Source organism: Shewanella sp. BJSY2023SW007 (genome assembly GCF_047314525.1).
GTDB lineage: Bacteria > Pseudomonadota > Gammaproteobacteria > Enterobacterales > Shewanellaceae > Shewanella > Shewanella chilikensis.
Window position 1 is genome coordinate 1 of the sequence record NZ_JBKORL010000024.1, and the last position, 56,692, is coordinate 56,692.

Genomic DNA, 56,692 nt, shown 5'->3' on the forward strand with positions numbered 1-56,692 from the left:
AAAGTTGCATAAAAAAATCCGATGACATGGGGTCATCGGATTTTGATCCTTTCAGTGAGATCGTCAAGCGATCTGTCTTAACTGATCGGCATTACTGCACAGGCCCGGCATAATCCAGTAAATCGGTATACACATAAGCGACGATATAGGCTGGCATGGCCAGCGGCAACAACAGAGCCCACTGGAACAGGCGCCGGCCCCGAAACTCACAGCGCGCCACCAGCCAGGCAGCCGGCACCGCCAAAAGCAGACTGCCGACACTCACCCCCAACATCAGCCAGAAGGTATTGGCTATGTATGACGGCAGCACAGTGGCAAACATCTGCCCAAAGCGGGTTTCACCCGGTTCGAATGCCTGCATGACCAGCGCCAGCAAAGGCGCCACCATAAGGCCGCAGACGGTAAACCCCGCCCACGACCAGCCTCTGGAGAAGGTCAGGATCACAGCTATTCCCCCACAACCTTTACAGAAACGCCTTCAAGCTCAGAGATCAAACTTAACCTCATCGAGCAGTCTCAGCGCCGCCTGATGGTGCTCTGCCAATTTGTAGACAGGCAAGTCATCGGCTTTAAAGTCTCCCCAGGATGCCACCAATTCTGAGACAGGCACATCGTCCTTGACCGGATATTCCATATTGACCTCGGCATAGCTCTGTTGGGCGGCATCCGAAGACAGATACTCCATCAGTTTGAGAGCATCGGCCGAGTTAGGTGCATGCTTGGCCAGCGCCATACCCGAGACATTGATATGGGCACCGCGATTTTCCTGATTCGGGAAGTTGATCACCGCCGCTTCGGCCCATGGCCGCTGTTTGGGGTCTTGCAGCATCTTGCCATAGTAATAGCTGTTACCGATGGCGATATCACACAAACCTTCTTTTACCGCCTGCACCTGCGCCCTGTCGTTACCCTGAGGCTTACGGGCCAAGTTACTCTTCAGTCCCTGAAGCCAACTCTTGGCATCGGCTTCACCGTGGTGGGCTATCATGGAGGCCACCAGCGCTATGTTGTAGGGATGCTTGCCACTACGCATACACACCTTACCCTTGTAACGGGCATCGGCCAGGTCTTCATAGTTGATTGTCAGCGGCCCGAGGCGCTCCTTGCTGGAATAGAGATTACGCACCCTCATAGTCAAGGCGTACCAGTTTCCTTCGGGATCCCGGTATTGGGCCGGAATATTCTGCTTGAGCGTGTCACTTTCCACCTGTTTGACCAACTGCTTGTCCACCAATTCCTGCAAGCGGGAAAAGTCAGACGTCAGCACCAGATCCGCCGGTGATAAGCGTCCTTCACGAGCCAATCTATCGGCGATGCCATCTTTGGCAAACACAAAATTAACCTTCACCCCGGTAGCCTGACTGAAGTCATCCAGAATGGGCTTGACCAAAAACTCCTGGCGATAGGAATAAACCGTCACCTCATCGGCGGCGGCCACCGGCAATGTCAAACTGGATGCAGCCAACGCACTGCAAAGTAACAGACCTGTCTTGTAGCTCATATTATTCAGTACCCCATATTGGATGAGTAATTTAATGAGAACTATTTCTAATCAGCTTTATTTTCAGCCTAGTGCAAAAATTCTGACAAGGGGAGTACAAATGAAAACAGACAGAATGGCAGTGGCTGGGAGCAAAGCGATTGGAATCGGCCAAATTGTCGCAAACTAAACTAAACTGAACCTTAAAACTTATACATGGAGAGGGGAAGTATCTTGGATATTTTGGAAATCCTGCTGGCTGTCATGTCTTTGCTACTGATCTTGTTTCTGTTCCGTCACAGGTTAAGACCAGAAAAGCGTCGGCAGGACAGACCCTCTGTCCCCAAAGAGAAACAATATCACTGTGTCTCCATAGTGTTGACGCCAACTGCCTGCCAGGCGATAAGAGCGCTTGAAGGCAAGCGTTTTCTGTCGAAGGAGGCGCCCAGGCTCCCCTTGGCAGAATGTAATTGCAGCCAATGCGACTGCAAGTATCAACATCATGAAGACAGAAGAGTTCCCTTCAGCGATCGGCGACTGGACTATGGTATGAGCCGTGACCTCTATGGCATCTTCGGTGAAACCAACCGCAGAACCCACCCCAAGGGCAGGCGATACTCGGACTTGGCCAAACCGCAAATTACCGAGAAATCATCCAGGACGAGTATCTCGGAAACTCTGCCTGATTGATGCAGATTCCAGCCAGTGTGCCAAGGCCGGCGCCACTTTACGCCAGTCGAGATCCGGATGACGAAAATCAAGGTATTCGAGTAGCACCAACAGCAGTACCTGCCTGGCATCGAGTGGACCGCTCGCGATAATTCCCTGACGCTCCACTTCCATCAAGGCTCTGAGCAGGGCCTGCTCGAAACGACCACTCCAGAAAAGAGAACGAACCCCCTCCTCTTCACGCATCTGTTCCTGCCTTAGGCCAACGGCGCTATCCAACGCGCCTTTAAGCAGTGAGAACTGGCACTCATAAGCCCAGTTTTTTTGGGGCCCAAAGAAACGATCCTGGCCGAATCTAGCGTCCAGATAACGGGCAATGACTTCGCTGTCGAACAGTGCGGCGCCATCGTCCAAAAGCAGACAGGGAATTTTCCCCAAGGGGTTAACCGACAGTAACTCGTCACTGTTATCGAAAGGATTGACCAGCTTTTCATCCAACGCCAAACCCAGCTCGCGGGCAATGACCCTGACCACGCGGGCATAAGGCGAAGCTGTAGAGTAATAGAGCTGCATCCAGACTCTCCTGTTACCAGTATTTTTCGACTGTTATCTGTCCGGGGGCCCGGCGCAGGTTTTTGGCCAAACCTTTATCGATAAGCGCCGCCGTAGCCCCCTGGATCATCCCGGGGTTACCACAAAGCATCAATTGCGAGTCCTTTGCACTTATGCTTAGCCCGGCCTTGGCCTCTATCTCACCGCTTTGTAGGCCATCCGGGATGCGGCAACGCAGCGCACCGTCAAAGTCTTCACGAGTGACACTGGGCACAAACACAAATTGCTCGGGATAGGCCTGTTGATAGCCGCGGATCTTATCGAGATAGGCGAGATCCTGCACTTCTCTGACCCCGTAAACCAGAACCACCTTATCAAACCGCTGCCAAGGTTCAGGAGTATCCAACATGGAAAGAAACGGCCCCACGGCGGTACCGGTTGCCAAAAACCACAGGTGGCGCCCCTGCAATTCCCCTTTTGGGATCTCATCCAGGGTCATGAAGCCGGTGGCTTTGTCTGTCACGCTAATACTGTCACCCGGCTGCAAAGATTGCAGATCCGGCGACAACTGGCCTTGATCTACCGCCACCGCCAGTATTTCAAGATAGTCGGCCCCTGGGGCATTCACCAGCGAATAGGCCCGGGCGATACGTTTATCATCCCTCTGCTGACTGAGCTTAATAAACTGGCCCGCAATAAACGGCGCTATCTCGGCGGCTATCCTCAGGCTGAATAACTTGCTGTTCCAATCGATACGCTCAATGACCCGACCTTCAGTCCACATAGCTTCTCCTTAGGTAACACAAGACGATTATTGCAGCATAACCCCATATTCAGCCAACAAAAACCCCTCATAGTGAGGGGTGTTATCGGCAGGAAAGGTTTCACGTGAGCTCGATTATTCCTGCTCAGTGGTAAAGCTGTCTCTGAATGACTGCAACCCTTGTTGTACCAGAGAGTAGGTTTCATCCACCCCGGTCTTGATATCGCCCTCCAGCACCTTGAGTCCGGAAAGAATATCCGTCGCCTCTTTAAAGCCCTGATCTATGGCGCCGCCGATAACGTCCATAAAACCGGACAGCTGACTGTCAAAGTCCATGCTGGAGTTTTGCTGCTGGTAGACACTGAAGAACTGAGTGGCAAAGCTGACAATTCTGTCGGCCGTGGCCTCGGGAGAAGTATCTATCTGCTGCTCCTGCACCTGCTGCAGGGCATTTTCCCCCATGTAAGGTGCCAGTTCTTCATTGATGGCCTCAATCGCGGCGCGATACAAGAGACTCATGGGTTCGTTACCGCTATTGAGGCTTACTTCCTCCTGCGCCGCCAGAATAGCGTTATTCATCAACTGCTGGCTGATATGGCGGGCACTCTTGCTGCCGGCGACTTCAGATACCGCCTTACCATGATTACCGTCCAGTTGTTGAGTCTTGTCCTTGGCCACCTCAGAGACCTGAGCGCCATGATTGCGGATTTCCATCTTGGTTTCCTCGTATGAAAAGCGTATCTCAGGTTAATTATCGACCAATTCAGCAATTAGTTTAGTGATTGTTTACCCAGGTCGATACTCGAGCTATGATCCCACATGTTATTTAAGTATTTGATAGAAAATAAAAATGGTAAGAATTTTTCTACTGCTTTGTCTTTCAGTGCTTTTTAGTTGGCCGTCCCAGGCCGCCGCCCCCCATCAAACCATATTCCTGGTTAGGCATGCGGAAAAAGCTCAGGGAAGCGATCCCGGGCTGACAGTCGCAGGCAAGGCGCGCGCCGAAGCTCTGGCAGAGGCATTAAGGGACACCCAACTGCAAAGGCTGATGTCGAGTGAGTTTCGCCGAACTCAGGAAACCCTGGCACCGATTGCAACAGCCAAACAACTCAGGATTGAGGTGTTTCCAGCCAAAGTCGGCTTGGAGGCTCACATCAATGCCATAGCAGATGCAGTCAAAGCCAGCCAAGGCAATGTGCTGATCGCCGGCCACAGCAATACAGTTCCGGCCATCATCAAGGCGCTGGGTGGCCCCCTGGTTAGCCTGAATGAGCAGCAATACGATCAACTCTTTATTCTTACCTTGGCAGAACAGGGGCCCACGGGCCTGGTAACCACCCACTTTGGCAGTCAATAAGGATAGAAGATGCGCGAGCAAAACTGGTTTATGTGGGGCCTGGAACTCTTTTCCGGCCTGTTTTTAATAGTCGTCGGCTTAGGACTCTTGGTAATCACTTATATGTATATCGCCGATGTGATGCAAACCAAGCAGGCGGTGCGGCATAACTACCCTGTTGTCGGACGATTCCGGTATTTCTTCGAGAAAATGGGCGAATTCTTCCGCCAGTACTTTTTCGCTCTCGATCGGGAAGAACTCCCCTTCAATCGTGCCGAGCGTAGTTGGGTCTACCGGGCGGCGAAAAATGTCGACCGCACCATAGCCTTCGGCTCCACCAGGCCACTGGAAGCCAACGGCAGCATACTGTTTATGAACACCGCCTTCCCAACACTGGATCAAGACGTTGTGCCGCCAACACCTGTGGTTATCGGCCCTGACTGCGAACATCCCTTTGCCACCAGCGCCATTTGCCATATTTCCGCCATGAGCTTCGGTGCTCTTTCTCGCCCAGCTGTTACCGCCCTTTCCCATGGGGCAGCCCAGGCAGGATGCTGGCTCAACACAGGGGAAGGCGGCCTCAGCGCCCACCACCTCAAGGGAAACTGCGATCTGGTATTCCAGATAGGCACTGCCAAATATGGCGTTCGCAGCGCTGAAGGGCACCTGGATGATGACAAGCTCAGGGAAGTGGCCGCTCACTCTCAGGTGAAAATGTTCGAAATCAAACTCAGTCAGGGAGCCAAGCCAGGCAAGGGGGGAATTCTTCCCGGGGTAAAGGTAACCGAAGAGATAGCCGCGATTAGAGGGATCCCAGCAGGAGAGGATTCCATCAGTCCCAACGGTCATATCGAGTTTCATCATGTCGGCGACATTCTCGACATGATAGCCAGAGTCAGGCAGGTGACAGGCAAACCCACAGGGATCAAGGCTGTCTTGGGTGATACTCACTGGTTGGAAGATTTTCTGGAAGAGATTAACCAACGCGGTCATGACTCGGCTCCCGATTTCTTCACCCTCGACAGCGCCGATGGTGGTACGGGCGCAGCGCCGCAAACCTTGATGGACTACGTTGGCCTGCCGCTGAAAGAGAGCTTGCCACTGCTGGTCGAACAACTGCGGCGGCATGGACTGAAGCAGCGGATTAAAGTGATTGCCTCTGGCAAGCTTATCACACCCTCCAGAGTCGCCTGGGCGCTGGCGCTGGGAGCGGATTTCACCGCCTCTGCCAGAGGGAATATGTTCGCGCTGGGATGTATTCAAGCGCTGCAGTGCAACAAGGATACCTGCCCCACCGGGATAACCACCCATAACAAGAAACTACAACAGGGATTGGATCCCAGAGACAAATCCACCCGAGTCGCCAACTACAACAAGGCATTGCACCATGATCTGGGGATGCTGGCCCACTCCTGTGGGGTCACTGACCCAAGACAACTCAAACCACGCCACGTCAGAATCGTTACCCAAAGTGGCCTGTCGGTATCTCTGGACAAATACTACGCTCACTTCGATCAGTGACGATTTTGTCGCTGTCACCGAAGCGTAACATTGGCCGGATTGTGCGTTGCATCACAAAAGTGGTAAGATCTTGCGCCTAATCAAGACTTGCCACTTCCAGAGGATTTTGAAGTGAAAATGACATTTGTCAGTCAGGTCCCCAAGCCGGAAACGAGCAAAACTGCATCGCTCAGCTGCAAGAATTGCAGCCGTTTGATTGAGATTGAGGGAGAGATGCTCTGTTATCGCGGCGGTAAAATAACTGAACTGACGCCGGTAAACGAAGCGAAAAATAGTTTCAACCTACTGTGCGACGGCTGGCAAGCCGACCGCAACCAAACCAAGAAATAGCATCAACTCAGGCTCAGCTACGCACTTCCCCTTGCGACTGAGCCTGCTTTCTTGACTCACTGATAATTCCTTCCAACGCCGCATTAAAGGTTTCCGCAGATACCATAGACAGAGTCAGGCCGCGAGTGGATACTCTCAGACCGGCACGTAACTCGGTATGTAATTGATTGAGGGCAACATCATCCATACCTCGAGTCTTAAGCTCATCCGCCAAACTGTTCCAATCTGTACGGACTTTGTCCTGCATTCCTTCAATATTGACCTGCAATACAATGTTTTCCATCTGTGCTGCCCCCATGGCTGACGCGACTTCGGACTTTCGAGTATGCGGCAGTCAGGCTGAATCAATGCTGAACTTGCACCGACTCATCAGTCTGTTTTGTGTGCTGGATCCGCCATAAACGCGCGTAATATCCATCGGCGGCCAGCAGGCTGTCATGGCTGCCGGATTCAACCAACTGACCTTGATGCAACACTAAGATTTTATCGGCATCCACCACTGTCGATAACCTATGGGCAATAACCAGACTGGTATGGCCCTTGGCAACTTCATCGAGCGCCTTCAGAATCGCCCTCTCAGAGCGGCTATCCAATGATGAGGTAGCCTCATCAAAGACCAGTATCGGCGAGCGCTTCAATATCGCCCTGGCAATAGCCACCCGCTGCTTTTCACCGCCGGAGAGTTTCATGCCTCTCTCACCCACTTTGGTCTGGGCCTGCTGCGGTAATGCTTCAACAAACTGCTTCAGGTGGGCCAACTCTATCGCCTGCCAGATTTCGGCATCCGAAGCATCGGGGCGGCCATAGCGAATATTCTCAAACAGAGTATCGTTAAACAGCACTGTGTCTTGAGGCACTATGGCAATGGCTCGGCGCAGTGCATCTTGGGTCATATCGCGAATATCAATACCATCGACCCGAATCGCCCCTTGGCTGACATCGTAAAAACGAAACAGCAAGCGCACCAACGTCGATTTACCGGCGCCGCTTTCCCCCACTACAGCCACCTTCTGCCCAGGTTCTATCTCAAAACTCACCCCTTTGAGTATCTCCCGCTCTCCATAACCAAAGCCAACCGAATCAAAACTGACGCGGCCCTCGGTCAGCGATACGGCTTTAGCCGTAGGGCTGTCTTTTACCAGCGGGGTCTTATCCAGCAGCGAGAACATCCTCTCAATATTAGCCAAGGCTCCACGAATTTCACGATACACAAAGCCCAGGAAGTTGAGCGGCATAAAGAGTTGCATCATAAAGGCGTTGATCAATACAAAGTCACCCACAGTCATCTGCCCGCGGGTCACTTCAAAAGCTGCGAGTCCCAGCATCAAAGTCATAGCAATGGCAATAATGGTGGCCTGACCGGCATTGAGGGCGAACAGCGACAGACGATTCTTGCGCTTGGCCACCTCCCAGTCGGCCAACGCCTTGTCATATTCATTCGCCTCATAGGCTTCATTGTTGAAGTATTTGACGGTTTCATAGTTAAGCAGGCTATCAATAGCACGGGTGTTGGATACCGAGTCGGCCTTCGCCGCCTCACGGACATAGGAGGTACGCCACTCAGTCGTCACAACAGAAAACAAACCGTAGGCCAGCACAGAGCAGAAGGTGATCAATGCAAACCAAATACCGTAATTCCATAGCAAAATGGCCACTACCATCAGGATTTCCAATAAGGTGGGTACTATGTTGAACACCATAAAACGCATCAGAAAACTGATGCCACTGGTACCGCGCTCTATGTCCCGTGATAATCCGCCGGTGCGCCTGTCGAGGTGAAAGCCAAGATCCAGCCGGTGCAGATGTTCAAAGACCTGCAGACCAAGGCGTCGTATCGCTCTCTCGGTCACTCGGCCAAAGAGGGTATCCCTGATCTCCCCGGTGAGTGCATTGACTAATCTCAAACTGCCATAAGCCAAAACCAGAGCTATAGGCACGGCCAACAGCTGCGCTGTTTGGGCGTTCCCCAAGTCATCAACCAAATGCTTCAACAGGAAAGGCAAGCCGACACTGGCGAGCTTTCCCACCACAAGACACGACAGCGCCAGAATAATGCGGCTCTTGTATTCCAACAGATAGGGCCAGAGAAGTTTGAGCACTTGCCAGTTGAGCTTATCGACGGGACCGTCAAGGTAAAGAGTCGGACGCATACATCTTGCCAGGAGAAAAGAGTGTTCCGAGTGTAGCAGTGAGTGGGACCCAAGTCTGCGATCTGTTTGGCTGATAGCTCGGAAATCATCATCTGAAGCGGCACTTTAGAATGCCAAAAATAACATTTAACCTAGACTAAATGACTAGCAACAAAATTTTTATCACCAAAATCACCCCAAAGAGCTGAAAGATGGTTATACATGAAAAAAGAATTTGCTACTCTTTCCTGTTAGTACGGGCGGCAACGAGTGTTCAAAAATGTCAAACAAACCGGTCCGCACCGATTTTTTACCGTATCTGTTGAAGGAAATCTTATGTTGGATTCAAAAGTTCAATACCCGCCCCTGCCACTGATCCAAACCTGGGTATGGATGATGATCGAATCAGGCAACCCCGAGATCCAGGAAAAAGGCCGTAACAATCTAATAGCTTCCTTTGGCAGTCTGGCCAAGGCCAACGAATACCTGGCACAGCAAGTCCAAAAATAAAGGCGCCGATGGCGCCTTTACCTAAAGTATTGATCCTCAACCCTGACGGCGCTTCAGCACGCTGTCGTTGAGCATTGACAGCAGTTTCTCTGTATCATCCCAACCTATACAGGCGTCGGTAATACTTTGACCATAACTGAGGGGGTGCCCGGGATTAAGGTCCTGACGCCCTTCCACCAGATGACTCTCCACCATCACCCCGAAAATCGCCTGCTGTTTGGCGGCAATCTGGCCGCAGACATCTTCAGCCACCAACATCTGACGCCGGAAGTCTTTACTGGAATTGGCGTGGCTGAAGTCAATCATCACCTTGGGTTTCAGGCCAACCGTCTCGAGCTGAGAGCATATCCGGCTCACATGAGCCGAGCTGTAGTTGGGTTCGCGTCCACCACGCAGAATGATATGGCAGTCATCATTACCCTTGGTTGACACAATTGCCGAATGGCCAAACTTGGTCACCGACAGGAAATGGTGTGGTGCGCTGGCGGCCCCAATGGCATCTATCGCCACCTTGATGGTACCATCTGTGCCGTTTTTGAATCCCACAGGACAAGACAGGCCCGATGCCAACTCGCGGTGAACCTGAGACTCTGTGGTACGGGCGCCGATGGCGCCCCAGCACATGAGGTCGGCCATATATTGAGGGGTGATCATATCGAGGAACTCACCTGCAGTCGGTACCTGGCTGTCATTCAATTCGAGCAGCAGTTTGCGGGCCGTTCTTAGGCCGTCGTTGAGCTTGAAGCTGTTATCCATGTAGGGATCGTTAATCAGCCCCTTCCAGCCCACTGTCGTTCTGGGTTTCTCGAAATAAACCCGCATCACCACTTCCAATTGATCCTGATAGGCCGCTCTGAGTTTGGCCAGACGCGCACCATACTCCAGCGCGGCCTCGGGGTCGTGAATAGAGCATGGCCCTATCACCACCAGCAGGCGATCGTCCTGTCCATGCAGGATTTTGTGAATATTCTTCCTGGCTTTAAAGACGGTGGATGAGGCGCGTTCGGTTGCCGGAAATCGTTCCAGAATGGCTATCGGTGGCAGTAACTCTTTAACTTCATTAATCCGTACATCATCATTCTGGTAATACATAAACGTCACACAGCTCCGGCTATTGATAAGAATCTCTTGTTTTGAATAACAGTTTCAATCTATCCGCTATATTCAACCAATGCAATTAACTTATATAGATTTCTCTGCAATTCATGTTATTTCTTATTTTTTGTATGGTAATCTCTGCCTTCCAATGAGAAATTCCCTAAGCACAGCCTAATTGACAAACAAACCACCAACAACACCTTTCAATCAAGGAGTAGCCACTTTTGCCACAAGCTCTCACCTGGTTTGAATCAAACCCGATTGAACTCCTTTTTATAGGCAAGTAACTCATATAGAGTGCGCTCAAAAGCGGCTCCCTCCTCTCATGTTCAACAGTTATATTTAACTAAAAAATTAAGAAATTCCTCTATATACAGCTATCCCTTTCAATTGGCTTAACCTAGCCAATATTTCAGCAATTAACTTGCTGCAAGCAAACATTACAACTAACTTAATTAGCGGATAAACATATTTATCCCTTCACAAAATAATGATTATCAACAAGAGAAATGCGACATGAAAATATCCACCACCCTGATGATGTTGGGTCTTTGTAGTGTCTGCTCCCTGAGTCATGGCGCCACCGGCGTCGCCTTTGTCCATGGAACAGGAAAACAAACCGATGCCCTGAACGATTACTGGACCCGCGAGTTTGTCGATTCAGTTCGTCAAGGTATCAGCACCCCGAGTAACTATCAGGTCATCAACTGTGACTTCGAGCAATATATGTGGGATGAGGCCGCTGCCGGCTGTTTGGTCGATCAGCTGCAGAGCTTTATCAACGCCCGCAATCTGGATCAACTGATCCTTATCACCCACTCCAATGGCGGCAACATAGTGCGCTGGGTCTTGTCCAATCCCACCTGGGATGGACGTTATCCAGCTGTGATCAACAGCATCAGCCGAGTGATAGCGCTGGCTCCTTCCAGTGCCGGTACCCCACTGGCCGATGCCGTCACTCAAGGCAATGTGTTTGAAACCAGTCTCGGCTGGCTGCTCGGTTACGACAGCGATGCCGTCAAACAGCAGCAAGTAGGTTGGATGGCGCAATACAACAGTCAATGGCTGTACGGCACAGCCGGGCGCCCTTCTCTGGGTAAGCCTTTTGAAGCTGTTGTCGGCTCGGACGTGGAGTCGGCAGTTTGGGACAGCGACAGCTATTGCGGCGGCTATCAGAATCAAGTGGGCCTGGAGACTACCCAAAACTGGCTGGATAACTGCTCCGACGGTTTTCTTGAGTGCAACTCCCAAAGTGCCGCCGGCAGTGTCTGGTTTACCGATAAGCAGAAAACCCGTGACAGAGAACCTTTGAGTCACCATCAAAGCCGCCGGGCCTGTTTTAATCTCGACACCCTTCTGCGCAATCATATCTGAGGACGTAAGTATGAAGATGTATATCAGCAAGACACCGCTGCTGGCAGCGATACTCCTGAGCCTCACGGGTTGCCAGGATGATGCCAAGGTAGAACAAAACCAGCAGCCCAAGAGCCTGACCTTGGCCATGGTGCCGCCCCAGGCAAGCGATATCAAGGCAGGAGAAGAGCTAGATACAGGGCAATTGCCGCCCTTGAATACTTCCAGGGAAGATGTCAGCTTTGTCAGGGCGCTGTCAGGGGAGTATCAGGCCCAGCTGCCGGACAAAACCGCCAGTGCCAGCAGTGATGAATACTGGTTGATGGTTACAGGCGCCGAGCTTAACCAAGGCCTAGAGCTGCCATTAACCCAAGGCAGCAGCGTTATCCGTCTGGCTCCTCGCTGGGATACAAGCAGCGGCGCCCCTACTGCCCCCAAGAGCATTGCTCCGGACGCAGTTCAACTCAGCTCGGCCGCAGGCAAAACTGAGAACAAGCGTCTTATCCGCCGCGCCGTAGACTCTGAGTCTCTGGCCAGTGCCGGGATGGATGATGACTCCAGTGCCCTGCTGCTGAACTCAGATATCAAGCCCGGTCTCTATCGCCTGCAGGTCGCCGCAGCGCTGACCGCCACTGACAACTATCTGGTTAATGTCAAAGAGAAAGGCTCTGCCTATCGTCTCAAGTTAAGCACCCCATCATCACTCGAGGCCAACACCCATCTCGAGTTGGAGCTGGCGCTTGAGAACGATAAGGCCATGGGTTCACCTCGTTTGGCCAGTGCCCGGCTGCAGCAAGCAAGCGGCGAGCAAAAACCACTGCAACTCAGCCAAAGTGGCAACAGCTGGCGACTGCAAAATGAGCAGCTGCCCATGCCCTCAAGCAATGCGGGTTTCAGTGAATTGGTGGTCGATATTGAGACCCTGGTGGATAACACCTTGGTACGACGAACAGTCAAGACCGCCTTCAAGCAGTTCTATCCATCGGCGCGGCTGGCACCCGAAATCAAAGTTGGTTGGCAAAATGGTCTGCCAAGTGCCCTCAACTTTACGCTGGAGCTGGCCCAAAGTGGTCGTTTTGGGGTGTCGGCAATATTCACAGGGATGGACTCCCAGGGGCGGGAAATCGCCATACTGCAGAGTGAGACTGCGGCCTGGCTGACACAAGAGCAAAACAGTCTGCAGTTGCCTCTAAACCTTGAGCTAATCCAAAATTCGGGCTTAAAGCCGCCCTATGGTGTCAGGGCAGTTGAGCTCAAGGATATGGGGCAGATGGCGCGCTTGAGTTACCGCGACAAGGCGCTGAGTTTCGAAGCCCTTTAAGGCCAACTTTCAGGTAGAGAGAAACTTATAGCCAGAAAGCAACTCATAGCCCAAAAGCAACAAAGCCCGATGCAGATGTCAGCATCGGGCTTTTTATTCTGCAGCTTGGCTGCAACCAATTGCGCCTTTATAACCCCACTCTTTCAGCCAAGCTTTTGAATCAATGCCCTTCCATCGCATGCAACTTGGCCTGATAGCGTTTTTTCTGCTCGCCGTCACCGGCCAGCGCCAACGCCTTTTGCAGATTGCTCTTCGCCCGGTCGGAGTCCCCTTTTGCCCAATAGGTTCTAGACAAACCAAAGTAAAACTCGTGACGATAATCCGCCTTCTCAATCGCTCTTCGATACCAACTCAGCGCCTCGTCATATTGGCTATCCATGTAGGCTTGTTGCGCCATATCATAGTAATAATAAGGATTACGGATCCGGGCAAGCTCCAGTACCTTGTGCACTTCAGCCCATTCATCCAGTCTGTCCTGGCTGCTTAGCATGACCGCCAGGTTATAGAGGGTAGTCATGTTTTCCGGCTCAAGCATCAACGCATAGCGGTAGACCCGCTCGGCCATCTGTTCCATGCCCCTGGCGCGATAGAGCACCGCCAGGCTGTTGAGCGCCGGAATAAACAGACTCTGCTGTTGCAAGCTCTTTTTCAACAAGCCGTATGCGAGATCCCAATTCTCATTGATCAATGCCTCGGCCGCCGCATTGTTGTAATACATGGCGACCACAGTACCTTGGCTGATCTTATTGACCTTATAGCTGCGCACAGCACGCTCGGGCAGGAAATCCACCAGGATGGAACGCTCGGTGACATGGAAGACATGATTATTCTTGGGCGGGTATAGCTTGAGGTTGATATGACCATTGACCAGATAAAAGGCGCCTTGACGATCCCAGACCGGGGGCACTTCCACATCACGAAATTCAACCTCTATCCCCAGTTGTTGCGCCATGGCCGCCGTCAGGATCACCAGTGACATGCAGTTTCCGGCCCTGTCGTGAAAGGTTTCGGCGGCGGTGCGGGTATAGTTGTCCTGATAGCGAAAGCCGCCCTTGTCGGCATGGATATAGTCAGCCAACCACTCGTGGGCCAACTCCTGATTGGACATGAGTGCACCGCGGCTATAGGCACCTCTGAGCAACTGCACCGCCTCGGGAGGCAAAGCGAATAACTCGGCGGGCTCGGGGATATTCCCAACCTCTTTGAATTGGTTATCCTGAAACAGGCTGCCAAGGGCCATCTTGCTTGGCACCGGGGTACTGCTGCAACCGCAAAATAGCAGCAGCAAAACCGCACCAATTAAGCGACTCAACATGGTAGCGGATAGAGCGCCAAAGAGAGCACGAGTGACAGAGCCGGAGAAAGCGCTTGAGAAAGTGCCTGAGAACATAAGGCCTCCTGAGTTAAGGCTTCTTTACTGAAAGCTTAAGTCAGACTGGCCACTCCTGCCGCGCCAAAGGGTGACAAAATGTGAATATCCCCTAGTTCAAGCCTTCATTTCCGGGAGCGATAACGTCGGAACCCGGCTTGGGGATCCCTATATAGAGCTGCTGTTGCCGGTAAAGATAGGGGCGATAAAAATGGCCATCGCAGGAAAAGTAGCGATAGGGGCGCATGTAAGGAACACATATGGCAGGCAGGCTGCGGAGGATCTCCAGTTGTTGCTGCGAGCGCAGTAGTTCCTGCCACTCATGCTGACGCAGTAATTCATCCCTGACGGCAAAGGCATCGAAGGGCTCACTGGCATCACGAACCACCACTTGACCTGCCTCGGCATTGCCAAGCCACAGCAAGGTAATTAACAAAGCGCCGAAAAAAGTACCGGTCAGCTTCATTACACTGAGAGTCTTCATCGCCATCCCCTTAGGCTCCAGGCTGTTTCTGCTTTCAGTCTGCCCCCAAGAGCGTCTGTCATCAAGCGCCATAGCCCCAAAATGCGCTTTTCCTGGCCGACTCCCGCCAAGGCAGATAACCCCAAAGCCATCTCACAAGAGATGGCTTAAAGATTAAGGAAGCTTGCTTGATCTCTCAAGAACACTCATGACTTATCAGCTGGTGTTCTTGGCTTATCAATTGGCGTTCTTGGCCTCTCAATTGGCGTTCTTGACAGTCACAAACTCAGGATAGGCATCGATACCACAGTCCGATGCGTCCATACCGTTGTACTCTTCCTCTTCGGTCACCCGGATCCCCATGGTCACTTTCAAGGCGCCCCACACCAGCAATGACGCCAGGAACACCCAGGCAGAGATCACCGCAGCGCCAAACAGCTGCCCTGTCACACTGGCATCGGCATTGGACAGAGGCACCATCATCAAACCGAAGAAACCGGCGACCCCGTGCACCGAGATAGCCCCGACAGGGTCGTCTACCTTGATTCGGTCAAAGCCCACAATGGAGAACACCACCAAACCGCCGGCTACCAGGCCTATCACACCCGCCATAGGCAGCGAGGGCGACAATGGATCGGCCGTGATAGCCACCAAACCAGCCAAAGTACCATTGAGTATCATGGTCAAGTCGGCCTTGCCCCACACCATCTTACAGACGATCAATGCAGATACTGCGCCGAAGGCCGCCGCCGAATTGGTGTTGACGAAGACTTTGGCCACGGCACTGGCATTTTCGGCATCAGAGACCAGTAACTGAGAACCACCGTTGAAACCAAACCAGCCCATCCAGAGGATAAAAGTCCCCAGAGTTGCCAGCGGCAAGTTGGATCCCGGGATAGGGTTAACCTGGCCATTGGCGCCATATTTACCTTTACGGGCCCCCAGCAGCAAGACACCGGCCAAGGCCGCGGCCGCACCGGCCATATGCACTATGCCGCTACCGGCAAAGTCGACAAAGCCGGCTTCGGAAAGGAAACCACCACCCCAGGTCCAGTAACCTTCCACCGGATAGATGACTGCCGTCATTACCAGGCTGAATGCCAGGAAAGCCCACAGGCGCATGCGCTCGGCCACGGCGCCGGAAACAATCGACATGGCTGTAGCCACAAATACCACCTGGAAGAAGAAATCAGACTCCAGCGCATGGTCGGCGTCGGCAGCTTGAGAGCCTATCAAGGTGCTGATGCTCGGCAGCCAGCCGCCCTCGCCATTGTCCACATACATGATGTTGTAACCCACAATCAGGTAGGTGATACAGGCGATTGAATAGAGACAGATGTTTTTGGTCAGTATCTCTGTGGTGTTTTTGGAACGCACCAACCCAGCCTCCAGCATGGCGAAACCCGCCGCCATCCACATCACCAGCGCGCCGGAGATCAGAAAGTAAAAGGTGTCCAGCGCAAAACGCAGCTCTGTGACCGTAGTACCCAATTTGCTCAGTTCTTCCATCTTCTCCCCCTTACAGCGCTTCTGTATCTGTTTCGCCCGTACGAATACGGATAACCTGTTCCAGATCTGTCACAAAGATCTTGCCGTCACCTATCTTGCCGGTATGGGCGGCGTTGGTGATGACCTCCAGCAGGTGCTCAAGATTCTCCGCCTTGGTGGCTATCTCGAGCTTAACCTTGGGCAGAAAGTCCACCTGATACTCGGCTCCCCGATAGAGCTCTGTATGCCCCTTTTGTCGGCCAAAACCTTTGACTTCGGTGACCGTCATCCCCTCAATGCCTATGCCCGCAATCGCTTCGCGGACATCATCGAGCTTGAACGGCTTAATGATTGCGCTGACTAATTTCATCCAGACCTCCAGAATCGCCTTGCTGTATTGGTGTTATGCCAAAAGCAATTCAAACATCAGGCCAGAATGTTAATTTTTTGTTTTATAAAGAGTTAGCTTTTACGGACCAGGTTAAGAGCTGCAGATATGCACCAATTAGGTGCAAGTAAGGCTTGGGCGCACAAAAAAAGCGCAATCATCTACGACCTAAGACCTATTGGCTTAAGCCCTGTACTGACGTTAACTGAATGTCCTGACGTTAACTGAAGCGAAAGAAGGACTCGTTTACACCTGTCCTAAGACCAACCAGAAGGAGAACAAAATGTTAAAAGCGGAAGAATGCGTGCTGGTCATAGTGGATGTTCAGGGTAAACTGGCGCAGATAATGGACAAGAGTGAACAGCTGCATCAGCAACTGGCCATGCTGATAGAAGGCACGGCCTTGTTTGATATCCCGGTGCTCTGGCTGGAACAGTTGCCGCAGAAGCTCGGCCCCACGACAGAGTCGCTGGCCGCTCTGTTATCCAAGACCACTTCGCCGATTGCCAAGCATCACTTCAGTGGCTGGCAATGCCCGGCGTTCCGTGAGGCACTGCTGAGCACGGGCCGCAAACAGGTACTGCTGGCCGGGATAGAGACCCATGTCTGTGTCTATCAAACCTGTGGTGATCTTATTGAGCAGGGTTTCGATGTGCACTTGATAGCCGATGCTGTCAGCTCCCGCAGTGAAAGCAACAAACTCTTGGGAATTGAGATGATGAAGCAGCAGGGAGCCAGGCTCAATAACAGTGAATCTTTACTGTTTGAACTGCAACATCAGGCAGAAGGTGAACGCTTCAAGGCTCTGCTTAAGCTGATCAAATAGGTCAACCAATACTCGCTGGATACCATTGATAACTTGCGAGATAAAAAATCCCCGCGATGCGGGGATTTTTCATTTCGTTATGTTAACGACTGTTAGTTGTAGGTCGCTTCACGCTTCTTGGCTTCAGCATCCCACTTGGGCAGAACATTTTTCTTGAACTCTTCCTTATCGGCAACCATCTTCTTCATGTCCATACCCAGAGCAGCCTGAGCCTTGGCCTTGGTGGAGATATCCGGCAGCGCAACTGGCTCTGTGATACCTTTCTTGGCCAGCAACTGTGCCAGTTTCACCCGGGCGTTGGCAGCCTTGTCAACCGCAGTACCCAGTACCCGCAGCGCTTCATCAGGAGCGTGAGCCGCGACACCGTGAGAGGCGATAGCATAATCCCAGCGCCATTGAGCATGACGGATATCAGTCAGAATTGGCTTCATCTCGACTTCAGTCGCACCGGCTTTCCAGGCGGCAGCGGCTTCAAAGTGAGCCTTGACGATTTGATCTTCAGCCTTCAGCTTCAGCTCATTAACCTTAACTTTACGCTCAGCAGTCAGATTCTCCATAAACTCTTTGCTCTGAGTGTGGCATTGAGCACAGGTTTCTTCGAAGCGGTCGAAAGGATTACCCACTTTGTGATCGGTGAACTTACGCCCCTTGTCGTTGGTCACTTTTGGCATGTGACAGTCAACACAGGTCACGTTGTTCTTACCATGAACCCCCAGCTGCCAAGTTTCATAACCTGGGTGCTGTGCCTTCAGCATAGGAGTCTTGGACAAAGCATGAGTCCAGTCGGCAAATTCGATGGCATCGTAGTAAGCTTCCATGGATTCTACTGTAGTGCCTTGATCCCATGGGGACTTAACAAAACCCTTACGGCCTTCCACTTTCTCAAAGTAGTATTCTACGTGGCACTGACCACAAACCATGGATTGCTTGTCTTTGCGGGAAGCCTTATCAAATGGTGTACCCAAGGTCTCCATGGCGCGCTCGGCAAAAGGACGTCCCAAACGCAGCTTAGGAGAACCTTTCTCGTGACAATCGCCACAACCTATGGCGTTAACCACTTCAGGGCCACCTTTGGCCCACTTACCGGTGAAGTAACCATCTTCGCCCTGCTCTTCTATCAGGCGAGGAACATCCGGGCTCTTACAGCTCCAGCAAGCCATTGGCATTGGACCATCTTCGGCGCTCTTTGGCGCTCCGGTACGCAGGGTGTTGCGCACATCGGTCACGGCATAAATGTGGCCACGAGGGGCATTGTAGTCCTTGGCGAAACCATAACCGGCCCACATGATTACCAAGTTGGGATCTTCTGCCAATACGTCAACAATTTCAGAACTCTTTGCAGTGTCATGCCAACTGGCATATTGATTTTTGAACTTGTCTTTGTAGACTTCGTTGCGAGGCTCAGTCTTGTCACTCGCAAACGCACCGGCAGCCATTAGGCTTGCGGCGACCAATGCACTGAGTGCAAAGGATTTTTGGTTTAATTTTTTCACCATCTCATCTCCGTGTTACTTTATCGTTATTTGCAATAACCACGACATCTCCAAGGTCAAAAGTAGCCGCTTATAATACACCAAAAATATACCTCTTAGGGGGTATCCGGGGCGAAGTTTGCGCCAGATCAAAATGTGAAGGCGATGTTGTTCACATTTTTGTACTCTTGTTAATGTATTCAAGTGCTGGCTAATGTAGAACTCTGAGACCCAAGTCCTTTTTTATTCTCGACAATCTTATCGGCGCGTTTCCTTTCCGATAATCGAGAGCAACACTGCAGGGACTGAGGAAACCTTAGCATAAGTGAGTGAATATTTCATGAAACGAGGCAGCTTGACCTCTACCATTTTAGGCTTAATGCTGACCCTTATCCTGCTTTCAAGCGGTTTGGCCACTTTTGCCATTATCAATCTGTCTTACAGCCTGGGAGATGCCCGGGCGATCAACGCCTCCGGTTCATTGCGGATGCAGAGCTACCGGCTGATGTTTTATGCCAACTCCGGCAGTGAAGAAGCGCTGCAAAAAATTCGCGAATTTGAAAACACCCTCTACTCTGATGCCTTGGTGCGCTCAATGGACTGGTCATCGCCGGCCAGGCTCGGACAGCAGTACCAACTGGTGATCAGCAAGTGGAAGGTCATGAAGTACTACATAGAGCAGGAAGACTCACGCAATTATGCCACCTCGCTGAAAGACTTTGTCGATACCATAGATTTGCTGGTATTGGAGATGGAGCACCACGCCGCCTTCAAACTAAGATTGCTGGCCGTCAGCCAGATAGTGGGCTTGGGGTTGATGCTGCTGATTGCCTTTATCGCCGTGCGCTTTACCAAACGCAAGGTGGTGGTGCCGCTGCAACAGATGATGGAATCAGCCAACACTATTTCCAAGGGTAACTTTGCCGTCGAAATGCCGAAGACGGAATATATTGAGCTCAGCGCTCTTTCCGATGCCCTCGACAGTACGGCTCAGGAGCTGGCAACTCTCTACGGCAACCTGGAAACTCAGGTGAAGGAGAAGACCCTGGCGTTGACCCGTGCCAACCGTGAGCTCAAATTTCTTTATGACAATCTGGTGTTGCTTCATTCGGGCAAACTCAATTTCGAGGTGATGCGGCAGTCGCTGCTGCAACTCAAGGAGTATGAGCACCTGCAACATCTGCGGCTGATTATTCAGCAGGATGAAGATGCCATGGAGGTAATCGCCACCGACGAGGATATCTGGCCGCAATCCGGACAGACCATGCAGTTTCCGCTCAAGTTTGAACAACAGGAACTCGGCTTTCTGGAAGTGATAGGCGAGCACGATATCAATGTGCCTCTGTTTGAAAACTTCGCCATCATGCTGGCTCGCTCGATAGTGATTCACAACGCCTCCGAACAACGCCAGCAGTTGGCCCTGCTGGAAGAGCGGGCGGTTATCGCCAGGGAGCTGCACGATTCTCTCGGGCAACTACTGTCCTTCCTGAAAATCCAGATAAGTTTGCTGCGTAAAGGCCTCGACCAGAGCTGCAAGAGCCCCGCGGTGACCCAACAGCTCGAAGAACTCAATGAGGGGGTGACCACAGCCTACGCCCAGCTCAGAGAACTGCTGTCTACCTTCCGCCTGACCGTTAAAGAACCTAATCTGCGTAACGCCCTCGAGGCCATGCTGGAGCAACTGCGCAGCCAAACAGAGACAGAGCTGGAGCTCAACTATCGCCTGCCGCCACAGTTACTGGCGGCGCACCAACATATTCACATTCTACAGCTCACCCGAGAAGCCACCCTCAATGCCATTAAACATGCAAATGCGAGTCGTATTTGTATCAGCTGCGAAAAGAACTCTGATAACATGGTGGTTATCAGTGTCGAAGACAACGGCATAGGCCTGGCGCATATCAAGGAAAGGGATCAACATTTCGGCATAGGGATAATGCACGAGCGAGCCAGCCGCCTCTCGGGTATGGTTGAATTTTCCAGCAATGCGTCGGGAGGCACCAGTGTTGTCCTGACTTTCCCACCTCAGCAGGAGCCACATCATGGGTAAACCTTATTCAGTTCTGGTAGTCGATGACCATCCCTTACTGCGTCGCGGTATCTGTCAGTTACTGGCATCCGATCCTGACTTTAGTCTCTTCGGTGAAGCCGGTACCGGGCTCGACGCCTTGGCGGCTACCGCCGAAAACGAACCGGACATTATCCTGCTGGATCTGAATATGAAAGGCATGACGGGTCTCGATACTCTGAACGCCCTGCGTCAGGAGGGAGTCACCTCCAGAATCGTTATCCTGACGGTTTCCGATGCCAAACAGGATGTTATCCGTTTGCTGCGAGCCGGCGCCGATGGTTACCTGCTCAAGGATACCGAACCCGATCTGCTGCTTGGGCAGCTGAAAGAAGCCATGTCCGGCCACCGAGTGATCAGCGCCGAAGTGGAAGACTATCTGTTTGAATTGAAAAATGCCGCCGACGAAGAAGCCTGGCTCGACAGCCTGACACCCAGAGAGTTGCAGATACTGCAGCATCTGGCTGAAGGCCAGAGCAACAGGGTGATCTCCGAAGAACTGCATATCAGCGAAGGCACGGTCAAGGTGCATGTCAAAAACCTGCTTCGCAAGGCCAATGCCAAGTCCCGCACCGAAATGGCTGTGCGTTATCTCAACCGTTAAGCCACGAAAAAGGGACGCCACTGCGTCCCTTCTCATTGCTGCCCATGCCGCTTGTTCAGCGGCTCTGGTGCAGAAAGTCACACCAACTCTCAAGCACATCCTGAAAATCTTCCAGGCCGCACCAGGCTTCTGACTCGGCATCATAAAGGGAGAGGGACTCATCCAACTCCTGACTCTCACCGAATTCGAGCACATTGGCGTAAACCCGCACCTGCTCCTGATCCAGTTGCAGCGTCAGATCCCGGCCAATCAACTGCCATTCGCGAATGCGCCCTGACTGTAAATCCGCCAATGCCTGTTTGACCTGAGTGCAGATCTCGGCGTTATCCGCCAACTCTTCAGAGAACCATTGCCCCAGTACATGATGCTCCATACTGAAGCGGGCCATTGCGGTTCCCGTCAGTGAATTGCGCCGAAATTCGTATTCCATGGTGCCACTTCTTTTGCTGTAATCAAACCTATCCTAATTTTAACCCAGAGCCCAGGGGATTGCCCATAGTTATGCCTGGGCTTTACTTTCTATCGTAATATCATTCCCTATAGAAGTTTGACTTGCTCAGAACTGTGTCAACCATTGGGGTTCAAGCCAGATTGGCGATGGCATAGTGAAGCTACGGCGAGACAAATTGGTGTAGTCGTCAGATGGCTGACAAGTTCCCCAAGGACGAGTTGAAAAAGCACGTATGTGGCGCAAGCCAATGTCGCTTTATCCCGATAAACCGCCCATTAGCCCACTTGCCTGCCCAGCTTTTCATTGCCACTGAGTGAGTAAATTCCTATGCCCAATGATATAACTAGGTTAGCTTAAACTAAAGCAAACCTATGAGAGTGAGTCTATGGCCGAAAAACAGTTTTGTGCCTTGCTGCTGAGCGGGGAGATGGCAGGCAAGGAGTTGACGCAGCAACAGGTCAGTGATTGGCGCCCGGAGCAGGGCATACTCTGGCTGCATCTGGACTATAAGAAGAAATCCAACCGTCAGTGGTTGCAACAACACAGCGGCCTGGAAGCACTGGAAGTGGCAGCCCTGTTGGCGCAGGACACTCGCCCCAGAGTAGTCCAATCCGGCCAGGGTTTCCTACTGGCACTCAGAGGGGTCAATCACAACCCTGGGGCCGACCCGGAAGACATGGTGTCGATACGCCTCTACCTGGACAATCACAGAATTATCAGCACCAGCAGTCGCGAGCTGTTATCGGTCAAAGACATTATCCAGAGCGTCGGCCAAGGCTCTGGCCCCGGCAATACCGGGGAGTTTTTGCTGGCGCTGACGCAGCGTCTCACCCAGCGAAAGACGGAGTTTATCGACCGGCTGGAAGAAACCGTCGACGATCTGGAAGACAAGGTCATGGCCGGTAACGACAGAGATCTACGCAGCGATATCGCCGAGCTCAGGCGCCAGATAGTGGTGGTCCGGCGCTACCTGGCGCCGCAGCGGGAAGCCTTTACCCGCCTGCTGGCAGACTCGGCCAAGGTATTTGATGAACAGCAGCGGCTTAAATTCAACGAAATCAACGATCAACTCATTCGCTGCATCGAAGATTTGGATGCCATCAGAGATAGGGCCAGCGTCACCCAGGAAGAGTTGCAAAACCGTCAAGCCGAGGCCGTCAATCGCCGCCTCTATTTCCTGTCACTGATCAGCGCCGTCTTCCTGCCGCTGGGGTTTCTTACCGGTCTGCTCGGGGTTAATATCGCCGGGATCCCGGGCGCCGATGTCGGCTGGGCCTTCGGAGCCTTTTGCCTATTTCTGCTGATATTGGTAGGGGGACAGTTGTGGCTGTTCTATCGTTATAAATGGCTTTAGGGTCAATGCCCTAGAAGTGGCTGTAAAAAGAAAGGACGCCGGCGGCGTCCTTTTCAATATCGGGTATCCACTTTCCGTGAAAGAAGGGATTACTTGGCAGAAGCCTCGGCTTCGGTCGGCTCTACGGGGGCTTCGGCCTTCTTGACCTTGAGCAACTCGACTTCAAAGATGAGTGTTGAGTTGGCTGGAATAGTGCCCATGTCACGCTCGCCATAAGCCAGCTCAGATGGGATTACGAAGCGATACTTGGCGCCGACCGGCATCAACTGTACACCTTCGGTCCAGCCCGGGATCACCCGGTTCAGAGCAAATTCTGCCGGTTCACCGCGGGAGTAGGAGCTGTCAAACTCAGTGCCGTCAATCAGAGTACCACGGTAGTGAACAGTCACTATATCTTCGGCGGCAGGCTTCTCACCCTCGCCTGGAGTCAATACTTCATACTGCAGACCAGACTCAGTGGTGATCACCCCCTCTTTGGCCTTGTTCTGCTCCAAGTAGGCTTTGCTTTCCTGCATCGACTTGGCCGCCATCTCCTGAACCTTGGCCATACGTTTTTCATTCAGCTTTTGATCCAGACCTTCAAGCACTTTCTGCATCTCGTCTTCAGTCAGTTGCAGCTCGTCTTTCAGCCCCTGTTGGAAACCTGTCACAATCAAAGCACGATCGACTGAGAAACCCAGCTCTTCCTGTTCTTTGATATGGCCGGCCATATAGCGGCCGATAGAGGCGCCCACGCTATAAGCTTCTTTCTGCTCGACAGAGCTCAGTTCCACCTTGTCGGCACTCGCTGTTTTTTGTTCTTGGTTACAGGCGGAAAGGCCGATCAGAGCCAGCGCGACCAGTGAAATTTTGTAAATCGGTTTCATTAAAGGCATCCTCAGGATCTTCAAATGGTTACAATTAACCCAAAATATGTAAGACGACTCACTTTATACCAGTTAACTTTGAGATACAAAGCAGATTATCCATACTGGTTAACAAGGGAAAGCGGCCAACAAGCCTATCCCCTTATAGTAGAAGCGACAACGTTTTACCCTTACTCAAAATGACAAGTCGAGGCGGTATAAGTTCATGGCAATAAACAGATTGCTACTTATTTGCACGCTCAGTTTTACTTTGCTTGGCCTTGGCGCTTGCCATCCAGGCCCCAATAGCAGCCAATCCCTGGCGGCCGATCCCAGCTACAGCGCCAGCCTCTCAGCCGATGGCCGCTACGCTTTGATAAGCAGCCAGGAAGGGATCAGGCTTTGGGATCTCAAACAAGGCGCGGTCAAGTATCAGTGGGCTCAAGGCAGTGCAGCCAATGATGTCATCGCCACGGATATCTCGGCCAATGGAGAATATGCGGTGACGTTAAGCCGCGATTCAGTTGCACTGTGGAAAATCGCCGACGGCCGGGCGGCGGGTTGGTGGTCACTGCCGGCAGTAGCCCAGGCTGTGGCCGTGGCCGACAACGGCCAGTTGCTGGTAGGGCTGGCCGATGGCGCGGTGATGTCGCTGACCCCGACCACAGGCATACTGGTGAAATTTCTTGGCCACAGCGAAAAGGTCAACAGCGTTGCCCTCTCTGCCGATGGCCGCCTGGCATTGACCGGGGCGAATGACGCTACCGCCCTGCTGTGGCGCACCCATGATGCTCAGGTACTGAGGCGTTGGCAGATGGACTCCAGGGTGCTGAAAGTTGCCCTCAGCCGCAGCGGTAACCTCAGCTTAGTGTCCGACAGTACCGGCAATGCCGACATTTGGCACAATGACTCAGGGAAACTGGCCAGCTCGCTGGCGATAGTCCGGCGGCAAATGAACTTTTCGGCGGCGCGCTTTATCCAACAGGAACAGGCCTTGTTGACCGGCACGCCAGCCAGAGAGTTAAGCCTGTGGCAGGTCGATTCGGGGAAAAAAGTCGCCAACTGGCAAGTTTCACTGCCAAAAAAGCCTTTGCCCCAAAGCGCCGTAGTATACTCAGTGTCTGAATCCGACAACGGCCAACTTCAAAGTATCAGTAGTGCCAGCTTGCTGGAACGCTGGTCGGCGCCAACACAGAGGTAAGTAATGCAAGCAATCCCGGACAGGATCGAAGAGCTCGAAACCAAGCTGTCATTTCAGGAAGCCACACTGGAAGAATTGAGTCAGGAGATTTTCGAACTCAATAAAGTCGTGGCCGAGCAGCAGTTTCAGATCCAGTTGTTAATCAGTAAACTCAAGGCGGTAGAACCGAGTAATATCGCGTCTCAATCGGAAGAAACACCGCCGCCTCACTACTGAGTTGAATAAAGGGGGATAAGGATGTTAGCCATAGCAACCCACGGAGAACGTATTCTGGGGCTGACTGCCCAGCCGGTTCAACTGTTCGATGAACCTTTGGCGGCCCTGGCCGAGAAAATGCTCGAGACCATGAAACTGGCACAGGGCGTAGGCATAGCCGCGCCTCAGGTAGGCCAAGGTATCCGCTTGTTTATTATGGCATCCCATCCCAACGACAGATATCCGGATGCGCCTTTGATGGCGCCCCAGGTGGTGATCAACCCACAGATACTCAAACGCTCAGGCAAGATGCTGGCCGGGGAAGAGGGTTGCCTGTCTCTGCCCGGTGAAAGAGTACAGATTCTGCGCCATGAAAGCATTGAGGTACGTTATCAGGATCTCAGCGGCGAGTGGCAGCAAGAATGGTTACAGGGCTTTATCGCGCGCATTTTTCAGCATGAATACGATCATCTGGAAGGACTCACCCTGAGAGAACGACTGGAGATCCAAAACCAAGGAGCCGGCTCTTGAAGTCAGGCAAGTTACTGCTGCCACTGTTGTTGTCATTAAGCCTTACTGGCTGTGCCTTCAACAGTGTATTGGTCAACTATCCATCCCAACTGGCAGGCGTTCGCGCCGAGCTCAACTCATCAAAGCCGGGCAATGCTGCCAAAGAACTGGCAAATGGCATAAACGGCCGCGATGGCCTGCTCTATGCCCAGGAAGCGGGGCGCGCCGCCCAGATAAGCGGCGATTTCACCGCCAGCAAAGACTATTACCAAAGCGCCATAGCCGCCTACCAGGCGTTTGACGACAAGGCCAAACTCAGTTTATCCGGACTGGGTTCCCAAGGCGGCAGCCTGCTGCTGAACGACAATATCATTCCCTATCGCGGTCCCGGGTATGAGCGCATTATGCTGCACCAATATCAGGCGCTCAATTATCTGTTTGCCGGTGATGCCGAAGGCGCGTTGGTGGAGGTGCGTCGCAGTAATGAACTGCAATCGCTGGAGCAGCAAAGGTATGAGAAATCCAGCAGCGCTGTGCAGCAGATGGCCAACGGCACCATCAGCGCCGAAATGGATAAACTGGGCAAGGCCGCCGGCAGTGTCACCAGCTCGTTTTTGAACGCCTACAGTTACTACACCACAGGGGTACTCCACGAAATCCTTGGTGAGCGCAACGATGCCTTTATTGACTATCGCAAGGCGGCGCAGATTATGCCGGATAATCCTTATCTGCAGCAGGATCTGGTGCGCTTGGCCAAGGAGCTTGCCATGCCTCAGTATGATGAGTTCAAACGCCGTTGGGGAGAAGCGCCCACGCCCACCAAGGGGCAAGGTCAGGTCATCTTGCTGCTGGAGCGCGGCTTTGTGCCCGCCAAGGAGAGCCTAACGGTTCCCTTCACCATTCACGGCAACTGGCAAACTGTCTCTCTGCCCACCTATATGCCCTCCAGAGTACCGGTCAACAGTGCCAATATCCGCGGCTTGTCAAAACCTATGACCGCAGCCCCTATAGCCAATATAGATGCCTTGGCCATCACTGCGCTCAAGGAGGAACTACCCTATCTGCTGGTGCGCCAGGCCGCCAGAGTTTATGCCAAGTCGGAAATGGCCCGCAAGGCCGAGCGCAAAGACGGTTCGGACCTTGGGGTGATCGCCATGCAGATATTCAACGTGGTCACAGAACAGGCCGATCGCCGCAGTTGGCTCACGTTACCGCGCCAAGCACAGATAGCGAGGCAGTTTATCGATGCCGGCAGCTATCAACTAACCCTGGACAATCAGGGCACGGAAATTCAGGTTCAGAGTGGCAAGACCACTCTGGTCTGGGCAATAGACACTGGCAATGTCACACGTTTTTATACAAAATTGATTTGATAACCTTGAAATGGAACTGACTATGAAACACTTGAAGCTGATACTGATACTGGCAATGGCTATGGGCATGGCAGCCTGTCAATCCAAAGTGGAATACGGTGATGCCACTGAGGTAGAGACAGTGAATGAAAACTTCGGTTCGACAGATCTGCAAGCCATTGCCGCCAAAATGGTCGACAGCATGCTGACTTTTCCGCCTGTGGTGGCCATGACAGCCAACGATAGACCTATCATCTTTGTCGACAAGATCAAGAACAAGACCTCTGAGCATATAGATACTGAGTCAGTGACCGACTCCATCAGCAACAAGCTGCTGCGCTCAGGCAAGTTCCGTTTTATCGATATGACCAAGGTGGATTCAGTGCGCAAACAACTGGACTACCAGAACAACGCCGGCATGGTTGACCCATCCACCGCCATCAAGTTCGGTCGTCAAATAGGCGCTCAGTACATGCTCTACGGCAACCTTTCCAGCATAGTCAAACAAAATGGCAGCACCCGTGATGTCTACTACAAGATGACCATGCGCCTGATGGATCTGGAAACTGGTTTGATCGAATGGTCCGATGAAAAAGAGATCCGCAAAGTGAAGTCCAAGTCCTTCCTCGGGCTCTAACCAAGTCTAACGCTCCTTCCCAAAAGCCGCTGTCACAGCGGCTTTTTTGTAACATTTCTCCTTTGTTCTTTGGCGGCAAATAGCGTAATTTATGCCGCGGGCGCCAAGCCCGACAGGGTATTAACTCAAGACGTATCCCTCCCTTTCATTCCTGTTGTGAGGGAAAACACCGACACCCAATGGTAAAACAATAAAAAGCAAGGAATCTGTTTGTGAAATCTCTTCCCCGGTTGTTTGGTCTCAGCCTGTTGGCTGCCGGACTGATATCACTCAGCGGCTGCAGCAGCACTCAATCCTCCGCCGGAGTGCGGGATGGCAGCGGCTATATCAGTGAGCAACAGGCGATGGCCCGCTCTGCCAGAGTCAGCAATGTCAGCTATGAACTGGACTTTACCTTGGATGGCAGCGAGCGATTTGCCAACCGCACCTTGGTACGTTTCAGTCTCAGCGACAACCAACAGCCCCTGACACTGGACTTGAGCAAGGCGCAGATCACCAGCCTTAAGATCAACGGCCACAGGCTCTATCCCAAATACAATGGCGCCTATCTGGAGATCAGTGCCAAGTTGCTGCTCATAGGCGACAATGAGATAGAAGTCAGCTTCACACGCCAGCATTCCAGCAATGGTGAAGGGCTGCACCGCTTTGTGGATCCCGTCGATGGCAAGGTCTATCTCTACTCCCACTTTGAGCCCGCTGCCGCACAGCAGATGTTTGCCGTATTCAACCAACCGGATCTCAAGGCCAACTACAAGTTAACTGTCAGAGCCCCCAAAGACTGGCAGGTGATCAGCGCCACCCAAGAATTGAGTGTGACCCCGGAGGGTGACAACCAGCTGTGGCAGTTTCCGGCAACACCCAAGTTGAGCCCCTACAACTTTTCCATGCATGCAGGCCCTTACCATGTCTGGCAAGACAACAGCGGCAAATACCCCATGCGCCTGTTTGCCCGCCAATCAGTGGCGGCCCAGGTCAATGCCGCCGACTGGTTCAGATACACAGACGCCGGGCTTAAGTTTTTTGACGACTATTTCGGTATCGACTACCCCTTTAAAAAATACGATCAACTGCTGGTGCCTGACTTCCTCTATGGTGCCATGGAAAATGCCGCCGCCATCACCTTTGCCGAAGGGCGTTTTCTTGGCAGTGGCGAGATGACGGCCAATCAGCGCCAGCGCTTGGCGTCGGTGATCATGCATGAAATGGCGCACCAGTGGTTTGGCGATCTGGTGACCATGAAATGGTGGAACGGTCTGTGGCTCAATGAAAGCTTCGCCTCCTTTATGGGCATGCTGGCGAGCGCCGAAGCCACTGAGTTTGACAACACCTGGCGCAGTTTTTACGCCAGGGGCAAACAGAGTGCCTATCAACAAGACTCTGGCGTTACCACCCATCCGATAGAAGTGCCTGTGGCCAGTAGTGCCAACGCCTTCGATAATATCGACGCCATCACTTACCAGAAAGGGGCCGCGGTTCTCATTCAACTGCGCCACCTGCTTGGGGAGCAAACCTTCCGCCGTGGCGTCAGTGAATACCTCAAACGCTACTCCTGGCAAAACGCCACACTGGAAGACTTCATTACCAGTCTCGGCCAGGCCGCCAAGCGGGATCTGAGCCAATGGACCCGGGATTGGCTCTACAGCGCCGGTGTCAACAGCCTCAAGGCCGAGTTCCAGTGCCAAGATGGCCGCATCAGTGAATTTGCCCTGTTGCAGTCAACAAGCGATCCCGCCTACCCGACGCTCAGAGAGCAAAAAGTTCAGCTGGCCTTACTAAGCAAGGGCCGCCATGAAATGCACCTGCTGCAAACTCTGGCCGTTACCTACCAAGGTGAAAAGACCTTGGTACCGCAACTTAAAGGCGCATCCTGTCCTGATTTGGTTTATCCCAACTATCAGGACTGGGGCTATGTCAAAGTCGAGCTCGACCCACGCTCGTTCGATACCGCCTTCAATCACCTGGCCAAGGTAGAAGATCCCCTGCTGCGTGCCATGCTCTGGCAAAGCCTATGGGACAGTGTCCAGAGCGGTAACTTGCCCTTGAACAAGTATCTGGAAACAGTGCTTATCAATGCTCCCCAAGAGAAGGATTACACCCTGCTGGGACAAATTCTCGGCAATATGCGCTATAGCAAGGCCTTACTCGAGTCGATGGCTCCGATTCACTCGGCCTACGCCGAGCGCGCCATCAGAGCACTGGCACAGATGAGCCTGCGTCTGACCATGCAAAACGCGGATAATAAAGATCTGCAGCGGCGCTGGTTCAATGCCTATGTGGACTTTGCCCGCGACGGGGACTCGCTGGATCACCTGCTGTCACTGCTGCAAGGCCACAGCAAGATAAGGGGAATAGAGCTGGATCAGGATACCCGCTGGCAGCTTATCTATCAGTTGAACCGTTACGATTACCCCACCAGCAAACTTCTGTTACAGCAAGAAGCCAAGCTTGATAACAGCGATTCGGGGCAAAAGGCGGCCATCGCCGCCGAAGTGGTGCGCCCGGAAACCGCCGGTAAACGCCGCTGGCTGGAGAAAATCAACCATTCGGCGCTGCCGTTTGCCAAGCTGAGGGTAGCAATGGAAAACCTCTATCCCAGCAGCCAAGGGCAACTCCAGGCAAGCACTGCAGAGCAGCGCTTGAGTCAGTTAGCCGCTCTGGACGCCGAAAAAGACCCGGTATTTATGCGCAGTTACGCGCCGGCACTCTTACCGCGTCAATGCAGTCACGCCTCAATGCTGCGGCTCGAAAAAGCCTTGCAGGCTAACCCTGAGCTATCGGCCCAGACCCAGCGCAATCTCAAGCAAGCAATAGAGAAAGAGCAGCGCTGCGTGTTGATTAAAGACACGCTGAAACTCTAGCTATGTGAGCCGCTTGGTTTTCCTGTGGCACCATGCTGTGCCACAATAGCTAACGAGCTAAATATCAAGGGTCATTATGGGACTAATATTCATTATAATCATAGGCTTCTTTGCCATGATACTCATCAAGGACTACAACAAAAAACAGCAGTATCTCCAAAATGGTGAGATTGAAAAACTGCAACGGGAAGTGGATGAATTGAAGCAGCGGATTGCTAATCTGGAAACCATAGTTACAGACAAGAGCTACGATCTGAAGGATAAGATCAACCGACTCTAAGACTAACGCAATGGTTCCTCTTCAGTATATCCGGAACAAAGTACTGTATTAATTAAGTTAGTTGTCATAATTTTACTATCCGGCTGTCATCAAGCATCCCTAGCTTCAGAAATACCATTCTCGTCAGGTGAGTAAACTCCTGTGCGAAATAGCATAAGGATCTGCTTAATGAAGACTTTTCACTCCAAGACAGCATCGACGTTACCAGGCCTGGTGCTGCTTGGCCTGTTGCTCAGTGGCTGCAACAGCAGTGACAACAACGCCAGTACTTCAACTCCGGCTCAGGATCAACAGGAAAAAGTTGGCGCCAACTTGGGCCCCCGCCCCCAATTTCTGGTAAATGACATGGATGAAGGGCCGCTCAAAGATAAACTGGCACAATGCAGCAAAGGGCCCTTTTATCGCACCGACTTCAGCATAGGCCACCGCGGCGCCTCCATGCAGTTCCCTGAGCACACCAAAGAAGCCTATTTGGCAGCTATAGATGCCGGAGCCGGGATAGTGGAATGTGATGTCACCTTCACCGCCGATAAACAGCTGGTTTGTCGGCACTCCCAATGCGATCTGGCCACAACCACCAATATCCTCGGCATCCCTGAGTTGGCAGCCAAATGCCGTCAGCCCTTCTCTCCCGCCGATGCTGCCAATGGTGTTAACGCCAGCGCCGAGTGCTGTACCAGCGATATAACCTTGGATGAATTCAAACAGCTTTGCGGCAAGATGGATGGTTTTAATCCCAAGGCCACCACGGCAGAAACATTTATGAAGGGTACTCCTGACTGGCGCACGGATCTCTACGCCAGTTGTGGCACATTGATGACCCACGCCGAGAGTATAGCTCTGTTTAAAGAAGCCAGGGTCAAGATGACGCCTGAACTCAAGGCCGCCAGTGTGCCCATGCCCTTCGATGGCTTTAGCCAGCAGGACTATGCTCAGAAGATGATCGACGAATATCAGGCGGCCGGAGTACCTGCAAAAAATGTCTATCCCCAGTCGTTTAATCTGGAAGATGTGCAGTACTGGTTGGCCAATAATACCGATTTTGGCAGGCAGGCCGTCTATCTGGATGACAGGTATGACTCGGACAGCAGCTTTAACCCCAATGATATGAGCCAATGGCAGGCCGATATGCAAAGGCTCAAGGCGCTGGGAGTCGAAATCATTGCGCCGCCCTTGTGGGTATTGGTCGGTCTGGATGACAGCGGCAAAATAGTTCCCTCGGCCTATGCTCTGGCGGCCAAGGAAGCCGGGCTTAAAATAATCACTTGGTCACTGGAGCGTTCTGGCCCCCTGGCACAAGGCGGTGGTTGGTACTACCAAAGCATCAGCGGCAGCATTAATAACGATGGCGATGTCTATCAACTACTGGATGTACTGGCCAAAGAAATAGGTGTCCTGGGGGTATTCTCCGATTGGCCGGCGACCGTGACTTACTACGCCAACTGCATGGATATCTAGCCATTGCCAACAACAAAGAGGGCGCCTATCGGCGCCCTCTTTGCATTGGATTTTTTATCAGAGAAACAGCTCTTTGATATTTTTAAGATCGCCCTTACCTTCGGCCAGCTCTTGCGCACTCAGGCCGGAAACTTCATGGGGGAATACCAGCCATTCATCCGAGGCGTGGATATAGTAATCGGGTTTCAATGGCACCGCAGTATTTTGCGGCTTGTAGTAAGGACAAGCGATGCGGATATCCTTGGGCATATTCAGACGCATGGATTGACTGAGCTTTTCCTTAAGCGCAAAAACGCTGCGCCCGGAATCGAAGACATCATCAACAATCAACAAACCATCATCAGCATTGGCATTTTCAACAATGTAATGCAGACCATGAACCTTGATCTCCTTGCTCTGCTTATCTGTGCCTATGCCGTAATAAGATGAAGTACGCACCGCAATATGATCGGTTTCCACTTTCTTGAAGTCGAAAAACTCCTGTACCGCGATCCCTATTGGGGCGCCGCCACGCCAGATCCCAACAATAAACTGCGGCCGAAAGCCACTCTCATAGACCTGTGCAGCCAGACGAAATGAATCCTCCAGCAATTCCTGAGCGGTAATAAAGCGTTTTTCTATCATAGGTATACGACCCCATCTTGTTCTATTTTGTGTGCTTCGCTGTCTGCTTTGGCAGGTGCTGAATTGGAGGCCTGTTCCAAAATCCGGAGTGGGCTTCCACCATTGTAGGCAGGCAGAGGATTTTGGGCGCGCATTTTATAACAAATTTTTCCTCGGTGCTGTGCCAAATGCACATTCTTGTGTCTCAGGCGACAAAAAATCTTCACTCGTCGCTCAGCCTTAGTTGAGCAATCTCTACTTTATTCACCCAAACACATTTGGTTAATAAATAACAAACTAATTAATAATGTTTTTTTAACGAAACATGTGCTAGCAGTGAATAATTAGTCATTTTTTGTGATTAGTTATTGATTGAGGTATGGGAACTGGCTATAGTGCCAGTCATACGGTTCCTCAAGAGTATCTCCAAGATGAAAAAATCCCTGCTTCTGGCCACGATCACGGCCTTGCTGTTGACCGGCTGCGGTAAAGATCAAGATGTACTGGTCGTCGGCACCAATGCCGCCTTCCCCCCATTTGAATACATGGGAGGCGCCAATGGTGATGAGGTAAAAGGCCTGGATATCGACATTGCCAAGGCGATTGCCGCCGATGCCGGTAAAACCCTCAAGGTAGAAAACCTCAAGTTCGACTCTTTGATAGTGGCGCTGAACTCAGGCAAAATCGACTTTATCGCCTCCGGTATGACAATCACGGATGAGCGGCAAAAGAGCGTCGACTTCTCCACGCCTTACTACGAAGCTACCCAAGTGGTGATAGTCAATCAGGACAGCCAGGTATTCAACACTCCGGCTGATCTTGCCGGCAAGAAAATTGCGGTGCAGTTGGGTTCGACCGGCGACATTATGGCCAAGGAGCTCAAGGCCGAAGTCGTGGCTTTCAACACAGGTTTTGAGGCTTTTATGGAGCTGAAAAACCACAAGGTAGACCTGGTACTGTTCGACAGCCAACCGGCGGCCACTTATCTGGCCAAGAACCCCACTCTCAAACAGCTGGATATCGACTTCTCACCCGAGTTTTACGGTATTGCAGTCTCCAAGAATCAACCGGAACTGCTCGGCCAGATCAATGCCACCCTGTCACGGCTGCAAAGCTCAGGTGAATACCAACAAATCCTTGAAAAATATCAGAAGTAATCTTAGATGGATGCAATAATCTCTTCGCTGTTCACCCCCATAGGGGAAGACGGCATGGTCGGCATCTTGCTGATCCTAAGCGGCCTCAAGGTCACCCTGACAGTGACCTTCTTCGCCATGATCCTCGGCGCCATCCTCGGGGTACTGACCACCCTGATGGGCATGTCCGAACGTTGGTATCTTCGCTGGCCGGCCAAGCTGTATGTCGGGGTGATCCGCGGCACCCCTGTGGTGGTGCAACTGGTAATCCTCTACTTTATCGTGTTGGCCGCCATGGATGTCGACAAGGTGACCGCCGCCATCATCGCCTTCGGTCTCAACAGCGGCGCTTATATCAGTGAGATTATCCGTGCCGGTATCCAGGCGGTCGACAAGGGCCAGGCCGAGGCCGCCCGCTCTTTAGGGATGAGCCATTCACTGACCATGCGTGAGGTGGTGTTACCGCAGGCTATCAAGAATATCCTACCGGCGCTCGGCAATGAATTTATCGTGCTATTAAAGGAAACCGCCGTCATCGGCTTTATAGGTGGTGTGGATCTTATGCGCGCCGGTGAAATCATCCGCAGCCGGACCTTCGAAGATGTGGTGCCACTGCTGACTTGTGCCCTGATCTATCTGTTATTGACCTACAGCTTCACCTGGCTGTTGGGTAAGTTTGAAGCGAGGCTGAAACAAAGTGATTGAGATAACCAACCTGCATAAGTCCTACGGCAAACTGGAAGTACTCAAGGGCATAGATCAGCATATCGCCAAAGGCGAAGTGGTCAGTATCATAGGCCCAAGTGGTAGTGGCAAGAGTACTTTTCTTCGCTGTATTAACCTTTTGGAGCAACCTACCGAAGGCGAAATACGGATAGCCGGTGAATCGATAACGGCGCCAGGTGCCTGTGTCGACAAGCTCAGACAAAAAGTTGGCATGGTATTCCAGCACTTTAACCTGTTTCCTCACAAGACAGTGTTGGCCAACCTGACCCTGGCACCAGTCAAACTGGGATTGATGAGTTCGGCCGAGGCCGAAGCCAAGGCTTTGGGATTGCTGGCTAAGGTTGGCCTGGCAGACAAGAAAGATGCCTATCCATCCAGTCTGTCCGGCGGCCAGAAACAGAGGGTGGCCATTGCCAGAGCCCTGACCATGTCTCCCGAGCTGATGCTGTTTGACGAACCCACCTCGGCGCTGGACCCGGAAATGGTCGGCGATGTACTGGATGTGATGCAATCCTTGGCTCGCGACGGCATGACCATGGTGATAGTCACTCACGAAATGGGGTTTGCCCGCGAGGTGTCTGACAGGGTGATCTTCATGGATGAAGGGGTGATCCAGGAAGCGGGCACACCGGAGCAGATTTTCAATGCGCCGCAAAACCCTCGTACTCAAGGTTTCCTTGCTAAGGTGCTGCGCTGATCACAGGGGTAACTTTTTAGTACAAAAGTGCCATAAAACTGCCATCGTTTCTCTCTATGTTGGGTGCTTTCCCAAACGCCCAATATAGAGAGGTTATTTTTGCGCCAATCCCATCAAATCGCAGCCTTGTCGCTGCTGTCTCTGGCCCTGCTAGCCGGCTGTAACTCAGATGACAACACTCAAACTCCCGAGCCGGTAACGGGTCGCTGGCTCAAAGGCGATCTTCATGTTCACACCGCGGTTTCCCAAGATGCCAGAGAGACCCAGGCCGATATTCTCAAGTGGGGCTTCGAGGACTTTGGTCTGGATTATATGAGCCTGACCAACCATATGCGCAACAACAGTCAGGACAATGAAGATAACGACCTAGGTGGCATTCTCTTCTATGATGCCCTCACCCGCTACGAAAAACCCGGACTCACCAGCCAAATGCCCAACTACCCGGGCAAGTTGGTTTACTCGGGCTTTGAGTGGGATATGCCGACTCACGAACACTTCAATATCGCCATCTTGGCCGATGAACAGCAGACTCTGGACGCGATTAAAACCTTCGAGTATCGCTTCAGCGCCAAGAATGAGCCGAAGGATTTCGCAGCCGAAGATCTCGCCGCCTGGGAGGCCGCCGGCGTCAAGCGTCAGAATCAAAACCACGCAGACGCCGTAGCGGCGCTCGCCTGGCTGCAGCAACACTTTCCCAAACAGAGCTACGGCATGCTCAATCACCCCAGACGCTATCTCGACAGCTACACCATAGCCGAAGTCAGGGAGCTTCACGATGCCGCGCCTGAGGTCTTCTTCCTGGTGGAAGGCATGGTTGGCGGCCAGTTCAGTGGCAACCGCGGTGACTATGGCGACAGATCGAGCGGTGTTTACGGCGGTGTCGATCCCGTCGTGGCCGAAGTCGGCGGTTGGTGGGATGCGCTACTGGGCGAAGGGCGCAGGATTTGGAACATGGGCAACTCGGATATTCACTTCAAGACCCGCCCCCCTTACGCCAGCAGTTATTATCCCGGCGAATACGCCAAGAATTACACCTGGGTTGAGGGCGAAGGCACCAAAGCGCTGCTTGAAGGGCTACGCTCGGGGAACAGCTTTGCGGTATTTGGCGATCTCATTGATGGACTGGATTTCAAGATCAATAGCGGTGATCAAACCATCACTATGGGACAAACCCTGAGTGCCAAGGCCGGCGACAAGGTCACTATCAATATCAGGTTCCGCAGCCCTGAGCTGAATAACAAGGAAAGCGATATCGGCAATGAACACTACGCCGGCATTAATCCGGGAGTACATCATATCGATTTGATTGCCGGCGATATCAGTGAGCGGGCCAAGCCGGGAACAGCTGCCTGGCAAAAGGAAACCAACGACAGTACCCGGGTGATCAAGTCATTCACCCAGGCCGACTGGCAAAAAGACAGCGATGGTTTCTACCGCATGAGCTTCAGCTTTATCGCCGATGGCAAGCAGTATTTCCGCCTGCGGGGCACCAACCTGGATTACAACGTCAGTGGCTTGACCAACAAGGGCACGCCACTGCGTTCAGAGGTATTGCCACAGGCCGAAGGGGAGCAGGTGCAGCAATGGTACAACGACATCAATGAGCGTAATTACGGCGATCTCTGGTTCTATTCCAACCCGCTGTTTATCACCACCCAATCCTGAGGTAATTTCTGTTCTCAGGCGGGACGCGGCAACTGCCCGTCCCGCAAAAAGTCTTTTAAAAACCAGGTCAATGGCATGCTGCGGCTGTTACGACGACTGAAAGCCACCTTGTCGGCGGAGCTTTGACAGAGCCAGTATTCACACTCCTGCGGCTCGGTTGATAGCAACACCAAAGGATCGTGCAGCGCCAGGTTGACGCCCTTTTCTGCTCTGGCCGAAGTGTAACGGATCATCTGCGCCTGCTGTTGCAGCAACCAAGCACCCAAAGCCTGGGTATAGGCATAGCTCGACTTGTGAGTCAGTTGCTGCTGCACTCCCTGCCCCTGCAATAGCGTCAGGTCGGCACAATCGCGGGCATTGATATCCACAGAGTACAACATATGCTCAGAGCGCAGCGGCTCCAGATAAGGCTCCAGCATGTCGGCCATAAAGACAAAGCGATAATAGGCAACTTCAGCCAAACAGGTCTGCCAGGATTCACTGGCATAAAAGAAGCTTTCCATTGTGATACTGCCAAAGCGCGAGCCATGGCGCAGCGGCGGATAACGAAACGGGGTCTTGAGCAGATAATGCAAGTGCTCTGTCCCGCTTCGGTATGGCGGTTTAACCTCATCGAGCAGAGACTCAAGCAGCATCTGTTCATCAAAATCATCCACCAGGCTCAGGGTGGCGGCTTCTTCCTGGGACTCGACCAGGCGATAACCGCGACCAAAGTAGTGGCGAGGAAAAAAGTCCTGCGGCTCTAACGCGCTAAAATCCATTTTCAGTTATTTGTCTCCTGTCACCGGCTATGGCTGTCAGACCTTGCCTCGCATCGCATCCAGATATTGGTTAACACTCACCAGACCAACCACGGTTTGCAATAAAGTCTTGGGGGTTCCATTCAGCGCCTTGTTGGGACTGTTGAGCCAGTGACGCATAAAGGCTTTTTCACCACCCGCTATAGCATACAGCGAGCGATATAGACGGATAAGCTGCAACTGCAGCTCCCCCTGCTTGGAATCGGGTTTAAACCCCTTGCCGCTGTTACGGCTCAAGGTGCTGGGATTTACGCCTATGATACGGCTGGCCTCGGCCTGGGTAAGTTGTAACTCGCTGCAAGCATTGGAAAACGCCTTGAATAATACCTCGGCTGCATTGGCTTTCTCTAGGGTATTCATCTTTGCTGCTCCGCCATAAACCTGTCCATATATTAACCAATATATACAGCAAACGCAATTTAGAGCCAAACAAACATGCAAAAGCAATCCTGTTGGCACCGAGAGGTGGTTCCCCACCGCGTACTTTCAATTTATTTTTGATATAGCTTGCAGCAGAAACACTGTTGTAAAGCGCAACAGAGATCGTAGAATGCCAAAACAATTTCAGCCTCATTTGTCCGGAGTAGTGACATGACAGATCTGACATACCTTGCCAAAAAGCGCTATACCACCAAGGCTTTTGATCCCAACAAGAAGATCCCCCAGGATAAAATTGAAGATCTGCAGAGCCTGCTGCAGTTCAGCCCCTCCTCGGTGAACTCCCAGCCATGGCACTTTGTACTGGCCGCGACAGATGAAGGCAAAGCCAAAATTGCCGAGTCTACCGCAGACTATAGCTTCAACACGCCAAAGATCCTCAACGCTTCCCACGTGGTAGTACTCTGTACCCGCAACAACATGGACGAAGCCCATCTGCTGCGTCTGCTTGAGCAGGAAGATGCCGATGGCCGCTTCGCCGACGAAAACGCCAAACAGGGCCAACACAACGGCCGCTCTTTCTTCACCAATATGCACAAGTTCGAACTTAAGGACCTGCAGCACTGGATGGAGAAACAAACCTATCTGGCGCTGGGTACTTTGCTGCTGGGCGCCAGCGTATTGGACATAGATGCAACCCCTATTGAAGGCTTCGATGCCAGCAAACTCAATCAGGTTTTGGGTCTAAGAGAACAGGGCCTGACCGCCAGCGTAGTGGTGGCTCTTGGCTACCATGACGAGTCTGACTTCAACGCCAAGCTGCCCAAGTCTCGCCTGCCTCAAGAAGAGCTGTTTACCAAGATCTAAGGAAGAGCTCATTCTCACCTTCTATTCCAGAACCCGGCTCCATGCCGGGTTCCATTAATTTCACCTTGCACCCGCGGACACCTGTGGCATAGTAGATTTTATCGTCAGTTCAGGATGAATGATTGCTACCATGCTGCTTGCCAAACCCGCGCTGAACCAGGCCGACGCCACTGAAATCAAACCGACCCGACTCAAAGGCGATAACCCGCTTACCTGGCCAATTCTCGGTTTACTCAAACGCAGCAACCGCTCCTGGAAGGTGCATCACCTCGCCACTGAGTTACAGCAGCAGGGACTGATGCACAACTTGGATCCTCTGCCCGAGAAAGATCTGTTCAAACGAAACTTTCTGCTGATGAATGCCCTCTATGAACTGCAACACATGCTGCTGCCGGGCCAATGGCTGCAAGTACAGGCCATGGATATCATACTGCTGCGGATCCCACCGGCCAATGTGCTGCAACTACAACAGGATGACTCAGCGCTTAGAGACTACTACCTCGACTGGAACAACTACGACACCTGCGTCAATGTCGTTCGTGAGATGCTGGAGTCCTTCTGGAACAGTTATCAGGATTATATTGGCGTGCGTCCCGGCCGTTTTGCCCAGCGAGAGGCGCTGCGGGTATTGGAACTGGAAGACGATGCCAGCGACAAGGAAATCCGTCGCCAGTGGCGTAAACTGGCGCTGAAGTGGCACCCTGACAGGCAAGGCGGTGATACCGCCAAGTTCAGGCAGATCTGCGAAGCCTGGCAAGCCCTGCGAGGTTGAATAACCAGGCAAAGCGCCAAAGCTTAGCCTCGCTCACAGAAATGACCGCCAAAGGCACCAACGCTTAAGTCATAATTAAGCCAGTCACACTAACCTGACAGCAAAGGGCGCTGCGCCCGGTCAATTCTGAGGAGATTATTTTGCTCAAGCCACTGGTTGCCGCAATGGCACTTACCCTGATCCCGCTGGCCGCCAACGCCGCCGACTTTATCGAAGGTAAACACTATACCCAGATAGCCAAGAAAGGCAGTGAAGAACCCAAACTCACCGAGTTCTACTCTTTCTACTGTCACAACTGCTTCAGCATGGAAACCCAGTATCTGCCGGACATCAAGGCCGGTCTCAATAAAGAAGTCAGCTTTGACAGCAAGCATGTCGACTTTATGAACAGCGATCTGGGCACTGAGGTGATGAAGTCTCTGGCCATCATGCAGGAACTGGGCGCGACTGATAAGCTGGTTCATCCTATGTTTGCCGCCATTCAGGGCGAGGAAGGAGCCCATGGTCATGACCATTCCGCCCCTGGACACAAGCACACCTCTGCTATCAATAGCCGCGACGATATCAAACAATTGTTCGCCGCCAACGGCGTCGATATCAGCCAGTATGATGCCTTGGCCGACAGCAAGAAAATCAATGATGTCATCGCCCTGTGGCGTAAGCAGCAGAATGAATTTGCCATCCAGAGCGTGCCAAGCTTCGTGGTAAACGACAAATATCTGGTTAACCTGGGAGAAATTCGCACTCTGGGTGAGCTGACCGATCTGATCAATTTCCTGGCTACCGAAAAAGATGCCAAGCAAGATGAAGGAGGCAGCCTGGGTTGGTTGTTCCTGGCCTTTGCCGGTGTCGCCGCCGTCAGCAGACGCCGCTGCTGAAATCAGACACCATAGACAAAACACTATATTCGCCAACAAGTTAAAGGCCACTCTGGGCCTAATGCCGTTCACTTATTGTGAACCGCATTAGGCCAAGGAACTCTTGCTGATGACCTCAAGAGTGGGCGCAACCCAGGCCGATTGGCAGCAACAACTGAGCCTGGCACTGGCGGCTGAAGGCGACAGCCTTGGGGCAAAAGCAGCTCATGCCAAGGCGCTGGAACTGGCCGAAACCTATCAGCTGGAAAGCTGGGAGTGGTGGGAACTGCAATAATAGGCCCGGCGCGCCGAGGCTGCCGGACCTCTATCAAACACATTATTGGCAACAGGGCCGAAATCAGGCTATCTGCTGAACCAGGCCATGACTGGTGTTTATCTGCCACAGAATATTCAGCAGATTGCCGCCCTTGTCTTCCCTCAACTGGCCGACATTCAAACGATGGCTGATATCGGCCAGGCTCAACAATCCGCGGATCTGATGGGTCTGGGTATCGACCACAGCAAAATAGTTATCGCGGCTGTGACGCAGGCTCTGCAGCACATCGGCGACACTGGCGTTGGCAACCTCATCATAGGCCAGTGCCTGCAGTTGCTCTCTTGGCAGCATCAAATCAAATACCGTCCAGGAGGAAGGTTGATGGGCCTTGTCGACAAGCTTGAGCAGATTGTCCGGCGCCAACAATTCCTGGGTGATAATGCCCAGCATCTCATGACGTGCATTAATGACAAAGTGCAATGCGCTGTGTTCACTCTGCATCAGGGCTGAGGCATCAGGCGCCGGCATATCGGCACTGATTACCATACGCGCACTGTGGCTGAAGTCCATCATGGCCTCTAAGGCATTGTCATAAGGGTTGAGTTGATTGGCTAAAGCAGAGGCTTGCAGCCTGTCGTTGCTGGCAATCGCAAAAGGATGAAGTGTTTTCATGTTATTACCTCACTTGGAAACTGGGTTGCCGGGCTTCGCATTAGTGCGAACCCGAAAGACGGTTTTCAAATGAGGGCAAATGGCGGTGCGCGGGTCTGTGCCTGAGGAAATACATGCAGTGCATGGGACTGCAGTGACGCCAGCGAAGGCAGACGCAATACCAACTCGGCCGAAGGCGCCAGATGAGTAGATTTCTGTTTCGGAAGCGTCGGCTCCTGAGAATCTATCAGCGTCTTGAGGAACAGGCCTTGGGAACTATCTCCCTGCACCGCCAGAGGTATTGAGGCTGAAACCGGTACCAGAGAAACCTGCTGAGAATGGGCCTTGGGGATAGCTGCAAGAGTGCCCGTCAGCAAAATACTGACCAGCAATAACGCAAACCACCTCTCGATTCGGCTCATCTGTGATCCAGATCTCAAAACACCCATTTGTCGACAATAACACTGCCTTGGAAAAAAGCGCAATATTTTTCAGAGGCATAAAATAAACCCCGCTCAGAGAACTGACCGGGGTTTATTGAAGAAGGCCGACTTCGACAGGCCCCGGCATGCCTTCAGTCGGATGCCTTGAACGCTAATTGCTGTGCAAGCCACTCTCTACATAAGAGAGTGCCACGAGGACTTATTCGCACCTTACCTACGAACCTAACTGAAACTCAGCGACGGATCTTCACCTCTGGCTCATTAAGCATCGCCAGCAAGGGATTTTGCTGCATCACTCTGGATTTGAGGCCAACCCCAAGGATAAGTCCCATAACAAAGCCACCGATATGAGCCCAGTAAGCCACGCCTTCACCGGCCATCATCAAACCAACCAGGTTGAATACCAGCCAGATGGCAAAGAAAGCCATAGGCGACAGCTTCTTCTGGTAGACAACAAACATAAAGGTCAGGCTGGCATGACGGAACCACAATAGATACATACCGAACAGGCCGGCAATGGCGCCACTGGCACCCACCATGGGGATATTGGAGCCGGGATCGGCAATAATCTGCACCGCCGCAGCCGCCAGGCCACAAAGCAGATAAAGCCCGAGGAACCTCATGCGTCCCAAGGCGTCTTCCAGATTGTCGCCAACCACATAGAGGAAATACATATTGCCCGCCAGGTGGATCAAATCACCGTGAAGGAACATATGGCTGAACAGGGTCCATACATGGCTGCCGTGCAACACCTCATCGGCCCGCAGGGCAAAGTTGGCAAACACGGTATCAGCTATGTCCAAGTCTGTGCCATAAGCGGCAAAGATCATGATATTGAGTGCCAGCAGCAGGTAGGTGATTGCAGGTTGTGAGCGGGTTTTGAGATTGAACTCCACCGGCATTTGCGACAGAAACTGAAACAGCCAGGTTTTGACACTGATCTTGCCATTCAACTCCGCCAACAGCCCCTGCAACCTTGGGGACTGCACCACTTTATTCCTTTCGTCTTTATCGACCCAGACGCCATTGCAACTGTGGCAGACATCCAGCTCTATCTGATAGCCATCCATCAGATGGTATCTGTGCATCTGTTCTTCACAGTGCATGCAGTGCCGCTTGGAAAGCCCAAGATGAGGCCCGAGCGACTCTTCAATACGTACATGATCATTGCCATTATCGGCTGTTGACAGCGCGCCATTAAGCTCGCCATTATCAAACCAGATACCTTCACAGTGATTACAGCTGTCCACCTGCTCACCATAAAGTTCGAAGGTGCGCATCGATTCGCTGTAACATCCGGGACATTTTAAACTCATGGATTATTCCTCTGTGATATTCACATCCATGCCACTACGCTGCAACTCAAGCTCCATACGCTGAAAATTCAGTTGCAGCTTAGGCAAAGTGTCGGCCGAAATCTTCCCTACCAAGGCTCTTAACCTGGTTGTACCGACACCACGACTCAACTCTTGCTTTTCCATTTTTTCAATCAGCTGGGCAGATTCAATTCTGAACCTGCGGATAGCGGTCAGGATCTCAGCCGGTGTTTCCAGCGCATTGGCCGAGTAATACATGTTTTGCCAAACAAAATCACTGAGCTGGGGATGCAATGACCTCAAGTCCAGTGGTCTCTGTTTATCTATGTCCGCCATATAGGCTTCCAGTTCATGCAAGTTATCCCGCACTTCATCATACAAGGCACGCTGCAGATGATAGTTATTCTGGGTATTAACCAGAGAGTCAAACTTAATCGCCTGTGACAGCCCCTGCTGCGCAGCCAGATAAACCCCCAAAACCGTTGCCAGCACCATCAACAGCTGACTCACCCAGAAGCTGGTTTTCACCAGCTCACTATTGTCAAAATGAATTTTACGACCGTTTGATACCGGCTCAGATTTCCTTTCCATAGCAACTCCCAATGATGGTATTTAACCTGTCATTGTGAGTCAGAAAAACCTGGTTATCCGTCGGCCAATTCCCAAGTAACAACCTGAGTTGTCAGTTAACGTCGATCCCGGCGCGCTTTAGCTCATCGGCCATCTTCTTATAACTCTGTTCCAACTTGGGTAAGGTGTGGGTTTCCACCTCTTCAATCAGGGTTCGCAGCTGTTTGGAACCAAAGCTGGGGCCATAGAACTTACGTTCAATCTTGCCGACAATATCAGCAGACCCCATATAAAAACGGCGGGCGCCTGAGAGAATATCGCTTGGGGTTTCCAAGGTATAGGCCGAGTACTTCATATTTTCCCAGATAAAGTCAGCCATAACCGGATGATATTCTTTAATATTATAGGGTTTTTCTTTCTCAATAAGCTCAGTGTACGCAGTCATCACCGCGACATTGTCTTTCAGCTCCTCATAGAGAGAATGCTGCAGATGATAATTGTTTTGCATATTGGTCAGGCTATCAAACTTAATCGCCTGTGACAGACCTTCCTGCGCTGCCAAATAAACCCCGGCAACCGTAGCGATAATCATAAAAATCTGGCTGACCCAAAAGCTGGTTTTCACCAACTCCTGATTATCGAATCTGATTTTTTTTGCACCCCGACGCTGACTTGGTTCTTGATTGACTTCCATTTCAATACCTCTATGAAACTGAATGGTTTTTTAAGGCCGACATCATACAGAAGGGCAATGGAACGAACCAGCCCCAAGGGCCTTTTTTACCTCTCTGTTCTCAACCGATATTCACATTACCACGCCCACCAGATTACCACTGCAGTCAACTACATCGCCGATTCAGGCAGCGGGTTTACCATAGATAAAAACACTGCCCGAACCCGTGGCAATGGTACGAGGGTGCGGCGGATGTTTGGGCTTGTCGTAAGGAAGCAATGAGTCGCCCTGAGGCGCCTGCGGTGATGTTGCCCTGGGTTTGACCTTCGATAGAGATATAACATGGTGTTGGCATGGTTAGTTCCTTTTACTGTTGAATGAGTGATAAAACCCCATCACCCAACGCCAGAAGCATGCCAAATCGTAACATACTGTTTTACAAAAACATCCAAACCCACCTCCTCTCTCCAGGCCAGTTTTTGCCCAAATTGAGTGGCCCAAAAGAGTTGCCAAAAGCCGCCAAAGGCCAGAGCTCAAGAGCGAATACAAGGGCCAACCGGGTGAATTCTTGTATTACATAACAACATCTTGAACGTCGGCCGCTTCTTGGACATTAGCCCTATCTGAGCCCGCCGCCATTGGCGCCTTATCTGAACCTGAGGCGGTTTGGACTGCCGGGTCATTTGTAACGCCAGAAGCCTGAGTGAGCCCCAAACTCTGGGCCAACAAAGTGCGCTTGATCAGCAGGGATTTCAGTTGCCTGTCCAGCAGTGTCAGCTCCTGAGCTGCCCGCTCATTTTGCTGTTGCTTGAGCAGCTCATCGATGAAGTAGGCTCTGGCCAACACGGGGGACAGGCTGCTGGCATACTCGGCCATATCCCGTGACTGACGCTGCAGCGCACTGAGTTTGTTGGCATCAAGCCCCTGCCATTGCTGTAACTCTTTGCTTAAGTTGGCCGCTCGGGTGCGACTGGCGGCAAAACGCTGGAAATACTTGTCCAGCTCCAACAGATAATCTACCTGCTCGGGATAAACATATGGCTCATCGTTGGCCAAAGGTGCGGCGCCAAATAGCTGATCTATCTTCTGCCACAGCGGCAATGCCGTTTCAGTCGGCAACTGGGTCACCTGCTCGGGTGGCTTGGGCGCAAATCGCTCCGGCCAGAACTTCTGCCCTATGACCAGCCCCAAAGGTTCGGCAAAGTGTCCCGCCGTCAATGCCAGCAACAAGAGGATTAGTCCCAGCGGCCAACTCAGCCCCTTGGAATTAGCCTGCTGCTGAGCACTTGTGGCAACAGCGGGTCGCTTGGCCGGTTGTTTAACGCCATCAATCTTGTCGAAGATTTGAAAGCCGAGCGCATCCAGGTTTGGCATCTGCTTGGGTTGACGCGCCTGCATCAGCTCAAACAGCTGCTGACAGGCATATTCACAACGATACCACTCACGGATATTGCCTTCAGTAGCCTGCATATCCTTGAGCTCCGGCAACAACTTACCTATGGCCCAGTTCAGTATTTCGGCGCACTTTTCCGGGCTGATAGTGCCCATCTCTTTCGAGTGCGCCAACACGGTTAACAGTAACTCCAGCCCGGATGCCAAACCGGCAATACCGCGGATCTTGGCCGCAGCTACCGAAAAGTAGCTGGCCGCCAATAGATCCACCCCATCTGTCATCGCCAGAGTGGCGGCAAGATCATAGACCTTTTCCCAATCCGTCCCACCACTGAAGGGAGATTGGCGTCGGTTGATCTCGCTACGCATCTGCTGATAGCGGTTATCTTCCCGAAGCTGAGCCGGTGCTGCGGTCATTCTGAACCATCCGGCATTCACTGTTGTTTGCTGTATCAACTTGGTACACCTCAAATTCCATTAAGTTGAGTCCCACAGGGGAATTGGGCTTCCACGCTGTGGAAGCCCGGCGGCTCAGTAGAGTGTTTTAGGCAACTGATAGTTGCTGAGCAGATTTGAGGTAAAGGGATTACTGTTGTCTGCCGTGTGGATCCGATAGGAGATATCGCCCTTATCCACATTGAACCGGTAATCCACACTGGTCGAGCTGGAGCCGGTGATCCTGGCGCTGTCGAGCAGCCTGAAGAATGCCCATGGGCCTTCGTAGCTCAAGGAACGCGGTGACATATTCACTTCGCTTGGCACCAGGGTCAGCTTACTCTCGGCCGTTTCCCGCAAGGTGTTGGGCCATACCAATTCGATGGCGCGACGTGGGCCATGGGTGTATTCCACATACTGGCCATCGACGTTGATGACACTACGACGCTTGTTGGGGCTCATCTGCAGTGGCTCCAGGGTGAACTGTACGTCCAGGTTGCCCTTGAGGTTGAAGAAGGCGGTCTGGATCTGTTTCGCCTGCTCTATCGCCTGCAAGACCTCTTTACGGATCAGGCCGGTTTCACTGCCTGCCAGCTGGTTGAGCTGATCCATGTTTTCTTCCAGGAACATCCGCATCTGCTGATCATAGAAGGTATTCAGTGTGCCTTGCGGGCCGAAGAAACGTTCAAAATCGGCAATCGACACCTGTTTAGTGGCCTTGGGATTGAAGGGATAACGGGATGCCAGATCCTGCTGGAACTCCATATACACTTCGTTATACCAACGCACCTCAAGATGCTTGATAGCACTCTGCAACACCACCTTCCAGCTCTCCTTGGCCAACTTGGACACCATGGAGTCCAGCGGCTTGGGCAGGCCATCGGAAATACGTTCCAGCGCGTAAACAGGGTCGGCGTCGTTGAGCTTGAGCCTTTCCTGAGCCGCCTTCAGTGCCGCCTTGCCCACATCCGGGGCGTTTTGGATCCCGCGCAGATAGGCATGCAGGCGCACCACGGCTTGCATCACTTCATCCAGATAAGCCGGCTTACCGTCCTGGGACTTGAGCATCTGGTTCAGTTCAACAAAGTCACCGTCTATGGTCGAGGCGATACGATACTGAGGCGATTTGAGCAGCGCCTGACGGGCCTGCTCATCTTCCGGCATATCCGGAAACAGCTGGGTATTGCTGCCCAGCGTTTCCAGCAGGCGCGATAGCGGCTTGTTGCTCATGGCTACGTTATCCAGTACCAATACCGCCTGGTTGATGTCTTCGAAATTCTTCAGTTCAAAACCATTCAGCGCCCGGCGCCAGCTGGCATTATAGTCGGCCAGATATTGAGCCACTATCTTGCTGCGCAGCGCCGTCTTGTCGGCATCGCTGAAGTCTGTGCTGTGAGCCTGGCCGAGTACCCAGCTGTCAATCAACGCCAGTTCGGCGACTGAATCAGATCTCGGGATAAAGAAGCGCTCAAAACCTTGTTTGGTGAGTATTTTCGGGATCTTGAAGATCTCAGGATCCTGCGCCGCTATCTGGGAGTCAAACACCAATTCATTGGCCGGGCCAACGGTCAAACGCAGATCCAGCGGTGCCCCCAACTGAGATACGGAAGAGGACTTGAGGTATCTGTATACCCGTTGTTCTATCGGCAGCAAGCTCAGCTCATTCTGGGCCTGGGCCACCATGGTATCGAATGGCTTGAGCACAGTCTCGGCGTCCGGATTGGACTCCAGCCGTGCATGCTGCAAGTCTGTATGCAACAAGGCATAATCCAGATGCTCCATCAGTTGGGTCTGCAGCTCACGATTGCCTTCATAGGCCTTCTGCCAAACATCGGCAAAGTATTCGCGAACAAAGCTGTCGCGGCGGCCACTCTTGTCGGCCAGCATTCTGAATACCCGCAATACCGCCAGCTTTTCATCACTGCCTTCTGGCGCATCGGCCAGATCCCGTGCCACTTGCCGGAGCAGTATCGGCAGATAACGATAGGACAGCAGGTTCAGATAGGTCTCTTCCACCTTGGGTCCTATGGTGTGACCCTGGTAGAGGCCGAGATCTGAGATTAACCTCGGCTTGTCACGGAAGAAACCAAACTCCAGGGTAGCCGCCCGAATGGTGTTCAGTGGCGGGATCACATTGCGAGCCAGCGGATCGAAATTGGTGTTATCGATAAGCTCGTTGTATTCATTCACCTTACTCAGCACGGCATCGGCCTGAGCGCTGTTGAGCAGGTAGTATCTGTGCCAGCTGCCAATCAAGAGCACAGAGGCGATGGAGCAGGCCACAAAGGACAGCGCCATGATGCGGCGTTTTTGCTTGGCCACCTTGAAGTTGTCCGAAGCCAGACCCGCTTCCGGATATATGATGCGGGTAAAAAGCGAACGGGTGAAATAGGGAGTAGAGTTTTCACTGCGCTGGGCACTGTTGACCGACTCACTCAGGCCATAACGGCGGGAAGCGCCATCCACATAGGCATCTGTCGGTACCCCTTGCTGGTAAACAGAGGTCATATAAACCCCGCGCACCAGTGCCGAGGTCGAGAACTGATCGCTTGCCAACGCATCGACGAAAAACTCACGCAGCACCTTGTGGGCACCGGCAATCTGGCGTGAGAAGCTGTAGATGGCCGAGCGTTCTTCCTTGTCGCGGCACTGCAGCAGCGCCCTTGGCAGGCCGGCATTGATGCGCTGAATAAAGCCTTGCCAATCCTGATCGAACTCATTGAGCCAGCTGTCGAGATCGTTGACCGAGTTCAGGGAGAAGGTGAAACCTAGGATCTCATCCCGCTGCGCCTGGGTGAAATGGCGGAAGAAGGGCTCAAATCCCAGCAACAGATCCAGTTTGGTCAGGGTGATATACACGGGCAGACGAGTTGACAGGGTTTCCATCAGCTCGCGCAATCTGGCACGCAACAAGTGGGCGTAGGCCTTGCGTTCGGCCACAGGATCGCTGACCAGGCTGGCCATATCCAGCGCCAACACCACGCCGTTCAGGGGGCGGCGACTGCGGGTGCGCTCCAGCCACTCGACAAAGTGCAACCACAGGCGGCGCTCTGTCTCGCCATCCGGGCTGGTTACCGAAGGCTTCTGGGTCAACAGCTCACCGTCCGGGTCAATCAGTACGGCATCGTCACCTATCCACCAGTCAAAAGAGAAAGGGTTTTCAGACTTCTTGCCCGAGGCACGCATAACGGAAGAGAAAACAAACTTCTGCCCGGAGCGGTTAATCAGGCTGGTCTTACCGGCGTTTTCCACCCCAAGCACCAGGAACCAAGGCAAGGCGTACAGGTAGTTACGGGTGTTGAGGCTTTCTTTCATGCCCACCATCACCTCGTTGAGTTCCTGCTCCTGGCGTTCCACCAGGATCTTCACCGGGTCTTCCTTGAGCTGCTGCTCCCTGACCTTCAAGGCGCCGATACGCAGCAGACGACGCCACTGCACCCAACCCCAAATAGTAAAGCAGGACAGGGAGAAGATGGTGCTGGCTATAATTCGGGCCGTTGTCGATGCCAACGGTTTCTCACCGTCCAGCTCCAGCCAGGGGCCCGCCCACCAAATCGCCACATTGACCAGAACGAAGATAGCCACCAGCAAAATGGGCAGCGCCGACTTCAGTTCCGGCAACAGTTTCCTCAAAAAGGATTTGATCATCGACCACATATACATTTCCCTGTACCTAACTCAGATTGACTTTTTGTTGTAAACGAGACATCAGACCCGGCTCCCAATCCGCCAGACTGGTGTCCGTGGCCTGGCCAAGCAGCACTTGGTACTCCACCTCTGCCATAGCCCCTAACTGATGTTTGTCTTTCAAGTCGGCCCCCAGCAGCCGCAGATAGAACTTGTCCCTCGGCTCAGTGGCCTTGTGCAGTTTTTCGTTGAGCGCCGCAAATGCCAGCGACAACCCGCCACTGGCGGCCAGTTCCCAAATTTCCTGCTCGTAACTGTTGCCTTCGGCCGAGCCTGAACCCTGCTGTTCGCTGCCGTTGAGCCAACTGCGGGTTTCTTTGGAAACAAAAGGCACGCCGCCTTTGAACGACATATCCAAAAGCGCAGGCAGACGTTCAACAAAGGCTGCCGTCTCCTCCAGAATCGCCTGAGCCCAGGCCGGCTGCCCCAAGGTCTGTGCCAATTGGGCACTAAGACAGTGACCGTCAATCCAGAAAGGACTCAGGCTAAGGCTCTGCTCTATGCGTCTGAGCAGCGCCAGATCCGGACTCTTGGCCAACTGGCTGCGATACTCGGCCACTCTGTCGGCAGAGATCGGCATCAGGCTGGTTTCGCCCTTGGCATTGGCATTTTCCGGCGCCGAGGTCACACTGAACCAGATGGCAAAGCGTCTGAGCCTGAGGCCAAGCGCCATGCCCGCCGGATTTTCGGCGATAAAGTCTGCCACCTTGAGCAGAGCTTGCTTGGTCGCCTTGTCACTGCTGTTGTCTATCTCCAGCCTAGGCATATCCCTGCTTTCACTGCTACTGCGGCTTTCACCGGCGCTGGATTCCTGCGCGGGTTTGGGCTTGTTGGCAGGCTCACTGCTGAAACGGCGCTTGAGCTTGGCCTCCAGGGCCTGCAGTTCATCCACAGGCAACTCTTTGGCGGCCGCAGTATCACACAGAGCCTTGAGAGACTGCAGCAATACCGACTTGGTGTCGGGATCGCAAAAATCGGTATCCAGCCCTTCGGCTGCTTTCAGGGTTCGCTGCACTACTTGGGCGAAAAACTTGCGCCTGGGCAACACGCCTCTGGGGCCCGGCGCCGGATGGCAAGTCTCCCAGAAGGAGGCCATAAAACGCTCCAGCAGTGCCAGCGAACAGGAGAAACGCTCCAAACTGCACTGATGCTGCAGGCATTGCAGCAAATAGGTAAGCAGTTTTAAATCCTTGCTCTTGGTTTCCAGCAACTTTAAGGCCGCACTCTCCACCTCGTGCCATTGCACTTCGGAATGCGAAAGCGACCCCACCTTCATCATCTGGCCTTCCACATAGTCAAACAGCACATCATCGCTGAGACGCTCTCCTATGGGATTGGCCTCACTGATGGGGCGACTGACTTTATCCAGGTATTGATTCAGATCCATCTATCACCACCTGCAAGATTGACGCAGTGGCTTGAGCGCACTGCCAAGTTCTCGGGTATCAAACTGTAAGCCGTCTATCGCCTTGTTGGCCGAACGCAGGCGCACATCGTCGCCGCGGATCAGGGCTTTCATCACCTGAATGGCCGGCAGGCCGCGGCCGGTGCGGAAGATATAGCCGGTATCATCACTGAGCCAGCGCTGCGACTGCTGCTCAATGCCGTTGATCTGCAGCCCTACCTGAGCCCAGCCATCTTCCAGCGCCGTGGGCAACATCAGCTCGACCCGGCTGATATCGTCGATGCAGCTGAGCATAAGTACCGGACGTGGTGGCAAGGCGCCTATGGCGGGCGCGGTCAACCAGAGATCTTCTACGGCATCCGCTTGATGCCCTGCAATAAAGGCCATGCCCTGTTGACGATTTTTCTCGGATGCCATGGCGACCTGAAACGCCTCGGGATAAGGGCTGCTGTCAGCGGTTTGCTGCGGCACCACGGTCGCCACCGGAGTGTTGAACAGCTCATCGAAACAAGCCAGTCGCTCCAGTCTGGAAGGGATTTGGGTACAAGCCTCTACCTTGGCCACTGTGTCGTCCGAGGCCTGAGCCGAAGCGGCCATCCCCCACAGGCATAAAAATATAACGCCTTGAATCCTTGACATTATTCGTTAATCTCCAACTTCTGGCATTTGTGGGAAAAGGTGCGTTTCGGCATTCCCAGACTGACAGCCGCCTTGGCTCTGTCACCGTTGCAGGCCTTCAATCTGGCGCTGATCACCGCCCGCTCAAACTGAGCTACCGCCAGCCTGAGATCGGAAATGGCCTCAAACTCCTGCCCCTCTTCGGTAGGCAATTGCGGCTTGGGCATTTCCGAATCCGTCGCCGGCAAAGACGCAGTATCTATCTCGACACCGTCGGCTGTGAGGGCGCAGGCATAATCCAGCATATTGCGCAGCTCGCGGACATTGCCCGGGTAGCCGTGGTTCTTCAGCCGATTGAGGGCACTGAAGCGGATGCCGGGGATCTGTCGCTGCTGACTCTGATTGAACAGTGCAATAAAGTGCGCCGCCAAATCGGGGATATCCTCGAGCCGCTCCCTGAGCGCCGGTACCTGCAGTGGAAACTGGCACAAGCGGTAGAAGAGATCGCGACGGAACTCGCCACTGTGGATCTGCTCCTTGAGGTTCACATGGGTAGCGGCCACCAAGCGAAAATCGGCGTAGATCTCCTTGTTGCCTCCCAGTGCCCGGTAGTGCCCTGTTTCCAGTACCCGCAGTAACTTGGACTGCAGATTCAAAGGCATATCACCGATTTCATCTAAAAACAGCGTGCCCTGGTGCGCCTGGGCTATCAGCCCCTGCTTATCCTTGTCGGCACCGGAAAAGGCCCCCTTGGCGTAACCGAACAGCTCGGACTCCAGCAGGTTTTCCGGTATTGCAGCGCAGTTGATCGCCACAAAAGGTTTGCCGCTGCGCTCGGAAAAGTCGTGTATCGCCCGGGCCACCAGCTCTTTCCCCGTACCCGTTTCGCCCTGCACCAACACAGACAACTGCGAGGCCGCGCCGCGCACTATCTCCTGCCTGAGCTGACTCATGGCCTGGCTGTCGCCCACCAGGTTCTTGCCAAGTTGTTGCATGGCATCATGTTGTTGCTGCTGGCGACGCAGTTCATCGAGCGAACTCGACAGCTGAGACTGATCTGAATTTTGCCGCAACAACTTATCCAGCAACTGCCAGTGGCGCATAAACACGGCGGCATATTGCTGCCAGTCCTGACGGACAAGCAAACCACTACCCTGTTGCTCAGCCAGACGCAGACAGAGGATAGCCCGCACATGGCCCTCATGGCTCAGCGGGAAAAGCAGCAGTGCCTGCTCCTTGCCGACCCGATCGCACAGGCTGACAAAGCCGCTGTGCTCCTGCCAGTAGGCGAGCCGGGCCTTGTTCAGCAGCATGGCTTCGCCTGTCTGCAACACATGGGCAAACGGATGACGAAAGTCGGTAACCGCCAAACAAAGCGCCTGCAATGAGATCCCTTCACACAGGCCAAGGCAGGACAGTGGCTTGAGTTCCCGACCATCGAAGCCCGGCGCCAGAAACAGATGGTTATCCAGCCCCAACTCCAATGCCAAAGTATCGAGAAACTGCTGCAACAGCCCATCAAACTGCTGGCATTCCAGCAATTTTGCCGCCTGTTCCAACCACTGCTCAGTCACCACTATCGCGCCTCTCCGAAGAACTCACCGTCGCGGCAGCCCAGATGGATCTCACTGACCTCCTCTTTGGCCGCCAGCTTGTTGAGCAGCGACAGCGATAAGGGCGGCAGTACCTGGCCGTCTATGATGGCTTCCAGCATCCGGGCGCCGTTTTCACTGCGGGTCGCGCGGCGCATGATTTCATCTACCAGAGCCTCGTCACAATGCACCTTGGCCTTGTAACGCTCCAGCAAACGCTGCTCCAGCGACGCCAGCTTGTAGTGAATGATCTCCTTGAGCACCTCTTCACCCAGCGGCAGATAAGGCACTATCTCCATTCGCGCCAGCAGCGCAGGCTTGAAGAAGGCCGCCAGCTCAGGGTAAAGCTTGTCGTCCAGCAGCTCTGGCTGGGCGCTGTAGTCCACTATCGTCTGATAGCCCAGGTTGGAGGTCAGGAAAAACAGCACATTCTGGCAGTCAATCAACCGGCCTTCGCCATCGGCCAATTCGCCCTTGTCGAACGCCTGATAAAAGAGGTTCAGCACATCCGGATGCGCCTTTTCCACCTCATCGAGCAGCACTATGGAGTAAGGCATCTTGCGGATGGACTCGGTCAGAATACCGCCCTCACCGAAACCGACATACCCGGGAGGCGAGCCTATCAGCCTGGAGACAGTGTGTTTCTCCTGATATTCGGACATATTGATAGTGGTCAGGAATTGCTTGCCGCCGTACAGCTGCTCGGCAATCTGCACTACGGTTTCTGTCTTGCCGACGCCACTTGGGCCCACCAGCAGGAAGGCGCCCTTGGGACGTCCGGCGCGGCGCAGGTCTGCCCGGGCGGTGAGCATATTCTTGTGCAGGCGGGCAATGGCCACATCCTGCCCTTTGAGTCTATGCCCCAAGAGCTCAGGCAGATGGGTTATCTTGTGCAGCTCATCACCACTCATTTGAGATACCGGCACGCCGGTCCAGTCGGAGATGACTGCCGCTATCTGGGCCTCATCCACCTGAGGGTAAATAAGGCGTTGATCGCCACTGATGGCTTCGAGTGATTCTTCGGCCTGTTGCAGCTCCAGCCGCAGCCCTTCGAGCTCTGCTTCATCGTCACAATCAAGAATGGCGCGTCTCAGGGCCACCACCTGAGTGACTCCGGCCTGTTGCTGCTGCCACAGGGATTCCAGCTCGGCATACTCATTGTCGGCTTCTTCCTGGGCCTGGTGCAGATGATTCAGGCGCTCTTCATCAACCGGATGACCGAGTTTTTTCTGGCGCTCCAGCAGTTCGGTTTCCATATGGCGCTGATGGCGCAAGTTATCCAATGCCGCCAAACGCTTGGGCGTACTGCTGAGGTTAATGGCGATACGGGCACAGGCGGTATCCAGCACATCGATGGCCTTATCGGGCAACTGACGGCCGGAGATATAGCGCGCCGACAGATAAGCCGCCGAGCGCAGGGCGCAGTCCTGGATCAATACATTGTGGGAAGACTCGTAGACCCCATGCAGGCCACGGAGAATATTCACCGCCTGCTCAACACTGGGCTCATCGAGTTTCACCAGTTGGAAACGGCGGCTCAGCGCCGGGTCTTTCTCGAAATACTTCTTGTACTCTTTCCAGGTGGTGGCGCCTATGGTACGCAGCTCACCGCGGGCCAGAGCCGGTTTGAGCAGGTTGGCCGCATCACCGCCGCCTTCCTGATTACCGGCGCCTATCATGGTATGGGCTTCATCGATAAAGAGTATGATGGGTTCGGCCGACTGTTTGACCTCTTCAATAATCGACTTCAGGCGCTTTTCAAACTCGCCCTTGACCGCGGCGCCTGCCTGCAACAGACCAAGATCCAGCGACAACAGCTGCACCCCCTTGAGCGCATCCGGCACCCGGCCGTCACAAATACGCAGCGCCAAACCTTCCACCACGGCACTCTTGCCCACACCGGCATCACCAACCACTATCGGGTTGTTCTTACGGCGGCGGCTCAAGATGTCGATCATCAGGTTGATCTCATCATCCCGGCACAATACAGGATCCAGCTCGCCTTTGCGGGCCAACTCGGTAAAGTTGCTGGTGTATTTGGCCAGCGACGATTGGGCCTCATTCAGTACCGGCGCGCCGCGCTCGGCCTTGACCGTTTGCGATTCGGATGAAGCCTGGGTCAGGGTAGTGAATTCCCGTCTCAGGGTTTCGCGATTGATACTGCCAAGCAGAGTGGCGAGATCCCTTGGCAGGTAACGCTCGGCCTGCATCAGTGCGGCGGCGAAGATGGCGCCGGATCTCAGTTCCGTCT

Annotated in this window: 55 protein-coding genes and 2 pseudogenes (1 of these 57 cut by a window edge); 27 read left to right on the forward strand and 30 right to left on the reverse strand. The window is 53.0% G+C overall.

The window, feature by feature from the left end; translation table 11 throughout:
* Positions 1-94: 94 nt before the first annotated feature.
* Both ACMHXE_RS04340 and ACMHXE_RS04345 read right to left on the reverse strand, forming a co-directional pair.
* A pseudogene (locus ACMHXE_RS04340) lies at positions 95-445 on the reverse strand (iron ABC transporter permease); the annotation flags it as partial.
* 39 nt (positions 446-484) lie between these two features.
* The gene (locus tag ACMHXE_RS04345; protein WP_101052464.1) at positions 485-1,501 is read right to left on the reverse strand and encodes a Fe(3+) ABC transporter substrate-binding protein; all 1,017 of its coding nucleotides are present in this window, start codon (positions 1,499-1,501) and stop codon (positions 485-487) included.
* Between the two features lie 213 nt (positions 1,502-1,714).
* Here ACMHXE_RS04345 and ACMHXE_RS04350 point away from each other — a divergent pair, with 213 nt between their 5' ends.
* Positions 1,715-2,170 (forward strand): hypothetical protein, encoded by a 456-nt coding sequence (locus ACMHXE_RS04350; RefSeq protein WP_146225980.1) that lies wholly within the window; start codon positions 1,715-1,717, stop codon positions 2,168-2,170.
* Here the strand turns inward: ACMHXE_RS04350 and ACMHXE_RS04355 are convergent.
* From ACMHXE_RS04355 to ACMHXE_RS04365, 3 genes are all read right to left on the reverse strand, one after another.
* Positions 2,132-2,722: a glutathione S-transferase N-terminal domain-containing protein gene (locus tag ACMHXE_RS04355; protein WP_101052468.1), complete on the reverse strand. Its 591-nt coding sequence runs from the start codon at positions 2,720-2,722 to the stop codon at positions 2,132-2,134. The two genes, ACMHXE_RS04350 and ACMHXE_RS04355, sit on opposite strands and share 39 nt — an antisense overlap.
* Positions 2,723-2,735: 13 nt before the next feature.
* Positions 2,736-3,485 (reverse strand): ferredoxin--NADP reductase, encoded by a 750-nt coding sequence (locus tag ACMHXE_RS04360; protein ID WP_101052470.1) that lies wholly within the window; start codon positions 3,483-3,485, stop codon positions 2,736-2,738.
* Positions 3,486-3,599: 114 nt separating this feature from the next.
* Positions 3,600-4,178, reverse strand: a complete 579-nt coding sequence (locus ACMHXE_RS04365) for a DUF5610 domain-containing protein (RefSeq protein ID WP_101052472.1) — start codon at positions 4,176-4,178, stop codon at positions 3,600-3,602.
* Positions 4,179-4,314: 136 nt separating this feature from the next.
* On the opposite strand from ACMHXE_RS04365, the gene ACMHXE_RS04370 reads away from it, so the two are divergent.
* The 3 genes from ACMHXE_RS04370 to ACMHXE_RS04380 all read left to right on the forward strand — a co-directional run bounded on the left by ACMHXE_RS04370 (position 4,315) and on the right by ACMHXE_RS04380 (position 6,651).
* Complete coding sequence (locus tag ACMHXE_RS04370; RefSeq protein ID WP_101052474.1) at positions 4,315-4,821, forward strand: phosphoglycerate mutase family protein; 507 nt, start codon at positions 4,315-4,317, stop codon at positions 4,819-4,821.
* Positions 4,822-4,830: 9 nt separating this feature from the next.
* A complete protein-coding gene (locus tag ACMHXE_RS04375; protein ID WP_101052476.1) occupies positions 4,831-6,321 on the forward strand; it encodes an FMN-binding glutamate synthase family protein in 1,491 nt (496 codons plus the stop codon).
* A 117-nt stretch (positions 6,322-6,438) separates the two neighbouring features.
* Positions 6,439-6,651, forward strand: a complete 213-nt coding sequence (locus tag ACMHXE_RS04380) for a hypothetical protein (protein ID WP_263619481.1) — start codon at positions 6,439-6,441, stop codon at positions 6,649-6,651.
* Positions 6,652-6,664: 13 nt separating this feature from the next.
* Here ACMHXE_RS04380 and ACMHXE_RS04385 read toward each other — a convergent pair whose 3' ends face one another.
* Together ACMHXE_RS04385 and ACMHXE_RS04390 are read right to left on the reverse strand one after the other, a co-directional pair.
* Positions 6,665-6,934, reverse strand: a complete 270-nt coding sequence (locus ACMHXE_RS04385; RefSeq protein ID WP_413731491.1) for a hypothetical protein — start codon at positions 6,932-6,934, stop codon at positions 6,665-6,667.
* 61 nt (positions 6,935-6,995) lie between these two features.
* Positions 6,996-8,801, reverse strand: coding sequence for an ABCB family ABC transporter ATP-binding protein/permease (locus ACMHXE_RS04390; RefSeq protein WP_101052482.1), 1,806 nt, complete (start codon positions 8,799-8,801; stop codon positions 6,996-6,998).
* Positions 8,802-9,116: 315 nt separating this feature from the next.
* Here ACMHXE_RS04390 and ACMHXE_RS04395 point away from each other — a divergent pair, with 315 nt between their 5' ends.
* On the forward strand, positions 9,117-9,290 hold the full coding sequence (locus tag ACMHXE_RS04395) for a hypothetical protein (RefSeq protein ID WP_101052484.1): 174 nt from the start codon (positions 9,117-9,119) through the stop codon (positions 9,288-9,290).
* A 36-nt stretch (positions 9,291-9,326) separates the two neighbouring features.
* On the opposite strand, the gene aroG is transcribed toward ACMHXE_RS04395, so the two are convergent.
* Positions 9,327-10,382, reverse strand: a complete 1,056-nt coding sequence (gene aroG, locus ACMHXE_RS04400) for a 3-deoxy-7-phosphoheptulonate synthase AroG (RefSeq protein ID WP_101052486.1) — start codon at positions 10,380-10,382, stop codon at positions 9,327-9,329.
* A 522-nt stretch (positions 10,383-10,904) separates the two neighbouring features.
* Between aroG and ACMHXE_RS04405 the strand changes: the two genes are divergently transcribed.
* Positions 10,905-11,762 carry a hypothetical protein gene (locus tag ACMHXE_RS04405; protein ID WP_101052488.1) on the forward strand — a complete coding sequence of 286 codons (858 nt, stop codon included), beginning with the start codon at positions 10,905-10,907 and terminating at the stop codon, positions 11,760-11,762.
* Between the two features lie 10 nt (positions 11,763-11,772).
* Positions 11,773-13,062 carry a DUF4785 domain-containing protein gene (locus ACMHXE_RS04410; RefSeq protein ID WP_413731494.1) on the forward strand — a complete coding sequence of 430 codons (1,290 nt, stop codon included), beginning with the start codon at positions 11,773-11,775 and terminating at the stop codon, positions 13,060-13,062.
* Between the two features lie 160 nt (positions 13,063-13,222).
* Here ACMHXE_RS04410 and ACMHXE_RS04415 read toward each other — a convergent pair whose 3' ends face one another.
* From ACMHXE_RS04415 to glnK, 4 genes are all read right to left on the reverse strand, one after another.
* Positions 13,223-14,377: a hypothetical protein gene (locus tag ACMHXE_RS04415; RefSeq protein ID WP_413731530.1), complete on the reverse strand. Its 1,155-nt coding sequence runs from the start codon at positions 14,375-14,377 to the stop codon at positions 13,223-13,225.
* Positions 14,378-14,543: 166 nt separating this feature from the next.
* Positions 14,544-14,915: a hypothetical protein gene (locus ACMHXE_RS04420; protein WP_413731496.1), complete on the reverse strand. Its 372-nt coding sequence runs from the start codon at positions 14,913-14,915 to the stop codon at positions 14,544-14,546.
* 237 nt (positions 14,916-15,152) lie between these two features.
* Positions 15,153-16,403: an ammonium transporter gene (locus ACMHXE_RS04425; RefSeq protein WP_044733846.1), complete on the reverse strand. Its 1,251-nt coding sequence runs from the start codon at positions 16,401-16,403 to the stop codon at positions 15,153-15,155.
* 10 nt (positions 16,404-16,413) lie between these two features.
* Positions 16,414-16,752, reverse strand: a complete 339-nt coding sequence (gene glnK / locus ACMHXE_RS04430) for a P-II family nitrogen regulator (RefSeq protein WP_025011521.1) — start codon at positions 16,750-16,752, stop codon at positions 16,414-16,416.
* 301 nt (positions 16,753-17,053) lie between these two features.
* Between glnK and ACMHXE_RS04435 the strand changes: the two genes are divergently transcribed.
* Positions 17,054-17,596 carry a hydrolase gene (locus ACMHXE_RS04435; RefSeq protein ID WP_413731498.1) on the forward strand — a complete coding sequence of 181 codons (543 nt, stop codon included), beginning with the start codon at positions 17,054-17,056 and terminating at the stop codon, positions 17,594-17,596.
* 92 nt (positions 17,597-17,688) lie between these two features.
* Here ACMHXE_RS04435 and nrfA read toward each other — a convergent pair whose 3' ends face one another.
* Complete coding sequence (gene nrfA, locus ACMHXE_RS04440; protein WP_413731499.1) at positions 17,689-19,092, reverse strand: ammonia-forming nitrite reductase cytochrome c552 subunit; 1,404 nt, start codon at positions 19,090-19,092, stop codon at positions 17,689-17,691.
* 316 nt (positions 19,093-19,408) lie between these two features.
* On the opposite strand from nrfA, the gene narQ reads away from it, so the two are divergent.
* Positions 19,409-21,118, forward strand: coding sequence for a nitrate/nitrite two-component system sensor histidine kinase NarQ (gene narQ, locus ACMHXE_RS04445; RefSeq protein ID WP_413731501.1), 1,710 nt, complete (start codon positions 19,409-19,411; stop codon positions 21,116-21,118).
* A complete protein-coding gene (locus ACMHXE_RS04450) occupies positions 21,111-21,740 on the forward strand; it encodes a response regulator (RefSeq protein ID WP_025011524.1) in 630 nt (209 codons plus the stop codon). The genes narQ and ACMHXE_RS04450 overlap by 8 nt, the downstream gene beginning before the upstream one ends.
* A 55-nt stretch (positions 21,741-21,795) precedes the next feature.
* Here ACMHXE_RS04450 and ACMHXE_RS04455 read toward each other — a convergent pair whose 3' ends face one another.
* The gene (locus tag ACMHXE_RS04455) at positions 21,796-22,170 is read right to left on the reverse strand and encodes a YacL family protein (protein WP_025011525.1); all 375 of its coding nucleotides are present in this window, start codon (positions 22,168-22,170) and stop codon (positions 21,796-21,798) included.
* 406 nt (positions 22,171-22,576) lie between these two features.
* Here ACMHXE_RS04455 and ACMHXE_RS04460 point away from each other — a divergent pair, with 406 nt between their 5' ends.
* On the forward strand, positions 22,577-23,545 hold the full coding sequence (locus ACMHXE_RS04460) for a zinc transporter ZntB (RefSeq protein ID WP_234556510.1): 969 nt from the start codon (positions 22,577-22,579) through the stop codon (positions 23,543-23,545).
* Between the two features lie 89 nt (positions 23,546-23,634).
* On the opposite strand, the gene fkpA is transcribed toward ACMHXE_RS04460, so the two are convergent.
* A complete protein-coding gene (gene fkpA / locus ACMHXE_RS04465; RefSeq protein ID WP_165564532.1) occupies positions 23,635-24,411 on the reverse strand; it encodes an FKBP-type peptidyl-prolyl cis-trans isomerase in 777 nt (258 codons plus the stop codon).
* Between the two features lie 205 nt (positions 24,412-24,616).
* Here fkpA and ACMHXE_RS04470 point away from each other — a divergent pair, with 205 nt between their 5' ends.
* From ACMHXE_RS04470 to ACMHXE_RS04505, 8 genes are all read left to right on the forward strand, one after another.
* Positions 24,617-25,591, forward strand: coding sequence for a WD40 repeat domain-containing protein (locus ACMHXE_RS04470; protein ID WP_413731503.1), 975 nt, complete (start codon positions 24,617-24,619; stop codon positions 25,589-25,591).
* 3 nt (positions 25,592-25,594) lie between these two features.
* Entirely contained in the window at positions 25,595-25,807 is a 213-nt protein-coding gene (locus ACMHXE_RS04475; RefSeq protein WP_025011529.1) for a SlyX family protein, read from the forward strand.
* Positions 25,808-25,828: 21 nt separating this feature from the next.
* On the forward strand, positions 25,829-26,317 hold the full coding sequence (gene def, locus ACMHXE_RS04480; RefSeq protein ID WP_107109984.1) for a peptide deformylase: 489 nt from the start codon (positions 25,829-25,831) through the stop codon (positions 26,315-26,317).
* A complete protein-coding gene (locus tag ACMHXE_RS04485; protein WP_107109985.1) occupies positions 26,314-27,669 on the forward strand; it encodes a COG3014 family protein in 1,356 nt (451 codons plus the stop codon). Before def ends, ACMHXE_RS04485 begins: the two co-directional genes overlap by 4 nt.
* 22 nt (positions 27,670-27,691) lie before the next feature.
* Complete coding sequence (gene lpoB / locus ACMHXE_RS04490; RefSeq protein WP_177192617.1) at positions 27,692-28,285, forward strand: penicillin-binding protein activator LpoB; 594 nt, start codon at positions 27,692-27,694, stop codon at positions 28,283-28,285.
* Positions 28,286-28,497: 212 nt separating this feature from the next.
* Positions 28,498-31,143, forward strand: a complete 2,646-nt coding sequence (pepN, locus tag ACMHXE_RS04495; protein ID WP_413731505.1) for an aminopeptidase N — start codon at positions 28,498-28,500, stop codon at positions 31,141-31,143.
* A 76-nt stretch (positions 31,144-31,219) separates the two neighbouring features.
* Complete coding sequence (locus ACMHXE_RS04500) at positions 31,220-31,423, forward strand: hypothetical protein (RefSeq protein ID WP_101052511.1); 204 nt, start codon at positions 31,220-31,222, stop codon at positions 31,421-31,423.
* 168 nt (positions 31,424-31,591) lie between these two features.
* Complete coding sequence (locus ACMHXE_RS04505; protein ID WP_101052513.1) at positions 31,592-32,881, forward strand: glycerophosphodiester phosphodiesterase family protein; 1,290 nt, start codon at positions 31,592-31,594, stop codon at positions 32,879-32,881.
* Between the two features lie 57 nt (positions 32,882-32,938).
* Here ACMHXE_RS04505 and ACMHXE_RS04510 read toward each other — a convergent pair whose 3' ends face one another.
* On the reverse strand, positions 32,939-33,505 hold the full coding sequence (locus ACMHXE_RS04510; RefSeq protein WP_101052515.1) for a phosphoribosyltransferase: 567 nt from the start codon (positions 33,503-33,505) through the stop codon (positions 32,939-32,941).
* Positions 33,506-33,915: 410 nt separating this feature from the next.
* Here ACMHXE_RS04510 and ACMHXE_RS04515 point away from each other — a divergent pair, with 410 nt between their 5' ends.
* From ACMHXE_RS04515 to ACMHXE_RS04530, 4 genes are all read left to right on the forward strand, one after another.
* Positions 33,916-34,641, forward strand: coding sequence for a basic amino acid ABC transporter substrate-binding protein (locus tag ACMHXE_RS04515; protein WP_224867683.1), 726 nt, complete (start codon positions 33,916-33,918; stop codon positions 34,639-34,641).
* 6 nt (positions 34,642-34,647) lie between these two features.
* Positions 34,648-35,325: an amino acid ABC transporter permease gene (locus ACMHXE_RS04520; RefSeq protein ID WP_101052519.1), complete on the forward strand. Its 678-nt coding sequence runs from the start codon at positions 34,648-34,650 to the stop codon at positions 35,323-35,325.
* Complete coding sequence (locus ACMHXE_RS04525) at positions 35,318-36,043, forward strand: amino acid ABC transporter ATP-binding protein (RefSeq protein WP_165564529.1); 726 nt, start codon at positions 35,318-35,320, stop codon at positions 36,041-36,043. Before ACMHXE_RS04520 ends, ACMHXE_RS04525 begins: the two co-directional genes overlap by 8 nt.
* Before the next feature lie 99 nt (positions 36,044-36,142).
* The gene (locus ACMHXE_RS04530; RefSeq protein ID WP_413731508.1) at positions 36,143-37,708 is read left to right on the forward strand and encodes a hypothetical protein; all 1,566 of its coding nucleotides are present in this window, start codon (positions 36,143-36,145) and stop codon (positions 37,706-37,708) included.
* Between the two features lie 14 nt (positions 37,709-37,722).
* Here the strand turns inward: ACMHXE_RS04530 and ACMHXE_RS04535 are convergent, their stop codons facing one another.
* Complete coding sequence (locus tag ACMHXE_RS04535) at positions 37,723-38,469, reverse strand: RES family NAD+ phosphorylase (RefSeq protein ID WP_165564527.1); 747 nt, start codon at positions 38,467-38,469, stop codon at positions 37,723-37,725.
* 36 nt (positions 38,470-38,505) lie between these two features.
* On the reverse strand, positions 38,506-38,868 hold the full coding sequence (locus ACMHXE_RS04540; RefSeq protein WP_025011540.1) for an MbcA/ParS/Xre antitoxin family protein: 363 nt from the start codon (positions 38,866-38,868) through the stop codon (positions 38,506-38,508).
* Positions 38,869-39,099: 231 nt separating this feature from the next.
* Between ACMHXE_RS04540 and nfsB the strand changes: the two genes are divergently transcribed.
* The 4 genes from nfsB (at position 39,100) to ACMHXE_RS04560 (ending at position 41,677) form a co-directional block, all read left to right on the forward strand.
* Positions 39,100-39,753 carry an oxygen-insensitive NAD(P)H nitroreductase gene (gene nfsB, locus ACMHXE_RS04545; RefSeq protein WP_165564526.1) on the forward strand — a complete coding sequence of 218 codons (654 nt, stop codon included), beginning with the start codon at positions 39,100-39,102 and terminating at the stop codon, positions 39,751-39,753.
* 130 nt (positions 39,754-39,883) lie between these two features.
* Positions 39,884-40,525, forward strand: coding sequence for a DNA-J related domain-containing protein (locus tag ACMHXE_RS04550; protein ID WP_224867716.1), 642 nt, complete (start codon positions 39,884-39,886; stop codon positions 40,523-40,525).
* A gap of 140 nt (positions 40,526-40,665) precedes the next feature.
* The gene (locus ACMHXE_RS04555; protein ID WP_224867691.1) at positions 40,666-41,403 is read left to right on the forward strand and encodes a DsbA family protein; all 738 of its coding nucleotides are present in this window, start codon (positions 40,666-40,668) and stop codon (positions 41,401-41,403) included.
* Positions 41,404-41,512: 109 nt separating this feature from the next.
* Entirely contained in the window at positions 41,513-41,677 is a 165-nt protein-coding gene (locus tag ACMHXE_RS04560) for a hypothetical protein (protein ID WP_157822651.1), read from the forward strand.
* Positions 41,678-41,740: 63 nt separating this feature from the next.
* Here ACMHXE_RS04560 and ACMHXE_RS04565 read toward each other — a convergent pair whose 3' ends face one another.
* The 12 genes and pseudogenes from ACMHXE_RS04565 to tssH form a co-directional block, all read right to left on the reverse strand.
* Positions 41,741-42,331 (reverse strand): CBS domain-containing protein, encoded by a 591-nt coding sequence (locus ACMHXE_RS04565; protein ID WP_413731511.1) that lies wholly within the window; start codon positions 42,329-42,331, stop codon positions 41,741-41,743.
* 65 nt (positions 42,332-42,396) lie between these two features.
* Positions 42,397-42,732: a hypothetical protein gene (locus tag ACMHXE_RS04570; protein WP_101052533.1), complete on the reverse strand. Its 336-nt coding sequence runs from the start codon at positions 42,730-42,732 to the stop codon at positions 42,397-42,399.
* A 254-nt stretch (positions 42,733-42,986) separates the two neighbouring features.
* Positions 42,987-44,069, reverse strand: a complete 1,083-nt coding sequence (locus ACMHXE_RS04575) for a rhomboid family intramembrane serine protease (protein WP_101052535.1) — start codon at positions 44,067-44,069, stop codon at positions 42,987-42,989.
* Positions 44,070-44,072: 3 nt separating this feature from the next.
* Positions 44,073-44,660, reverse strand: a complete 588-nt coding sequence (locus tag ACMHXE_RS04580) for a hypothetical protein (RefSeq protein ID WP_101052537.1) — start codon at positions 44,658-44,660, stop codon at positions 44,073-44,075.
* 91 nt (positions 44,661-44,751) lie between these two features.
* Entirely contained in the window at positions 44,752-45,264 is a 513-nt protein-coding gene (locus ACMHXE_RS04585) for a hypothetical protein (RefSeq protein ID WP_224867695.1), read from the reverse strand.
* 340 nt (positions 45,265-45,604) lie between these two features.
* A pseudogene (locus ACMHXE_RS04590) lies at positions 45,605-45,667 on the reverse strand (type VI secretion system tube protein Hcp); the annotation flags it as partial.
* Between the two features lie 218 nt (positions 45,668-45,885).
* The gene (locus ACMHXE_RS04595; protein WP_413731514.1) at positions 45,886-47,160 is read right to left on the reverse strand and encodes a type VI secretion system ImpA family N-terminal domain-containing protein; all 1,275 of its coding nucleotides are present in this window, start codon (positions 47,158-47,160) and stop codon (positions 45,886-45,888) included.
* A gap of 75 nt (positions 47,161-47,235) precedes the next feature.
* Positions 47,236-50,796, reverse strand: coding sequence for a type VI secretion system membrane subunit TssM (tssM, locus tag ACMHXE_RS04600; RefSeq protein ID WP_413731515.1), 3,561 nt, complete (start codon positions 50,794-50,796; stop codon positions 47,236-47,238).
* 16 nt (positions 50,797-50,812) lie between these two features.
* Positions 50,813-52,213 (reverse strand): type VI secretion system protein TssA, encoded by a 1,401-nt coding sequence (gene tssA, locus ACMHXE_RS04605; RefSeq protein ID WP_413731517.1) that lies wholly within the window; start codon positions 52,211-52,213, stop codon positions 50,813-50,815.
* 3 nt (positions 52,214-52,216) lie between these two features.
* A complete protein-coding gene (gene vasI / locus ACMHXE_RS04610) occupies positions 52,217-52,870 on the reverse strand; it encodes a type VI secretion system-associated protein VasI (RefSeq protein ID WP_101052547.1) in 654 nt (217 codons plus the stop codon).
* On the reverse strand, positions 52,870-54,423 hold the full coding sequence (locus ACMHXE_RS04615) for a sigma-54 interaction domain-containing protein (RefSeq protein ID WP_129979888.1): 1,554 nt from the start codon (positions 54,421-54,423) through the stop codon (positions 52,870-52,872). The genes vasI and ACMHXE_RS04615 overlap by 1 nt, the downstream gene beginning before the upstream one ends.
* 2 nt (positions 54,424-54,425) lie before the next feature.
* Positions 54,426-56,692 carry the 3' portion of a type VI secretion system ATPase TssH gene (gene tssH / locus ACMHXE_RS04620; protein WP_413731519.1) on the reverse strand. It continues 322 nt past the right edge of the window, so 2,267 of the gene's 2,589 nt are visible here — the last part of the coding sequence; its start codon lies beyond the right edge, outside the window; it ends in the stop codon at positions 54,426-54,428.

Coding starts and splice junctions, on each gene's coding strand:
- ACMHXE_RS04550 (WP_224867716.1), top strand. CDS start 39,884: ATGCTGCTTGCCAAACCCGCGCTGAACCAGGCCGACGCCACTGAAATC.
- nfsB (WP_165564526.1), top strand. CDS start 39,100: ATGACAGATCTGACATACCTTGCCAAAAAGCGCTATACCACCAAGGCT.
- ACMHXE_RS04580 (WP_101052537.1), bottom strand. CDS start 44,660: ATGGAAAGGAAATCTGAGCCGGTATCAAACGGTCGTAAAATTCATTTT.
- ACMHXE_RS04460 (WP_234556510.1), top strand. CDS start 22,577: ATGGCCGAAAAACAGTTTTGTGCCTTGCTGCTGAGCGGGGAGATGGCA.
- ACMHXE_RS04500 (WP_101052511.1), top strand. CDS start 31,220: ATGGGACTAATATTCATTATAATCATAGGCTTCTTTGCCATGATACTC.
- ACMHXE_RS04535 (WP_165564527.1), bottom strand. CDS start 38,469: ATGGATTTTAGCGCGTTAGAGCCGCAGGACTTTTTTCCTCGCCACTAC.
- tssA (WP_413731517.1), bottom strand. CDS start 52,213: ATGGATCTGAATCAATACCTGGATAAAGTCAGTCGCCCCATCAGTGAG.
- ACMHXE_RS04355 (WP_101052468.1), bottom strand. CDS start 2,722: ATGCAGCTCTATTACTCTACAGCTTCGCCTTATGCCCGCGTGGTCAGG.
- narQ (WP_413731501.1), top strand. CDS start 19,409: ATGAAACGAGGCAGCTTGACCTCTACCATTTTAGGCTTAATGCTGACC.
- fkpA (WP_165564532.1), bottom strand. CDS start 24,411: ATGAAACCGATTTACAAAATTTCACTGGTCGCGCTGGCTCTGATCGGC.
- ACMHXE_RS04365 (WP_101052472.1), bottom strand. CDS start 4,178: ATGGAAATCCGCAATCATGGCGCTCAGGTCTCTGAGGTGGCCAAGGAC.
- ACMHXE_RS04520 (WP_101052519.1), top strand. CDS start 34,648: ATGGATGCAATAATCTCTTCGCTGTTCACCCCCATAGGGGAAGACGGC.
- ACMHXE_RS04395 (WP_101052484.1), top strand. CDS start 9,117: ATGTTGGATTCAAAAGTTCAATACCCGCCCCTGCCACTGATCCAAACC.
- ACMHXE_RS04470 (WP_413731503.1), top strand. CDS start 24,617: ATGGCAATAAACAGATTGCTACTTATTTGCACGCTCAGTTTTACTTTG.
- ACMHXE_RS04345 (WP_101052464.1), bottom strand. CDS start 1,501: ATGAGCTACAAGACAGGTCTGTTACTTTGCAGTGCGTTGGCTGCATCC.
- def (WP_107109984.1), top strand. CDS start 25,829: ATGTTAGCCATAGCAACCCACGGAGAACGTATTCTGGGGCTGACTGCC.
- ACMHXE_RS04570 (WP_101052533.1), bottom strand. CDS start 42,732: ATGAGCCGAATCGAGAGGTGGTTTGCGTTATTGCTGGTCAGTATTTTG.
- ACMHXE_RS04455 (WP_025011525.1), bottom strand. CDS start 22,170: ATGGAATACGAATTTCGGCGCAATTCACTGACGGGAACCGCAATGGCC.
- ACMHXE_RS04405 (WP_101052488.1), top strand. CDS start 10,905: ATGAAAATATCCACCACCCTGATGATGTTGGGTCTTTGTAGTGTCTGC.
- aroG (WP_101052486.1), bottom strand. CDS start 10,382: ATGTATTACCAGAATGATGATGTACGGATTAATGAAGTTAAAGAGTTA.
- glnK (WP_025011521.1), bottom strand. CDS start 16,752: ATGAAATTAGTCAGCGCAATCATTAAGCCGTTCAAGCTCGATGATGTC.
- ACMHXE_RS04510 (WP_101052515.1), bottom strand. CDS start 33,505: ATGATAGAAAAACGCTTTATTACCGCTCAGGAATTGCTGGAGGATTCA.
- ACMHXE_RS04475 (WP_025011529.1), top strand. CDS start 25,595: ATGCAAGCAATCCCGGACAGGATCGAAGAGCTCGAAACCAAGCTGTCA.
- ACMHXE_RS04360 (WP_101052470.1), bottom strand. CDS start 3,485: ATGTGGACTGAAGGTCGGGTCATTGAGCGTATCGATTGGAACAGCAAG.
- ACMHXE_RS04415 (WP_413731530.1), bottom strand. CDS start 14,377: ATGTTGAGTCGCTTAATTGGTGCGGTTTTGCTGCTGCTATTTTGCGGT.
- vasI (WP_101052547.1), bottom strand. CDS start 52,870: ATGTCAAGGATTCAAGGCGTTATATTTTTATGCCTGTGGGGGATGGCC.
- ACMHXE_RS04390 (WP_101052482.1), bottom strand. CDS start 8,801: ATGCGTCCGACTCTTTACCTTGACGGTCCCGTCGATAAGCTCAACTGG.
- ACMHXE_RS04375 (WP_101052476.1), top strand. CDS start 4,831: ATGCGCGAGCAAAACTGGTTTATGTGGGGCCTGGAACTCTTTTCCGGC.
- ACMHXE_RS04420 (WP_413731496.1), bottom strand. CDS start 14,915: ATGAAGACTCTCAGTGTAATGAAGCTGACCGGTACTTTTTTCGGCGCT.
- ACMHXE_RS04370 (WP_101052474.1), top strand. CDS start 4,315: ATGGTAAGAATTTTTCTACTGCTTTGTCTTTCAGTGCTTTTTAGTTGG.
- nrfA (WP_413731499.1), bottom strand. CDS start 19,092: ATGGTGAAAAAATTAAACCAAAAATCCTTTGCACTCAGTGCATTGGTC.
- ACMHXE_RS04380 (WP_263619481.1), top strand. CDS start 6,439: ATGACATTTGTCAGTCAGGTCCCCAAGCCGGAAACGAGCAAAACTGCA.
- ACMHXE_RS04435 (WP_413731498.1), top strand. CDS start 17,054: ATGTTAAAAGCGGAAGAATGCGTGCTGGTCATAGTGGATGTTCAGGGT.
- tssM (WP_413731515.1), bottom strand. CDS start 50,796: ATGTGGTCGATGATCAAATCCTTTTTGAGGAAACTGTTGCCGGAACTG.
- ACMHXE_RS04560 (WP_157822651.1), top strand. CDS start 41,513: ATGACCTCAAGAGTGGGCGCAACCCAGGCCGATTGGCAGCAACAACTG.
- ACMHXE_RS04450 (WP_025011524.1), top strand. CDS start 21,111: ATGGGTAAACCTTATTCAGTTCTGGTAGTCGATGACCATCCCTTACTG.
- ACMHXE_RS04515 (WP_224867683.1), top strand. CDS start 33,916: ATGAAAAAATCCCTGCTTCTGGCCACGATCACGGCCTTGCTGTTGACC.
- ACMHXE_RS04505 (WP_101052513.1), top strand. CDS start 31,592: ATGAAGACTTTTCACTCCAAGACAGCATCGACGTTACCAGGCCTGGTG.
- ACMHXE_RS04540 (WP_025011540.1), bottom strand. CDS start 38,868: ATGAATACCCTAGAGAAAGCCAATGCAGCCGAGGTATTATTCAAGGCG.
- ACMHXE_RS04385 (WP_413731491.1), bottom strand. CDS start 6,934: ATGGAAAACATTGTATTGCAGGTCAATATTGAAGGAATGCAGGACAAA.
- ACMHXE_RS04410 (WP_413731494.1), top strand. CDS start 11,773: ATGAAGATGTATATCAGCAAGACACCGCTGCTGGCAGCGATACTCCTG.
- ACMHXE_RS04575 (WP_101052535.1), bottom strand. CDS start 44,069: ATGAGTTTAAAATGTCCCGGATGTTACAGCGAATCGATGCGCACCTTC.
- ACMHXE_RS04425 (WP_044733846.1), bottom strand. CDS start 16,403: ATGGAAGAACTGAGCAAATTGGGTACTACGGTCACAGAGCTGCGTTTT.
- lpoB (WP_177192617.1), top strand. CDS start 27,692: ATGAAACACTTGAAGCTGATACTGATACTGGCAATGGCTATGGGCATG.
- ACMHXE_RS04565 (WP_413731511.1), bottom strand. CDS start 42,331: ATGAAAACACTTCATCCTTTTGCGATTGCCAGCAACGACAGGCTGCAA.